44 protein-coding genes, 1 other RNA gene and 2 riboswitches (1 of these 47 cut by a window edge) are annotated in these 41,754 nt (G+C 38.9%); of the genes, 38 read left to right on the top strand and 7 right to left on the bottom strand.

Annotation, left to right across the window (positions count from 1 at the left end; genetic code table 11):
• Positions 1-138 precede the first annotated feature (138 nt).
• The 4 genes from smpB to AC1FXZ_RS07325 all read left to right on the top strand — a co-directional run bounded on the left by smpB (position 139) and on the right by AC1FXZ_RS07325 (position 2,507).
• The gene (gene smpB / locus AC1FXZ_RS07340; protein WP_480052093.1) at positions 139-612 is read left to right on the top strand and encodes an SsrA-binding protein SmpB; all 474 of its coding nucleotides are present in this window, start codon (positions 139-141) and stop codon (positions 610-612) included.
• A gap of 165 nt (positions 613-777) precedes the next feature.
• Positions 778-1,137, top strand: a transfer-messenger RNA (tmRNA) gene (gene ssrA / locus AC1FXZ_RS07335).
• A 205-nt stretch (positions 1,138-1,342) separates the two neighbouring features.
• Positions 1,343-2,245: a VanZ family protein gene (locus AC1FXZ_RS07330; RefSeq protein WP_480052091.1), complete on the top strand. Its 903-nt coding sequence runs from the start codon at positions 1,343-1,345 to the stop codon at positions 2,243-2,245.
• 70 nt (positions 2,246-2,315) lie between these two features.
• Positions 2,316-2,507, top strand: a complete 192-nt coding sequence (locus AC1FXZ_RS07325) for a hypothetical protein (protein ID WP_480052089.1) — start codon at positions 2,316-2,318, stop codon at positions 2,505-2,507.
• 41 nt (positions 2,508-2,548) lie between these two features.
• Here AC1FXZ_RS07325 and AC1FXZ_RS07320 read toward each other — a convergent pair whose 3' ends face one another.
• Positions 2,549-2,884 (bottom strand): spore coat protein, encoded by a 336-nt coding sequence (locus tag AC1FXZ_RS07320; protein ID WP_480052087.1) that lies wholly within the window; start codon positions 2,882-2,884, stop codon positions 2,549-2,551.
• 53 nt (positions 2,885-2,937) lie between these two features.
• Positions 2,938-3,240 carry a hypothetical protein gene (locus AC1FXZ_RS07315; RefSeq protein ID WP_480052085.1) on the bottom strand — a complete coding sequence of 101 codons (303 nt, stop codon included), beginning with the start codon at positions 3,238-3,240 and terminating at the stop codon, positions 2,938-2,940.
• 673 nt (positions 3,241-3,913) lie between these two features.
• Here AC1FXZ_RS07315 and AC1FXZ_RS07310 point away from each other — a divergent pair.
• From AC1FXZ_RS07310 to AC1FXZ_RS07195, 24 genes are all read left to right on the top strand, one after another.
• Positions 3,914-6,286, top strand: a complete 2,373-nt coding sequence (locus AC1FXZ_RS07310) for a 3-hydroxyacyl-CoA dehydrogenase/enoyl-CoA hydratase family protein (RefSeq protein ID WP_480052083.1) — start codon at positions 3,914-3,916, stop codon at positions 6,284-6,286.
• A gap of 22 nt (positions 6,287-6,308) precedes the next feature.
• Positions 6,309-7,490 (top strand): acetyl-CoA C-acetyltransferase, encoded by a 1,182-nt coding sequence (locus AC1FXZ_RS07305; protein ID WP_480052081.1) that lies wholly within the window; start codon positions 6,309-6,311, stop codon positions 7,488-7,490.
• Positions 7,491-7,538: 48 nt separating this feature from the next.
• Positions 7,539-9,323, top strand: coding sequence for an acyl-CoA dehydrogenase family protein (locus tag AC1FXZ_RS07300; RefSeq protein WP_480052079.1), 1,785 nt, complete (start codon positions 7,539-7,541; stop codon positions 9,321-9,323).
• A 184-nt stretch (positions 9,324-9,507) separates the two neighbouring features.
• On the top strand, positions 9,508-9,663 hold the full coding sequence (locus AC1FXZ_RS07295; RefSeq protein WP_480052077.1) for a hypothetical protein: 156 nt from the start codon (positions 9,508-9,510) through the stop codon (positions 9,661-9,663).
• A gap of 145 nt (positions 9,664-9,808) precedes the next feature.
• Complete coding sequence (locus tag AC1FXZ_RS07290) at positions 9,809-10,165, top strand: arsenate reductase family protein (RefSeq protein ID WP_480052075.1); 357 nt, start codon at positions 9,809-9,811, stop codon at positions 10,163-10,165.
• Between the two features lie 69 nt (positions 10,166-10,234).
• On the top strand, positions 10,235-10,624 hold the full coding sequence (gene gcvH, locus AC1FXZ_RS07285) for a glycine cleavage system protein GcvH (protein ID WP_480052073.1): 390 nt from the start codon (positions 10,235-10,237) through the stop codon (positions 10,622-10,624).
• A gap of 280 nt (positions 10,625-10,904) precedes the next feature.
• Positions 10,905-11,141, top strand: coding sequence for a YusG family protein (locus AC1FXZ_RS07280; RefSeq protein WP_480052071.1), 237 nt, complete (start codon positions 10,905-10,907; stop codon positions 11,139-11,141).
• 264 nt (positions 11,142-11,405) lie between these two features.
• Positions 11,406-11,516: riboswitch (SAM riboswitch) on the top strand.
• 143 nt (positions 11,517-11,659) lie between these two features.
• Positions 11,660-12,685, top strand: a complete 1,026-nt coding sequence (locus tag AC1FXZ_RS07275; RefSeq protein WP_480052105.1) for a methionine ABC transporter ATP-binding protein — start codon at positions 11,660-11,662, stop codon at positions 12,683-12,685.
• Complete coding sequence (locus AC1FXZ_RS07270; protein ID WP_480052069.1) at positions 12,678-13,346, top strand: methionine ABC transporter permease; 669 nt, start codon at positions 12,678-12,680, stop codon at positions 13,344-13,346. The genes AC1FXZ_RS07275 and AC1FXZ_RS07270 overlap by 8 nt, the downstream gene beginning before the upstream one ends.
• Positions 13,347-13,362: 16 nt before the next feature.
• Positions 13,363-14,220 carry a MetQ/NlpA family ABC transporter substrate-binding protein gene (locus tag AC1FXZ_RS07265; protein WP_480052067.1) on the top strand — a complete coding sequence of 286 codons (858 nt, stop codon included), beginning with the start codon at positions 13,363-13,365 and terminating at the stop codon, positions 14,218-14,220.
• Positions 14,221-14,370: 150 nt separating this feature from the next.
• Positions 14,371-14,748, top strand: coding sequence for a carboxymuconolactone decarboxylase family protein (locus AC1FXZ_RS07260; protein ID WP_480052065.1), 378 nt, complete (start codon positions 14,371-14,373; stop codon positions 14,746-14,748).
• A gap of 162 nt (positions 14,749-14,910) precedes the next feature.
• Positions 14,911-15,090 carry a YuzK family famiily protein gene (locus tag AC1FXZ_RS07255; RefSeq protein WP_480052063.1) on the top strand — a complete coding sequence of 60 codons (180 nt, stop codon included), beginning with the start codon at positions 14,911-14,913 and terminating at the stop codon, positions 15,088-15,090.
• Positions 15,091-15,475: 385 nt separating this feature from the next.
• Positions 15,476-16,267, top strand: coding sequence for a Fe-S cluster assembly ATPase SufC (sufC, locus tag AC1FXZ_RS07250; RefSeq protein WP_480052061.1), 792 nt, complete (start codon positions 15,476-15,478; stop codon positions 16,265-16,267).
• A 77-nt stretch (positions 16,268-16,344) separates the two neighbouring features.
• Positions 16,345-17,652 (top strand): Fe-S cluster assembly protein SufD, encoded by a 1,308-nt coding sequence (gene sufD / locus AC1FXZ_RS07245; protein ID WP_480052059.1) that lies wholly within the window; start codon positions 16,345-16,347, stop codon positions 17,650-17,652.
• Positions 17,652-18,872, top strand: a complete 1,221-nt coding sequence (locus tag AC1FXZ_RS07240) for a cysteine desulfurase (RefSeq protein WP_480052057.1) — start codon at positions 17,652-17,654, stop codon at positions 18,870-18,872. The genes sufD and AC1FXZ_RS07240 overlap by 1 nt, the downstream gene beginning before the upstream one ends.
• The gene (gene sufU, locus AC1FXZ_RS07235) at positions 18,862-19,296 is read left to right on the top strand and encodes a Fe-S cluster assembly sulfur transfer protein SufU (protein WP_480052055.1); all 435 of its coding nucleotides are present in this window, start codon (positions 18,862-18,864) and stop codon (positions 19,294-19,296) included. The genes AC1FXZ_RS07240 and sufU overlap by 11 nt, the downstream gene beginning before the upstream one ends.
• 108 nt (positions 19,297-19,404) lie before the next feature.
• Complete coding sequence (gene sufB, locus AC1FXZ_RS07230; protein ID WP_480052053.1) at positions 19,405-20,802, top strand: Fe-S cluster assembly protein SufB; 1,398 nt, start codon at positions 19,405-19,407, stop codon at positions 20,800-20,802.
• Between the two features lie 459 nt (positions 20,803-21,261).
• Positions 21,262-21,993, top strand: a complete 732-nt coding sequence (locus AC1FXZ_RS07225) for a YwmB family TATA-box binding protein (protein ID WP_480052051.1) — start codon at positions 21,262-21,264, stop codon at positions 21,991-21,993.
• A gap of 105 nt (positions 21,994-22,098) precedes the next feature.
• Positions 22,099-23,328 carry a CynX/NimT family MFS transporter gene (locus AC1FXZ_RS07220; RefSeq protein ID WP_480052049.1) on the top strand — a complete coding sequence of 410 codons (1,230 nt, stop codon included), beginning with the start codon at positions 22,099-22,101 and terminating at the stop codon, positions 23,326-23,328.
• 114 nt (positions 23,329-23,442) lie between these two features.
• Entirely contained in the window at positions 23,443-24,285 is an 843-nt protein-coding gene (locus AC1FXZ_RS07215; protein ID WP_480052047.1) for a DUF72 domain-containing protein, read from the top strand.
• A 328-nt stretch (positions 24,286-24,613) separates the two neighbouring features.
• A complete protein-coding gene (locus AC1FXZ_RS07210) occupies positions 24,614-25,432 on the top strand; it encodes a sulfite exporter TauE/SafE family protein (RefSeq protein ID WP_480052045.1) in 819 nt (272 codons plus the stop codon).
• A gap of 23 nt (positions 25,433-25,455) precedes the next feature.
• Positions 25,456-26,808: a bifunctional metallophosphatase/5'-nucleotidase gene (locus AC1FXZ_RS07205; RefSeq protein ID WP_480052043.1), complete on the top strand. Its 1,353-nt coding sequence runs from the start codon at positions 25,456-25,458 to the stop codon at positions 26,806-26,808.
• Between the two features lie 90 nt (positions 26,809-26,898).
• Positions 26,899-27,204, top strand: a complete 306-nt coding sequence (locus AC1FXZ_RS07200; RefSeq protein WP_480052103.1) for a YunC family protein — start codon at positions 26,899-26,901, stop codon at positions 27,202-27,204.
• Positions 27,205-27,558: 354 nt separating this feature from the next.
• Positions 27,559-28,662: an HD-GYP domain-containing protein gene (locus tag AC1FXZ_RS07195; RefSeq protein WP_480052041.1), complete on the top strand. Its 1,104-nt coding sequence runs from the start codon at positions 27,559-27,561 to the stop codon at positions 28,660-28,662.
• An 89-nt stretch (positions 28,663-28,751) separates the two neighbouring features.
• On the opposite strand, the gene AC1FXZ_RS07190 is transcribed toward AC1FXZ_RS07195, so the two are convergent.
• Entirely contained in the window at positions 28,752-29,108 is a 357-nt protein-coding gene (locus AC1FXZ_RS07190; protein ID WP_480052039.1) for a YuzC family spore coat inner layer protein, read from the bottom strand.
• A 262-nt stretch (positions 29,109-29,370) separates the two neighbouring features.
• On the opposite strand from AC1FXZ_RS07190, the gene AC1FXZ_RS07185 reads away from it, so the two are divergent.
• The 4 genes from AC1FXZ_RS07185 (at position 29,371) to AC1FXZ_RS07170 (ending at position 34,163) form a co-directional block, all read left to right on the top strand.
• Positions 29,371-30,375 (top strand): TAXI family TRAP transporter solute-binding subunit, encoded by a 1,005-nt coding sequence (locus AC1FXZ_RS07185; RefSeq protein WP_480052037.1) that lies wholly within the window; start codon positions 29,371-29,373, stop codon positions 30,373-30,375.
• Positions 30,362-30,880 (top strand): DUF1850 domain-containing protein, encoded by a 519-nt coding sequence (locus AC1FXZ_RS07180; RefSeq protein WP_480052035.1) that lies wholly within the window; start codon positions 30,362-30,364, stop codon positions 30,878-30,880. The genes AC1FXZ_RS07185 and AC1FXZ_RS07180 overlap by 14 nt, the downstream gene beginning before the upstream one ends.
• 60 nt (positions 30,881-30,940) lie before the next feature.
• The gene (locus tag AC1FXZ_RS07175) at positions 30,941-33,097 is read left to right on the top strand and encodes a TRAP transporter permease (protein ID WP_480052033.1); all 2,157 of its coding nucleotides are present in this window, start codon (positions 30,941-30,943) and stop codon (positions 33,095-33,097) included.
• A gap of 109 nt (positions 33,098-33,206) precedes the next feature.
• The gene (locus AC1FXZ_RS07170; RefSeq protein ID WP_480052031.1) at positions 33,207-34,163 is read left to right on the top strand and encodes a thymidylate synthase; all 957 of its coding nucleotides are present in this window, start codon (positions 33,207-33,209) and stop codon (positions 34,161-34,163) included.
• Between the two features lie 59 nt (positions 34,164-34,222).
• On the opposite strand, the gene AC1FXZ_RS07165 is transcribed toward AC1FXZ_RS07170, so the two are convergent.
• Together AC1FXZ_RS07165 and AC1FXZ_RS07160 are read right to left on the bottom strand one after the other, a co-directional pair.
• Positions 34,223-34,453, bottom strand: coding sequence for a hypothetical protein (locus AC1FXZ_RS07165; RefSeq protein ID WP_480052029.1), 231 nt, complete (start codon positions 34,451-34,453; stop codon positions 34,223-34,225).
• A 56-nt stretch (positions 34,454-34,509) separates the two neighbouring features.
• Positions 34,510-34,686, bottom strand: coding sequence for a hypothetical protein (locus AC1FXZ_RS07160; protein WP_480052027.1), 177 nt, complete (start codon positions 34,684-34,686; stop codon positions 34,510-34,512).
• 196 nt (positions 34,687-34,882) lie between these two features.
• Between AC1FXZ_RS07160 and AC1FXZ_RS07155 the strand changes: the two genes are divergently transcribed.
• Both AC1FXZ_RS07155 and AC1FXZ_RS07150 read left to right on the top strand, forming a co-directional pair.
• Positions 34,883-35,137, top strand: coding sequence for a hypothetical protein (locus AC1FXZ_RS07155; RefSeq protein ID WP_480052025.1), 255 nt, complete (start codon positions 34,883-34,885; stop codon positions 35,135-35,137).
• An 83-nt stretch (positions 35,138-35,220) separates the two neighbouring features.
• Positions 35,221-36,201 carry a DMT family transporter gene (locus AC1FXZ_RS07150; protein WP_480052023.1) on the top strand — a complete coding sequence of 327 codons (981 nt, stop codon included), beginning with the start codon at positions 35,221-35,223 and terminating at the stop codon, positions 36,199-36,201.
• A gap of 55 nt (positions 36,202-36,256) precedes the next feature.
• Here the strand turns inward: AC1FXZ_RS07150 and AC1FXZ_RS07145 are convergent, their stop codons facing one another.
• Positions 36,257-36,709 carry a hypothetical protein gene (locus AC1FXZ_RS07145; protein WP_480052022.1) on the bottom strand — a complete coding sequence of 151 codons (453 nt, stop codon included), beginning with the start codon at positions 36,707-36,709 and terminating at the stop codon, positions 36,257-36,259.
• A 276-nt stretch (positions 36,710-36,985) separates the two neighbouring features.
• Between AC1FXZ_RS07145 and galE the strand changes: the two genes are divergently transcribed.
• The gene (galE, locus tag AC1FXZ_RS07140; protein ID WP_480052021.1) at positions 36,986-37,993 is read left to right on the top strand and encodes a UDP-glucose 4-epimerase GalE; all 1,008 of its coding nucleotides are present in this window, start codon (positions 36,986-36,988) and stop codon (positions 37,991-37,993) included.
• Between the two features lie 176 nt (positions 37,994-38,169).
• Here galE and fbpA read toward each other — a convergent pair whose 3' ends face one another.
• Entirely contained in the window at positions 38,170-38,343 is a 174-nt protein-coding gene (gene fbpA, locus AC1FXZ_RS07135) for a Fur-regulated basic protein FbpA (protein WP_480052020.1), read from the bottom strand.
• Between the two features lie 254 nt (positions 38,344-38,597).
• On the opposite strand from fbpA, the gene AC1FXZ_RS07130 reads away from it, so the two are divergent.
• The 3 genes from AC1FXZ_RS07130 to AC1FXZ_RS07120 all read left to right on the top strand — a co-directional run.
• Positions 38,598-39,086, top strand: coding sequence for a dihydrofolate reductase (locus AC1FXZ_RS07130; protein ID WP_480052019.1), 489 nt, complete (start codon positions 38,598-38,600; stop codon positions 39,084-39,086).
• Positions 39,087-39,262: 176 nt separating this feature from the next.
• Positions 39,263-40,018, top strand: a complete 756-nt coding sequence (gene yunB / locus AC1FXZ_RS07125; RefSeq protein WP_480052018.1) for a sporulation protein YunB — start codon at positions 39,263-39,265, stop codon at positions 40,016-40,018.
• A 67-nt stretch (positions 40,019-40,085) separates the two neighbouring features.
• Positions 40,086-40,267: riboswitch (Lysine riboswitch) on the top strand.
• A gap of 128 nt (positions 40,268-40,395) precedes the next feature.
• A protein-coding gene (locus tag AC1FXZ_RS07120) for a Na+/H+ antiporter NhaC family protein (RefSeq protein WP_480052017.1) crosses the window boundary here: on the top strand, positions 40,396-41,754 show its 5' portion. 243 nt of this gene lie beyond the right edge of the window; 1,359 of the gene's 1,602 nt are visible here — the first part of the coding sequence; the start codon lies at positions 40,396-40,398; its stop codon lies beyond the right edge, outside the window.

Raw genomic sequence — 41,754 nt, 5'->3', positions numbered from 1 at the left:
TGAAGACCGAAAAGAGCAAATCAAAACAAGGGAAAGGTCATCATAAAGCAAGCATAACCTCTTTACCTCCATTTGACGTTTCGGTTTCTCTTTTGCTATCATTAAAAGAAATGTCGCATGAACAAAAGGGTGTTATAGATGGCTGTTAAAGATAAGGATCGTAATGTAATTGCTCAAAATAAGCGGGCCAGTCATGACTATTTTATTGAAGAGACGTATGAAGCCGGAATTGTTTTAAAAGGGACGGAAATTAAATCAATGCGTGCGGGCCGTATGAATTTAAAAGACTCATTTGCCCGGATTGTGAATGGAGAGGTGTATCTTCACAATGCGCATATTAGCGAGTACGAACAAGGGAACCGTTACAACCACGATCCAACGCGTGCCCGCAAATTGCTACTCCATAAAAAGCAAATTAATACGTTGATTGGGCAAACACAACAAAAGGGTTATTCACTTGTTCCTTTAAAAGTGTATATTAAAAATGGTTTTGCCAAAGTGTTAATCGGGCTTGCAAAGGGGAAGAAAAATTACGACAAGCGTGAAACGTTGAAGCGTAAGGATGCTAAGCGTGAAGTCGAGCGCGCTATTAAAGAACGTATGAATGGCTAAAAGGAATTGGTGCTACTGGCAGATAATTACCAGTTGCAACGGTTAGTCAGTATGCTATAATAATAAGTGTCCAGAGCGAGAGAGTTACTTACTACTTTTTGTTCTGGACGATTGATTTTATAGCGCTTAGCTTTGAGTGGAAATCTCACTAGCTAACTTTTACTTGGGGACGTTTTGGATTCGACAGGGATAGGTCGTGCTTACGTGGCGAGTCGAGGGGGTCGGCCTCGTTAAAACGCCAAAGCCATTAACTGGCAAAGAAAACAACAACTTCGCAGTAGCTGCCTAATAGCACTCTGCGGTTCCACCCTCCATCGCCCATGTGGTAGGATCTGGGACTCACTCTAAGTGGGCTACGCCGGTTACCCTCCGTCTGAGGGTGAAGGAAGAGAACAATCAGACTAGCCTCATGGAAGCCTGTCATTGGGCCGAAGTGTTGGCGAAACGCTAATACAGTGACTACGCTCGTAGAAGCGTAAGTGTCGTTATTCTTGGACGTGGGTTCGATTCCCACCGTCTCCACCAAAACCATATCGTGAACCACATGCCCGCAGAGGTCATGTGGTTCTTTCATTTTTTGAGAGAAAAGTCTATTTCGAATTGTGTTAATAAGTTATTGGAATGTGACCTACTGCATAATACACATCTTTTAGAGTGACTTAGATGAATAAGCTTTATGGTATAATAAAAAACTAAACGACCCCTTAAACGATTAATATAGGAGTTGAAAATGACTAAATGGCTTAAATTAGCAGTGCTTTACTGGTTACCTGTCTTGTTTGTTGCAGCGATGATCTTTACAGCCTCTTCGCAACCATATGAGCAACAAGATTTACGGCCGTATATTGGCCAAGCTACTGATTTAGATAAAATGAAAGACATGTATCAACAATTAAAGATGGAACATGTTGAACACAGACTGTATGTGGAAGAGAATGGTTTTAAACATACGCTGCAGATGATTGTTGAAAGATGGAAAATGTTTGTAATGTTCACCGCAGGATTTGGTCTGCTCACTTTTATTGGAGGAATCAGCTTTTTAATAAGAGCAGTTCGAAAAAAAGGCTGCAAACGTGTATTCAAAAATCTAGCATTCTTTATTTTGCTTCTAGTGATCAGTTGTGTATTAATTGTAGTCGGAATTTTATCTGCATTCCGAATAGAAGAGTTCTTACTAGTGATAAAGGATTTACTTGTAAACGGACGTGCTCAAGATTGGTTAAGAGGAATCCAATTTACGTATGCCGGCAGCGAGATTAGTATTAGTAGAATGGGAGTCGAAAGTTTCATCGAGTTTTTAATCCGTAAAGGGGCTCATTTTGGCTTTTTCTTTCTACTCGGTTTTTTGATGTATAGGGCTTTATGGGCTAGTAAATGTCCGAAGAGATTTGCTTATCCAGGAGCTTTGCTCTTTGTATTACTATATGCAATCTCCGATGAAATCCACCAAGCATTCACACCGAATAGAACACCACTTGTAGAAGATGTGATTTTAGATTTTTCAGGGGGATTTACAGGTGTAACATTGGCATTTTTCCTATATATTCTCATCACATCCTTGCAGAAAAAGAAACAGAGTGCAACTTTAGCTGAAGCGACGACAAGAATGGAGAGAAGAAAGATAAGAGCGTAAAAACATAAGTGGTTGTAATTACAGCAGTCCAATTCACAATAGAATTGGGTTGCTTTTTTCAGTATCAGGCATGACAGAAATTACGAAAACATCGCAATCGAATAGTGAAAGCATTGCCAGTGCTTCTGAGCAAAAATTGGCAACCGTAGAAACCTTGCAAAACATTGCAAGTGCGCTAGCAGAATTAGGTGAAGAGCTACAAAAAGTAACAGACAAATCGAGCGAAGAGGGTCAGATTCCTATTAAGGGGTCCCTTGTATAGAATAAGAACGCGACCTCCTAAATTTAGGAGGTCGCTGCCGTTTATTGCTGGTAAGGAAATTGTGTACTATAACCTGAAAACTGTTGATACGATTGATCAAGCTTTTGCTGATCATCGGCTTCAACTCCGTAAAATCCTTTACGGAACATGGTGTTATATAATTCACGTTGACAATTTTGCGTTTCGTTAAAAATTTGCGAAATGTCTTGATAAAGTTGATCATGACTCATTTCATTTAATGCAACACTATAGTTGTTAGTCATGCTTTTTGCACAAGATAAAATATCGTTTATAAAATCACGGTCATTCATTTGTGGAGTTTTCGGAACTTGCATCTCAGGGTTTTGAATTTTCTTTGATTGCTGGTTCTGGTTCATGTGCAAATACCTCCTAAAGTGTTAAGAATAGATGGTGAAACATCTATACTTTTTTACTGCATTGGAATGGATTGTTGTTGCTCAGTCGTTTTTAAGTGACTAAGGATCTTTTGATAATGGCGTTGATGCATTTGACCTGTTTTGTTAAGCAATGCTTTGATTTCTTGATCTTGGCACTGCTCAGCAAAGAAATGTGCTTTTTTCATTGCAAGCAGATTCCATGAAAGCATATCGTTTAAATATAGGTGGTCTTTTGTAGTGATTACTGCAGGTGGTGTTTGATAAAGTACCTGTTGATTTTGTTGCCCACCCATTTGTTGTTGGTTTTGCATTCCTGTCATTTGTTGTTGATCCATTATATACCCTCCTTTGGATGTTGCAATCGCAACGTATCCGTCATTCGGATACTTTACTAGTGTGAAAAGGAAGGAGCTTTTTTATGTGACACACAAGTAGGATGGTTACCCATTAACTGTTAGTTTTAAAATTACTTAGCAAAAGGCAAGCCTTAAAGCGAGGAAAGTTGGCGCTGGCTACGCGCGTTGCACGCTTATCAGAGAACCCCACTCAGAAAAGCTAAAAAGAAGGCACCGCTACGCACAGCGCAAAAATTACTTACTAAGGGAAGCTTAAAGCGAGGAAGGTTGCGCTGGGTACGCGCGTTGCACGCATTTCAGAGAAACCCACTCAGAAAAGCTAAAGAGAAGGCACCGCTACGCGCAGCGCAAAAATTACTTACTAAGGGAAGCTTAAAGCGAGGAAGGTTGCGCTGGGTACGCGCGTTGCACGCATTTCAGAGAAACCCACTCAGAAAAGCTAAAGAGAAGGCACCGGCTACGCACAGCGCTTAAATTCACTACAAAAAGGAAAACCCATCCTTTTTGTAGTGAATTTAAAATTTTCTGAATTATCTCTTGCTTAATTATGGAATATCCGTTATGATGTTTTTAGAAATGAATGAGTATTCATTCGTCGATCCGATAAGGTAATGTTTACTATTATAGTACTTACGCAAAAAGGGGGAGAACTATGACTCGTTCTATACGGAAAGTTGCCGTAATTGGTTCTGGTGTGATGGGGTCTGGGATTGCTGCTCATTTAGCGAATGTCGGAATTCCAACTTTACTACTCGATATTGTGCCGTCCAAATTAACAACAGTAGAAAAGGCAAAAGGTTTTTCGCTTGATGATAGGGCAGTACGTAATCGCCTTAGCACCACTGCAATTCAAAAGCTGAAAAAGCAAAAGCCAGCACCACTTTCATCAAAGGCACGAGCTTCTTACATAGAAGCAGGAAATCTAGAAGATGATTTGAATAAGCTGGAAGATGTTGACTGGATTATTGAAGTCATTGTAGAAGATTTATACGTGAAACGCGACCTCTTAAAAAAAATTGATGCCGTTCGTAAACAAGGAACGATCGTTAGCTCTAACACTTCGGGTATTTCTATTAAAGAAATGTCAGAAGGCCTATCAGATGATTTTCAGGCACACTTCTTAGGTACACACTTTTTTAATCCTCCCAGATATCTAAAGTTATTAGAAATCATTCCATCAGATAAAACAACAGAAAACATACTCACTTTCATGAAAAAATTCGCTGAAGAAGTTCTTGGAAAAGGAGTAGTAGAAGGAAAAGATACACCGAACTTTATCGCCAATCGAATCGGCACCTATGGATTGCTCGTGACGGTCGATGAAATGATCAAAAGCGGGTTATCAGTTGGAGAAGTTGACTCTTTAACTGGTCCATTATTGGGACGGCCTAAAAGCGCAACATTCCGTACTCTTGATGTTGTAGGCCTAGATACGTTCTTGCACGTTGCAAACAATGTTCAAAATGTCACGCAAGGAAAAGAAAAAGAGATATTTACCCCACCAGCATTCATGAAAGAGATGGCAGAGAAAGGCTGGATTGGGAGTAAAAGTGGGCAAGGTTTTTATTTAAAACAAACAGGACAAAAAGGCAGTGAAATTCTCGAAGTAAATTACGAAACCCTTGAATATCAAAAAAAGAAAAAAATAACATCGCCAGCAATTGAGCAAGCAAAGCAAACAAAAAAATTATCTGACAAGTTGAAAGCGTTATCATACTCTGATGACGATGCAGGTAAATTTATTTGGAATGTACTTAAACCGGTACTTCTTTACTCAGCCGAGAAGGCTTATGAAATTGCAAATGATATTCAAGCAATTGATCAAGCGATGAAATGGGGATTTGGTTGGGAACTCGGTCCGTTTGAAACATGGGATGCGATTGGTGTCAAAGAATCGGTTATGCGTATCGAAGCTGAAGGTGAAACGGTCCCTTCTTGGGTAAAAGAAATGCTTGCATCCGGTCAAGAAAGTTTTTATAAAGGCGATTCATATTACCATGATAGCAGATATAAACAGAAAGAAGTTAATGAAAAAATTGTTCATTTAAAATCATTAAAGCCAAACAATGTTGTTATGAAAAATGCTGGTGCTTCTTTACTTGATATAGGAAATGATGTTGCACTACTTGAATTCCATTCACCTAATAATTCCATCGGAGCAGACGTCATTCAAATGTTGAACAAATCAATAGATGAGGTTGAAAAAAATTACAAAGGGCTTGTCATTAACAATCAAGGGAAAAACTTCTGTGTTGGTGCAAATCTTATGATGATTTTATTTGAGGCTCAGGATGATAACTTCTTTGAAATTGATATGCTGGTTCGCCATTTTCAACAAGCGATGGCCAATATACGCTACTCACAAAAACCAATTGTAGCAGCACCATTTGGAATGACTTTAGGTGGGGGAGCAGAAATTTGTTTACCAGCTGCGAGTATTCAAGCATCACTTGAAACGTATATCGGCTTAGTTGAAGTCGGTGTCGGTGTGATCCCCGGTGGAGGAGGAAACAAAGAGCTATACCTTCGTAACTTGGAGAAATCAAGTGGAGGGGACCTTCAAGCTGTTGCTAACAAAACGTTCGAAACGATCGCAATGGCAAAAGTGTCAACCTCAGCTGAAGAAGCGAAAGAAAACGGCTTCCTAGGTGAACGAGATGGCATTGTCATCAATAGTGATTTTCTAATTGATCAAGCGAAAAAAGAGGTACTACATTTGACTGAAAAAGGATACCGACCACCTGAGCGTAAGAAAATTCCAGTTGTTGGGGAAACGGGATATGCCACGATGCTACTCGGCGCAAAATCCATGAAGTTTGGTGGATTGATATCAGATCATGATTTAAAAATCGCTGAAAAGTTAGCTTTTGTTCTTGCTGGGGGGAGAGTCGCTAAAGGTACGTTAGTAGATGAACAGTATTTACTTGATCTAGAACGAGAAGCATTTTTAAGTTTGATTGCCGAACCGAAATCACAACAACGCATGCAACACATGTTAGCGAAAGGAAAACCACTTCGTAACTAGTGCGTTGATAGGAGGGAAATCAATGAGAGAAGCGGTAATTGTATCGGGTGCTAGAACTCCTGTTGGAAAAGCCAAAAAAGGTATGCTAGCCAATACGCGTCCAGATGATTTAGGGGCTATAACGATTCGAGAAACGTTAAAGCGGGCAGGAGGTTTTGATGCGTCTAAAATTGATGATGTCATAATTGGCTGTTCGATGCCAGAAGCAGAACAAGGGATGAATATGGCTCGAAATATATCGGCGTTAGCTGGGATGCCGAACACGGTCCCAGCAATTACAATTAATCGATACTGCTCTTCAGGTTTGCAAAGCATTGCATATGGAGCAGAACGTATAATGCTTGGACACTCTAAAGCAATTATTGCCGGTGGTGCAGAGTCAATGAGTTTAATTCCAATGGGAGGCCACGTCATTGCACCGAATCCAACTCTTGTAGAAGAGCAGCCTGAATACTATATGGGCATGGGGCATACGGCAGAAGAAGTCGCGAGTCGCTACAAAGTGAGTCGAGAGGACCAAGATGCGTTTGCAGTAGAAAGTCATAAGCGTGCAGCTCTTGCGATCAAAGCAGGACGCTTTGTAGATGAAACTGTTCCTGTTCCCATCACGCAACGATCGATCGGAGCTGACCATAAGTTGATAGAGAAACAGCTTATTTTCGATAAAGACGAAGGAGTGCGTCAGGATAGTTCAATAGAAGGGTTAGCAAAGCTTCGTCCGGTTTTTCATCCAAAGGGAAGTGTAACGGCAGGGAATGCATCACAAATGAGTGACGGTGCTGCATCGGTTCTCGTAATGGATAAAGAAGAGGCCCTCGCGAATGGATTAACTCCAATGCTGAAGTTTCGCTCGTTTGCTGTAGCGGGAGTGGCGCCAGAAGTAATGGGCATCGGACCAATAGAAGCGATACCAAAGGCGTTGCAACTAGCTGGACTAGAGCTCTCTGATATCGGGTTATTTGAATTAAATGAAGCCTTTGCTTCTCAAGCAATCCAAGTGATGAGACATCTTAACCTTGATCATGAAAAAGTAAATGTCAATGGTGGAGGAATTGCACTAGGCCATCCACTTGGTTGCACAGGTACGAAATTAACACTTTCTCTTCTACACGAAATGAAACGCCGTAATGAACAATTTGGAGTTGTGACAATGTGTATTGGTGGTGGTATGGGCGCAGCTGGGGTGTTTGAGTTAGTTTGCTAAAAGGAGTTGTGGGGATATAAATACAACGACAAAAGGGAGGAATGGAAGATGAGTCAAACAGAAGACAAAGTAGTTAAAGGTGGCAGTTTCCTTGTTGAGGAAATAGAGGCTGATGCTTTATTTACACCAGAAGATTTTACAGATGAACAAGTGATGATCGGAAAAACAACAGAAGAGTTTGTTATTAATGAGGTTGAACCTGTTCTTGAGGAAATTGAGCAGCATCAATTTGACCATACGATTAGATTATTAAAAGACGCAGGAGAGCTCGGTCTACTCGGTGCTGATGTGCCAGAAGAATATGGTGGTTTAGGTTTAGATAAAATTAGTTCGTCTCTAATTTCTGAAAAATTCGTCCGTGGTGGGGCGTTTGGTCTTAGTCACGGTGCTCACGTTGGAATCGGATCTTTACCAATTGTTTTCTTTGGCAACCATGAGCAAAAATCAAAATACCTCCCTGACTTAGCAACTGGTGAGAAGATAGCCGCTTATGCTCTAACTGAACCCAGTTCTGGTTCAGATGCTTTAGGTGCAAAAACAACAGCAGTTCTAAATGAAGCTGGAACACACTATGTATTAAATGGGGAGAAGCAATGGATCACAAACTCAGCGTTTGCAGATGTGTTCGTTGTTTATGCACAGGTTGATGGTGAAAAATTCACCGCTTTTATCGTTGAAAAGGAATTTGAAGGTGTTTCTACAGGACCAGAAGAAAAGAAAATGGGGATTAAAGGATCGTCAACTAGAACATTAATTCTTGAAGATGCACATGTGCCGGTAAGTAATGTTCTTGGAGAAATAGGGAAAGGTCATGTGATAGCCTTTAACATCCTAAATGTAGGACGTTATAAGCTTGGGATTGGTTGCGTTGGTAGTGCCAAACGTGCACTTGAGCTAGCAGCAACCTACGCAACAGAGCGAAAGCAATTTAAAACGCCAATCGCAAAGTTTGCGCTTATTCAAGAAAAACTTGCAAATATGGCAGTTGCAACCTATGCAGCAGAGAGTTCTATTTATAGAACTGGTGGTCTATTCGAAAGTCGTCTTGGAGGGTTATCTGAAGAAGAGCAAAAGGATGGGCGCGCTGTGGCAAAAGCCATTGCTGAATACGCAATTGAATGTTCTTTAAATAAAGTCGTCGGATCAGAAACGCTGGATTATGTTGTTGATGAAGCCGTACAAATCCATGGGGGCTATGGATTTATGGCTGAATATGAAGTAGAACGAATCTATCGCGATTCACGTATTAATCGAATTTTTGAAGGGACTAATGAAATAAACCGTCTTTTAGTACCAGGAACGATCATGCGTAAAGCAATGAAAGGTGAGTTACCACTTCTTGAGAAGGCAACAGCATTACAAGAAGAAATTATGATGTTAATGCCACAAGAAATTGGTGATGAACCACTTGAGCAAGAGAAATACCTACTCGGTATGGCAAAGAAAATCTTTTTGTTAGTTGCAGGCAATGGTGTCCAGAAATATGCCGAAAAACTTCAACAAGAGCAAGAGCAACTTTCCAATGTTGCTGATATTGTAAGTGAGATCTATTCAATGGAATCAGCAATTGTTCGAACTGAAAAAGCGTTTAATAAAGAAGGGTTGAAAAAGGCTGAGCAAAAGCAATTAATGACTGAAGTGTTCTGTCAAGAAGCGTTTAATCGCATTGAAGCCCATGCGAAAGAATCAATCGTTGCAATGGAAGAGGGAGATAAATTACGGATGTTATTAGGAGTTCTTCGTAAACTAACACGTCACACTCCTATTAATGTTATTGCGAAGAAACGTCAAATAGCCAAAAAGGTCCTTGAAGAAAAGCGCTATGTTGTTTAATTTGTTAATATTTTTTGGGGATTCATTCCCAAAAATTAAATAAACTCCTTTCTTATGGAGCATACTCCTCTCAGTACAAAGAAGTCCCAATTTGGGGCTTCTTTGTCGTTTTAATAGCAAAGAAAGTATTTACATGATTTATTTCTTCCTAACACATCCTATCAAGAAGGAGGGAGGAATCCGTATGAAGAAAGAAGAAAAAATACGCTATACAGCACCATTAACAGGTATAGAACAATCAACTGATTCAGGTTCTGTGCATGAAGCCCTACAAACAACTTGGGATACAGAACAAATCATTGAGCTAAATAATTGTGATCATGAAGAAGATAAGCAATAATAAAAATTGATTCAAATAGGGAAGCGCTAGTAGTATGTTTCATTAGTGTTCCCCTATTTGAAGTGACGTAATGGGTAATACATTGTTTATGTATACCGGTTCGTCTCAAATATAATAATGTAGAGGGAGAAAGGAGGGGGAACGAATGGCGATAACATTTTATGAATACCCGAAATGTGGTACTTGTAGAAAAGCTAAAAAATGGTTTGCTGATAAGGGAATTGAAGTAAACGCTATACATATCGTTGAACAACCACCATCTAAGAATGATCTGCGTGACCTTTATGAAAAAAGTGGACTAGAAGTGAAAAAGTTTTTTAATACAAGTGGAAAAAAGTATCGTGAACTTGGATTAAAAGACAAAGTAAAAGAGATGTCAGAGGATGAAGCTCTTGAGTTGCTTTCATCAGATGGAATGTTAATTAAAAGACCGATTACGACTGATGGTACAAAGGTGACCGTCGGATTTAAAGAAGAACAATTTGAAGAAACATGGAATTAAAGGTTTGTGTTTTCAATGGAAAAGCAGGTATAATATAGTAAATTTGTAATAGAGATGGAGGAATTTTAAATGAGTAACCTACCGAAAGAATTAAAGTATTCAGAAGAGCACGAATGGGTAAAAACAGAAGGAGAAAAAGTTCGTATCGGAATTACGGATTTTGCTCAATCTGAACTTGGAGATATCGTTTTTGTTGAATTACCAGAAGTAGGCGACGAAATCGAAGCGGACGAGCCATTTGGCAGTGTAGAATCTGTAAAAACCGTTTCTGAACTATACGCACCAGTAAGTGGTAAAGTGGTAGAAGTAAACGAAGACCTCGATGACTCTCCAGAGTTTGTAAACGAATCTCCATACGAAAAAGCTTGGATGATCGTAGTCGAGCCAAGCAACTCAAGCGAAATCGATCAACTAATGACAGCAGAACAATACGAAGAAATGACTAAAGAAGAAGACTAGAGAAAAATCCCCAATAGGCCGCATTTGCCTATTGGGGATTTTTCGAAGCAATGAGCGAAGCCGGTGCAAAGACCTTAAGTCTCGATGGGGGGGGTCCCATCGAGACGCGCAGCGAGAGAAGCCATTGCCAAAGCATCATCGAATAGGCTGCATTTGCCTATTGGGGATTTTTCTTCTATAAGAGGGAAACATCCCCTATTATAGGAGTCACTTCAATGTTTCATTAAATAAGCACGTGGGAATGATAAAAGTAACTTCTGCTTAAGGGAGGTTGCAAAGAATGAGTCTTACACGTGTCGATGTTACAAGCAGAGTAAAAGGAAAGTACGAAAATGGGCATATGAACTTGTACTTGGGCAATGCTCAAGTTGGGAAGGTGATTGAAACAAATCAAGGCTTCCAGCATGAAATGGCAGAGGGATTTGAATTTGAAAATGATAAAGTTTTTCGCTATGAGCAAGAAAACCCAAGACAAGTGAAATCTTATGTAGAAGATTGTGACCAAGGTTGGTGTTAGTCGTTAGTTGGCTAGAGTAAGATCTTTACTCTAAGCCAACTTTTTTAGTTGAAAAGGTATTTTTTGCTAGTAAGTTATTTTACAATAACTCACTTAAGGTGTTCGAAATAGAAGGCTATTGACAAAACAACCATTTATATGGAAAAGATTCAAAAGAATACAAAAATTATATTATAGCAATGTTACTTTTTCAGTTGACACTATTTTTTACGCATGCTATGATTCTCTCAATGTTAGAGAAATTAAGTAATGTAATTTAATAGACTCTTATCCAGAGTGGCGGAGGGACTGGCCCGAAGATGCCCGGCAACCGTTAGATTTTCGAATCTAAGAAGGTGCTAAATCCTGCAAAGCATGAGCTTTGATAGATGAGAGAAAGTGTAATCTATACCTTTCTGTCATAACGAGCAGGAAGGTTTTTTATTTATATATTTTACGGGTATAAAGCTGAGTTCTCATATCTGGTAAGTATGCGTTGTTTTAGGGGAAACGGCGATGAGGAAAGAAGGGATGAAATGATGATTTCATTAAGTGGCATCCGAAAAGTATTCAAGACGAAGGACGGTCCGGTTACTGCAGTAAATGGAATTGATTTAACGATAGAAGAAGGCGAAATATATGGGATCATCGGGTATAGTGGTGCAGGGAAAAGTACACTGATTCGCATGCTTAATATGCTCGAACGTCCATCTGAAGGGGATGTGAAGGTTGCAGGCCGAACGCTATCGAAGCTCAATCCAAAAGAGCTAAGAAAGGCGCGTCAAGAGATCGGTATGATTTTCCAACATTTTAATTTACTTTGGTCACGAACTGTTCGCGAAAATATTGCTTTTCCTCTTGAGATTGCTGGAGTGAAAAAGGCAGAGCGCACAAAGCGAGTGGATGATCTGATTGAACTTGTTGGCCTAAAAGGCAGAGGAGATAGTTATCCGTCACAATTAAGTGGTGGGCAAAAGCAGCGAGTTGGGATAGCTAGAGCTCTTGCTAATAATCCAAAGGTGTTGCTTTGTGATGAAGCGACATCTGCTCTTGATCCGAAAACAACCGATTCCATATTAGATTTGCTTGTTGATATCAATGAAAAGTTAGGATTGACGATTATTTTGATTACACATGAAATGCATGTGATTCGCAAGATTTGCCATCAAGTAGCTGTCATGGAAGCAGGTAAAGTTGTTGAAAAAGGGCCTGTACTTGATGTATTCCGTAGGCCAAAGGAGAATATGACTAAAGAGTTTGTCAAACAAATTACTGAACCTGAAGAGACAGTCGACGCGATTACACAAATGCTTACTGAACATCCTGAAGGGGAAATCGTTCAATTAACCTTTGTTGGTCAAGAAGCTGAACGACCATTGATAACCCAATTGATTCGTCAGTTTGATATTGAGGTAAATATTGTTCAAGGGAAAATCACGAAAATTCAAGAAGGCTCCTACGGGACTTTATTTGTCGCATTAAATGGTGAAAGAGATGAGATTCAAAAGGCGATTACTTTTATTCGAAATAAAGAAGTCGAAGTGGAGGTGATCGTCCATGATTGATCAATGGTTAGGAGATGTAAAGTGGGATAAGTTGTGGGAAGCCACTGTTGAAACGCTTTATATGACCAGTATATCCGTTGCTGCGACGTTCATTCTCGGTCTCATTCTCGGAATGATTTTGTATTTAACAAGTAAGGGGAACCTTTGGGAAAATGCGTTCGTAAACGGGATATTCAGTTTTATCGTGAACGTGTTTAGGTCCATTCCTTTTATTATATTAATTGTATTATTAATACCTTTTACACGGATGCTTGTCGGTTCAATGCTAGGAGCAAATGCCGCCTTGCCGGCTTTAATTATTGGAGCTGCGCCATTCTATGCAAGAATGGTCGAGATTGCGCTTCGTGAAATTGATAAAGGTGTGATCGAGGCGTCTCAAGCGATGGGAGCGAGCAATTGGGACATTATACGCAAAGTGTTAATCCCTGAATCGCTGCCGGCATTAATTTCGGGGATTACCGTTACATCGATTGCCTTGGTAAGTTACACAGCAATGGCAGGTGTGATCGGTGCCGGGGGGCTTGGGCATTTTGCGTACTTAGAGGGCTTCCAACGAAACAATAGTCAAATTACGTTTGTTGCTACAATTGTCATCCTGTTGATTGTTTTCATGATTCAATGGATAGGTGACTATTTTACAAATAAAACAGATAAACGATAACAAGGGGGATTTAACAATGAAAAAGTTTTTGAGTGTGATTGGTGCAGCTGCACTATCAGTATCATTAGTAGCATGTGGTGGAGCAACAGAGGAAGAAACGCAAGAACAAGCGGGAGAAGAAGAGGCAGGTCAAGAAGAACTAACGAAATTAGTAGTTGGCGCTTCTGCTGTACCTCATACAGAAGTTCTTGAATTTGCGGCACCATTGCTTGAAGAAGAAGGCATTGATCTTGATATCGTGACATTCCAAGATTACATTTTGCCAAACCAAGCCCTTCGTGATGAAGAAATTGACGTGAACTACTTCCAAACACCTGGCTATCTAGCAATGCAAATAGAAGAAAATGATTATGACTTTGTAAGTGTTGGAGCAATTCACGCTGAGCCAATCGGTGTTTATTCACAAGAGTTTGAGAGCTTAGAAGATCTTCCAGAAGGTGCAAGTATCGTAATGAGTGACTCTATTAGTGATCACGGCCGTATTCTGCCGATCTTTGAACACTACGGAATTATTGAGCTTGATGTTGAAGAAGGTCAATTAGCTACTATCGATGACATTAGCTCAAACCCGAAAAACCTTCAATTTGGTGATCCTCAAGTGGAAGCAAGAATGTTAGCACCATCTTTTGAAGCTGGTGAAGGTGATGCTGTTGTGATCAACACGAACTATGCACTTGAAGGTGGCGTAGATATCGAAAAATATGGTATCGCGTTTGAAGGTGATGATGTTCTTCAGCCTAACTTAATTGTTGTTCGCTCTGAAGATGAAACTCGTCCTGAGGTTTTAAAATTAGTCGAAATCCTTCAATCTGAAGAAGTTCAAGAATTTATTATTGAAACATATAACGGAGCAGTAATCCCGTTAACAAATTAATAAGTAATCGTAAAGCTGCAGAGGAATTTCACTCTGCGGCTTTTTCTTTGCCATCATAGTTGCGTGAAAATCAATGCTTTCTACTGTATAAAGTACTGAATCCATACGAATACTAACGTTGCACAATTAAGATAATGGGAGGAACTATTTATGGACCAACAACAAAACAACCCAATTGAAACGGCGCTTCAAGAGTACAAGCAAGGACTCGGAAATTTCACACAAAAAATGCCTAAAATAGCAAAGAAATATAATGCTTTTACAGAAGAGTGCTTTGCAGAAGGAAGCCTTTCGAAAAAAGAAAAGCAAATGATTGCTTTAGGAATCAGCGTCTATTCTCAAGATGAATACTGTATCATTTATCATGCTAAGGGATGCCTCGACCAAGGCTGTACAGAAGAGGAAATTTTAGAAACGGTTGGAGTAACAGCAGCATTTGGTGGTGGTGCAGCAATGAGTCAAGCTGTAACGCTTGTTCAAGAATGTATTTCGGAGCTTGGAGGTAACAATAGCTCTAATATTCAATAAGAGAAGCTCTAATAAGTAGTAATCCAGAGAATTTGTATTGGAACATTTTCTGACCATACATAATCATAGCTCATGTATGATTATCGCGAATCCTCTCGATTTTTCAGCGTTGGTTTAATTTTCTGAATATGGTACGATTTATACTGACAAATCGAGAAAGGGTTGATCATTATCCATTCGTTAAAACATCAGTATAATGGTGAAATGGAAAAGGCAATGCAACAATCTCACGGAACAAGTTATGCAGAATACAATCGGAATCTAGAAAAACGCATTGAGGTTGAAAAAGAGCGTGAAAAGGACTATCAAGCAAGTAAAAAATTTGCTGCTCAATTCAACTAAATTGCAAAAAATTATGATAAAATGAAAAAGAGCAGTGCTAAGGCACTGCTCTTTTTCCCGTCAAATAAGGTTTAGAAATAGTTTTGCGTCTATACATACATTGGTCTGTTGAAGGAAAGATAACAGATAAGCGATAATCCTGATGAAAGTTATACTTTTTTTATTATTATATTGTTGAACTGGAGTTTTTTTTAGTCGGAGTAAGGCTCGAAAATAGAACAAAAAATTAACACTACGTTTATAGTGTTTTATTGGTTCAGACTCCTTGAACTTATAATAGATTTAGTATAAGATTGTAATGAGAATAGATTGAGAATAAAACTATTACAAAAAATAGCAAGCTTTGTCCCATAGATAAAGCAAAATAAATTGGAGGTCATTGTAAATGTCAGTACCATACCTAAAGATTGAAAATCTAAACGTATCAGTTGAAGGAAAAGAAATCTTAAAGGATTTCAACCTTGAAATAAAAGGTGGAGAATTCCACGCGATCATGGGACCGAACGGAACAGGTAAATCTACATTAGCTTCTGCTATTATGGGTCATCCTAAATATGAAATTACTAGTGGGTCAGTAACAATCGATGGAGAAGATGTGCTCGAGATGGAAGTGGACGAGCGTGCACAAGCAGGAATCTTCTTAGCAATGCAATATCCAAGTGAGATTAGTGGAATTACGAATTCTGACTTCCTTCGTTCTGCTATTAATTCTAAACGTGAAGAAGGCGATGAAATTTCTTTAATGAAATTTATCCGTCAACTAGATAAAAAAATGGAGCTTCTTGATATGGACGATTCTTTCTCTCATCGTTACCTAAACGAAGGCTTCTCTGGTGGAGAGAAAAAACGTAATGAAATCCTTCAATTATTAATGCTTGAGCCAAAAATTGCTATTCTTGATGAGATTGATTCAGGTTTAGATATCGATGCTCTAAAAGTCGTTTCACAAGGTGTTAATGAAATGAGAAGCGAGAATTTTGGTTGCTTAATTATTACTCACTACCAACGTTTACTTGACTACATCACTCCTGACAAAGTACATGTTATGATGCAAGGGCGTATTGTGAAATCTGGTGGAGCTGAACTTGCTAGCCGCCTTGAAGCAGAAGGTTATGACTGGATCAAACAAGAGCTTGGCATCGAAGACGAGCGTGTAGAAGCGAACCAGGAAGCATAATTAATAATCGAATTAGTTGGAATGAAGATATAACCTCGCACGGAGCGAGTAGTAAAAAAGTAAAGGGTGGGTAATGTATGTCAGTCGAGACAAAAGGATTGTTCGATAAAGAACAAATTGAATCATTCTCGAATGGGCGCAATGAACCTGATTGGGTACGCGACATTCGTCTAAAGGGCTTAGAGATATCTGAAACAGCTGAGCTTCCTAAACCAGAGAAGACTAAAATTGATAAGTGGACATTTGCGCAAAGTCGTTTTGATATGAATCAGAAGCCAAAAGCGACATCTGTAAAAGCTTTGCCGGAAATGCTTCAAGCACTTATTGGTGAAGAAACAGCTGAACAGAACTTGTACGTACAGCAAGATACTTCTGCGGTGTATGCAAAGACTAATGCTGAATTGGCAGAAAAAGGCGTTATTTTTACAGATATTCAAACAGCTCTAGAAAAGCATGCTGATCTTGTGAAGCCATATTTCTTTGGTGAGGCAGTTAAGGCTCAAGAAAATAGACTGATTGGTTTGCACGCAGCACTTCTAAATGGAGGAGTATTCATTTATGTGCCGAAAAACGTTCAAGTAGAAGTACCACTACAAGCAGTGTTTTCACTTGAGACACCTGAGTCGATCCTATCTAACCATGTGATCGTCGTAGCCGAAGAAAATAGTTCAGTTACTTATGTGGAAAACTATGCTTCTAAGGTTGAGAGTGAAGCTGCTCTAAATATAGTGGCAGAAGTATATGCAAAAGCAAATGCAAAAGTGGCATTCGGTGCTGTTGACAACGTTGAAAGTAATGTAACAACATATGTCGTTCGCCGTGCTCATGTTGATAAGGATGCTCGTGTTGATTGGGCTCTTGGTCAAATGAATGACGGTAACACTGTGTCCGAAAACACTACACATCTTGTAGGTGACGGTTCATGGGCTGATACGAAGACTGTATCAATTGGACGTGGAGATCAGAAGCAAAACTTTACAACGCAAATCTTCCATCACGGGAAGCATTCTGAAGGGCATATCTTAAAGCATGGGGTAATGCGTGAATCAGCAACTGCGATCTTTAACGGTATCACAAAAATTGAACATGGTGCAACAAAATCAAATGGTGTTCAAACTGAACGTGTTCTAATGTTAAGTGAAAAGGCTCGTGGAGATGCGAACCCAATTCTTTTAATTGATGAAGATGATGTAACAGCAGGTCACGCAGCTTCAGTTGGTCAAGTAGATCCATTGCAAATGTTCTATTTAATGAGTAGAGGTATTTCGCGTAAAGAAGCAGAACGTCTAGTCATTCATGGTTTCTTAGCGCCTGTTGTTGAGCAGCTTCCGATCGACTCGGTTAAGGAGCGTTTGCGTGAGGCAATTGAAGGGAAAGTTCGCTAATGGATGCCAAAGAGATAAAAAAGCAGTTTCCGATTCTTGATCAAAATGTAAACGGAAATCCGCTTGTCTATTTGGATAGTGCGGCTACATCGCAGAAACCACTGAAAGTCATTGAAGCAATTGATGACTACTATCGTCGCTATAATTCAAATGTTCATCGCGGGGTTCATACACTTGGAACATTAGCTACAGATGGATATGAAGGGGCACGTGAAAAAGTTCGTAACTTTATTGGTGCTAACTCCATCGAAGAAATTATCTTTACGCGTGGTACAACGACTGCATTAAATTTAGTTGCATCAAGTTATGCTCGTGATAACTTAACAGAAGGCGATGAAATTGTAATTTCCATGATGGAGCATCACAGTAACATCATTCCATGGCAGCAAGTTGCTAAGCAGACGGGAGCAACGTTGAAATATTTCCCACTACAACCTGATGGTACATTAGATTTGGCTGAAGTAGAGAAAACAATTACAGAAAAAACGAAAATTGTTTCAGTGATGCATGTATCGAATGTGCTTGGAACCATTAATCCTATCAAAGAAATTGCAGAAATTGCGCATAAAAATGGTGCTATCATGGTTGTTGATGGAGCCCAAAGTACACCACATATGAAAGTTGATGTGCAAGATCTTGATTGCGACTTCTTCGCATTTTCCGGTCATAAAATGGGAGGCCCAACTGGAATTGGCGCTCTTTATGGTAAGAAACATCTACTTGAAAAGATGGAGCCTATTGAGTTTGGTGGGGAAATGATTGATTTTGTTGGGCTACAAGATTCAACTTGGAAAGAGTTGCCTTGGAAGTTTGAAGGTGGAACACCAATAATTGCTGGTGCTATTGGACTAGGTGCAGCCATAGACTTCTTAGAAGAGGTTGGCGTAGACAATATTTTAAAACATGAGCACGAACTTGCAGAGTATGCAATCGAGCGGTTAGCAGAAATTGATGGTTTAACGATTTTTGGACCGAAAAAGCGCGCTGGTGTTGTAACATTCAACTTAGATGATGTTCATCCTCATGATGTTGCAACCGTACTAGATGCTGAAGGAATTGCTGTCCGTGCGGGCCATCACTGTGCACAGCCACTAATGAAATGGCTTGATGTTACTGCAACAGCTCGTGCTAGCTTCTATTTATACAACACGAAAGAGGACGTTGATGCACTTGTCACTGGACTAGTAAAAACAAAGGAGTACTTTGGCGATGTCTTCTAATTTAGATACACTCTATAGACAGGTAATTATGGATCATTACAAAAACCCTCGTAACAAAGGGGAATTTGATGGAGATACGGTTACTGTAAATATGAATAACCCAACATGTGGGGATCGGATTCAACTTCAATTGCAAGTTGAAGATGATAAAGTTACAGATGCTAAATTTGTTGGAGAAGGATGTTCAATTAGCTTAGCTTCCGCTTCAATGATGACTCAAGCGATTAAAGGCTTGAAATTGGATGAAGCTATTGAGATGTCTAACATTTTTTCTGATATGATGCTTGGAAAAGACTATGATGATGAGCGTTTTGATTTAGGTGATATTGAAGCTCTGCAAGGCGTAGCGAAATTTCCTGCTCGTATTAAGTGCGCAACCCTAGCATGGAAGGCAATGGAAAAAGGTATTAACGACAAGGAGTAAAGAGTTTTCAGTTAGAAAACTTGAGTAGCAATATGTGTAGATGTGTCAATGAAAAGTCGATCTAACGGGCTAATTAGCACCTACACAACTATAGAGGAGGCTTTCACAATGGCGAAAAAAATGCCTGAAATCGGAGAATATCAGTATGGGTTCTCAGACAAAGATGTGTCGATTTTCCGTTCGAAGCGTGGATTAACGAAAGAAATCGTTGAAGAAATCTCACGTATGAAAGATGAACCACAATGGATGTTAGACTTCCGTTTAAAATCATTAGAACAATTTTATAAAATGCCAATGCCACAATGGGGTGGAGATTTAGCTGAATTAAACTTTGATGACATCACATACTATGTTAAACCATCAGAGAAGTCAGAGAAATCTTGGGATGAAGTACCGGAAGAAATCAAAAACACATTTGATAAGCTTGGGATCCCGGAAGCTGAGCAAAAATATTTAGCAGGGGTTTCTGCACAATATGAATCAGAAGTTGTTTATCACAATATGAAGGAAGATCTAACAGAGTTAGGTATTCTATTCACAGATACTGATACTGCGTTAAAAGAGCATGAAGAGATTTTCAGAGAGCACTTTGGAACGATCATTCCTCCAACTGACAATAAGTTCGCAGCATTGAACTCTGCTGTTTGGTCTGGTGGATCATTTATCTACGTACCAAAAGGTGTTAAAACGGATACGCCACTACAAGCTTATTTCCGTATTAACTCTGAAAACATGGGGCAATTTGAGCGTACGTTAATTATCGCTGATGAAGATAGCTCTGTTCACTATGTTGAAGGGTGTACTGCACCAGTTTACTCAACGAACTCACTACACAGTGCGGTTGTTGAGATCATTGTTAAAAAAGATGCATATTGCCGTTATACAACAATCCAAAACTGGGCTCCAAACATCTTTAACCTAGTTACAAAGCGTGCAGTTGCAGATGCTGGTGCAACAATGGAATGGGTAGATGGAAACATCGGTTCAAAATTAACGATGAAATACCCAGCTGTTGTTATGCGTGGTGAAGGTGCAAAAGGTACGATTCTTTCAATCGCTATCGCAGGTAAAGGTCAGCACCAAGATGCTGGAGCGAAAGTACATCACTTAGCACCAAACTGTTCATCAACGATTGTATCGAAGTCAATCTCAAAACACGGTGGGAAAGTAACATATCGTGGTATCTGCCACTTTGGCCGTAAATCAGAGGGATCAAAGTCGAAGATCGAGTGTGATACGTTGATTATGGATAACGAGTCAACATCTGACACAATTCCATACAATGAAATTTTAAATAACAACATTACTCTAGAACACGAAGCAACGGTTTCAAAAGTATCTGAGGATCAACTCTTCTACTTAATGAGCCGTGGTATTTCTGAGCAAGAAGCAACAGAAATGATCGTAATGGGCTTCATCGAACCATTTACGAAAGAACTTCCAATGGAGTATGCTGTTGAAATGAACCGTCTAATCAAGTTCGAGATGGAAGGTTCTATTGGTTAATTTATATATGCATAAAAAGCGAATCCTTTTTAAGGGATTCGCTTTTTGTTGATTTATGCTAAAAACTTGGCCACTATGGGGACTCAAATGGGAGTGGAAATGAACAAGATAATGTGGTAGAAGCCATGAAAAAGGGAAAACGAGCAGGATAGGGTGTCAGAGAGTCACACTGAAGCCATGAAAGAAGGAAAACGAGGAGGATAGGGTGTCAGAGAGTCACACTGAAGCCATGAAAGAAGGAAAACGAGCAGGGGAGGGTGTCAGAGAGTCGCACTGAAGTCATGAAAGAGGGAAAACGAGCAGGGGAGGGTGTCAGAGAGTCGCACTGAAGCCATGAAAGAAGGAAAACAAGCAAAATAAGGACTCATAGAGCAGACTAATCTATTAAATTAATTTGTCATGAACGTATTATGTATACTTCTCTAGTAATCTGGTAATGATGCTAGTGAGGTGAGGGGAATGAAGAAAAATATATTTATATATAGCGTGTTACTTTCGCTTGTATTTGTTTTATATTCTATCCAATATGCAAGTGGAAATGAGAAACGTTTTAGCGAACTAATTGATATGATAAAAGTTGCGACTGAGAAAGGGATTACTGTGAATACTTGGTCAGCATATTCGAAACAAGATAACATAATTGTAAGGGATGCAAATGAGTTAAATGAAATGATTGACAGTATTAAAAAAGAGAATGCTAGCTTTGACTGGACTGAGGAAGAAGTAACTCACGGTCTTCAGGTGAAACTAGTAGGAACAAAATATAATACTACTAACGGTTTAGAAGAAAGAATCGTGTTCACATCTTATGAACATTTTGGTCAAGAGGTAATGAGCCTTACACATCAAGTTATTGGGGAAGAATGGAATCAAAACGTGATCAAGCATTTATCAAATAAGCTTGAAAATGAAATGATTTATTTCACAGTTAGAGGGTCAAAAGGTTATGATAAAGAGGAAAAGGTAATAGATGTTGCTTATGAGCTAGTAGAGGAGTTTTCCGGTGTGGTCAAGGAAGGATTAGAGGAGGAGCAATTTGCTTCACTTTCTGCCTATAATCATAATTGGAATTCGGAAATTGCAATTAACCAGTTGGAGAACATAAATTTACAAATTGGAGTTAGGGAAAAGAAAGAGCAGGAGAAAGTTGATATAACAATTGGCTCACCTATTATAACAACTGAATATTAAAAATTTTTGGATAGATAAGAGCTAAGTTGCTTCCATCTATCCTCTTTTGCGTTTATGATGGACATATATATAAGAAGAGAGTTGGAGAATAGGAGCTAGGTCGACATGGTATATAACTCAATTGTCCAATCGAAAGCTAATAGGACAAAGCATGTGTTATTTATAATCGGTATCATTTTTGTTTCTTTTAATTTACGACCTGCAATAACAGCGATTGGTCCTTTAATTGGTTCGATAAGGGCTGATCTTGGCATTTCAAATGTATTAGCTGGTTTTATTACAACTCTGCCTCTATTATCTTTTGCCTTTTTTTCGTTTCTTGCTCCTAAGCTAGGAAACCGGTTTGGAAGTGAGAGAGTGGTGATGGCAGGCTTACTCGCTTTATTTATTGGTATTTTATTACGCTCAACCGGTGTAATTAGTACGTTGTTTGTAGGAACGGCATTTGTCGGAATGGGAATAGCAGTAGCCAATGTTTTGTTGCCAAGCATCATTAAAAAGAAATACCCAGGAAAAATTGGATTAATGACAGGTATGTATACAAGCTGTATGTCTATTTTTGCTGCAACAGGAACAGCATTGAGTATTCCACTAGCAGAAGGGTTAAATTTCGGATGGCAAAAGACACTGTTAATTTGGTCACTATTAGCAATGGCAGCATTTCTTTTGTGGCTTCCTCAACTTAGAGATCAAGAGACAGGGGTACAGAAGATCTATTTACCGAAAACAGGAGTATGGCGCTCGATGCTTGCTTGGCAAGTAACCCTTTTTACAGGCTTACAGTCTTTTATCTACTATTGTATGATTGCTTGGTTGCCGGAGATTCTCTATAACAATGGATTAACTCTTGCAACTGCTGGATGGCTGGTCTCGCTTATGCAATTAGCTTCAATACCAATGACCTTTTTGACCCCGGTACTAGCAGATCGTTTTCAACATCAAAAAGGGATTATGTTGGTTATAGGGGTCCTATATTTTTCCGGAATCTTCGGATTGCTTTTTGATGGAGGTCTCCTTCTAATAACTACTAGTATAATATTGATGGGTCTTGCTCAGGGTGCCTCAATTAGTTTGGCTTTAACATTAATAGGCCTGCGAACAGCAAACCCTCGTGAGGCAGCTGAACTCTCAGGGATGGCTCAATCGATAGGGTATCTTTTAGCAGCAGTGGGGCCAATTTTAATAGGCTTTATACTAGATGCAACTAAGTCAGAAACAATACCGTTAGTTCTATTTTGTGTCATTGTTATTTCAATGACTCTAGCTGGATATGGTGCAGGTCGCAACTTAACAATAAATGAGATTAGTTACTCGGAAAAAGGGAAGATTTCATGATATTATTGAAACGGTAAGAATTTATGAAAACTCAACGATAATGATGATTCTGTTAAATCATATTACAGTCAGTTGTTCTATAAAAGATAAATGGAAAAGGAGTTGTAACGGATAATGATCTACATTGGCTTAGCCGGTTGGGGGGATCATGATGAGTTATATACCACATCGAGTAGGCAATCAAAGCTAGAAATCTATGCGGGCCATTTTCCAATTGTAGAACTTGACGCATCTTTTTATGCAGTTCAACCAATACGAAATATGGAGAAGTGGGTAAGCGAAACACCTACAAGCTTTCAGTTTGTTGTAAAAGCATATCAAGGCATGACGGGGCACCAGCGTGGATATGCACCGTTCAACTCAAAAGAAGAGATGTTTGATGCTTTTCGTTTATCACTAGAACCACTACTAAGGACTAATAAATTAGCAATGATTCTTTGTCAGTTTCCACCATGGTTTGATTGCAAAAGAGAACATGTTCGATGGATTCGCTATGTAAAGGAACAATTGCAAGGGTATCCTGTAGCTTTAGAATTTCGTCATTCCTCCTGGTTTGACGGGAAAATGCAAGAAAAAACGATTCAATTTATGAAAGAAGAAGGGTGGATTCACAGCATATGCGATGAGCCACAAGCAGGAGCACGCTCGATCCCTACTGTATTAGAGTCAACGCATCCGGAGAAAACGTTGATTCGATTTCATGGACGTAATATTCATGGTTGGAATGATCCCGGAGATGGAACGTGGCGAGATGTCCGTTATTTGTATAAATATAATGAAACGGAACTAAAAGAATGGCAAAAAAACATCGGAAAACTCGTCTCACATACCAGAGATCTATTCATAGTATTCAACAACAACTCCGGTGGAGATGCAGCTCATAATGCAAAACAATTAATAAACATACTAGGAATAGAATACAACAACCTAGCCCCCAGACAACTAAATTTATTTTAGAGTCATAGCCAAAAGGACGGTTTTCCCTTTTGGCTATGACTCGCAGCAATGAGCGAAGCCGTCGAAAGGGTTTAAAGCTATTTGAGTGAAGTTCTCAAAAAGCGCTCGACGAGAGAAGCCATTGCGCACATCTGAGAAAGCCAAAAGGACGGTTTTCCCTTTTGGCTATGACTCGCAGCAATGAGCGAAGCCGTCGAAAGGGTTTAAAGCTATTTGAGTGAAGTTCTCAAAAAGCGCTCGACGAGAGAAGAAGAACATCTTTGAAAGCCAAAAGGTCACCTTTTTCCCTTTTGGCTATGACTCTAGTAGAAAGAAATCAGGTGAAAGAATGGTGTGGCTAATATTAATTGTTGTTGGTCTTTTCGGTGGAACATTAGGAAGTTTGATGGGACTTGGTGGTGGAATTGTCGTCGTACCAGCATTGCTGATACTAGATAATCTTTCCATTCTCGATATATCTCCACAAGTTGCTGTTGGAACATCGCTTCTTATAATGATTTTTACTGGTGTATCGGCAACAATTGCGTATCTTAAGCAAAATAAGGTAGATTATAAAAGTGGTTTGCTTTTCTTTAGTGCAAGTGGTCCAGGAGCAGTAGTAGGAGCTTGGTTAAATAGAGGAGTGGAAGCAAACTCTTTTCAAATTTATTTAGGCATTTTTATATTATTTGTTTCTTTTATTTTATTGATTCGCAATCGTTTAACCCCAAGAAAGCACGAGATAAAAGGAATTAGAAGATCTTATAAAGATGATAACGGAATTGTACATATGTATGGCTATAGGGTGTTGCCAGTACTAACCCTTTCCTTTATTGTAGGAATGTTATCAGGTTTATTTGGAATTGGTGGGGGATCGTTAATGGTTCCTGCGATGGTTATTTTATGGTATTTCCCCCCACATATTGCGGTGGCAACATCGATGTTTATTATTTTACTATCGGCTATTGTTGGGTCGATTTCACATATTTCATTAGGAAATGTCAACTGGATGTATGCATTTGCTTTAATACCAGGTGCTTGGATTGGTGGGACGCTTGGAGCGGCAATAAGTCGGAGGCTATCTAGTAATAGACTCATGTTTGTCCTTCGTATCGTTTTAGTTTTGATCGCATTCAGGTTAATTTATGAAGGCATAACACCGGTTTAAAATGATAGTGGGAGGCGTAAACTTTGGCAATCGAGCGATTCACAATTTTTCATTCAAACGATATACATAGCTGTTTTGATTATTGGTCTCAAATCGTGGCCTATATTAAAGCAGAAAGAGATGAACAGACACTCTATTTAGAGTTGGGTGATCATGCTGACCGGGTCAATCCGATTACTGAAGCATTGTTTGGAAGAGGGAATATCGAACTGCTGAATGAAGTAAAAGCAGATTACGCAACAATTGGTAATAATGAAGGGATTACTTTTTCAAAAGATCAGCTTGACTCCCTATATGACGATGCTACGTTCCAAGTCGTACTGGCCAACCTTACTCACGAGAATGGAGACCAGCCAAGTTGGGCGAAGCGCTCAGTCGTCCATACGATGGCAAATGGCTTACGAGTAGGGATGATAGGTTTAACAGCACCATTTACTCAGTTTTATGAATTATTAGGATGGCAAGTACGTTCGCCAATAGAAGTGTTAAAAGAGAATTTACCAGAGCTTCGGGAAAAGTCTGACATTGTCGTGGTCATGTCTCATCTAGGCTTAAAAACAGATAAAATGATTGCAAATGAAATTCAAGGAATTGATGTAATTTTAGGAGCTCACACTCATCATGTACTTCCAGATGGACTTCTTATAAACGATACATTAATTGCTCAAGCTGGCAAAAACGGTGCATTCTTAGGGCGTGTCGACATAGAATTTGATAATGAAACCAATCGTATGTATCGGAAAGAGGCGATACTGTTAGATTTAAAGGATAAACAAAAGGATGAGAAAACAGATCACCTTTTGCTTGAAATGCAACAAAATACAAACAAAATACTAAGTGAACCTGTTGCCAATCTTCCTAGGCGTTTACCGGTGAGTTGGCAGGAAGAGACGGAAGCAGGACAGCTATTGTGTGATGCGCTAACGGAATGGTGTGAAAAGGATATTGGAATGCTAAATGCAGGGGTCCTGCTAGATTCAATGGATGAAGGGATTATAACAAGAGGCGATATTCATCGAATCTGTCCACATCCGATAAATCCGTGTGTAGTGGAACTAACCGGTGATGAGCTAGAGGAGACGGTTCACCGTTCACGATCACGTGAGTTGACTCATCTCGAGTTAAAAGGTTTTGGATTTCGTGGCAAGGTGCTTGGAAAGATGTTATTTACAGGGATTGAATTAGATGAAAATGGTTCAATTACGGTACTAGGAAAGCCACTTGAAAAGGAAAAGCTTTATTCATTAGCAACGCTTGATATGTACACATTTGGTTATTTGTTTCCTGCCATTGCTAAATCAAGCAAAAAGAAATATTTTATGCCGGAATTTTTACGCGATATTTTGTCATGGAAGCTTAGGCAAAATTGGACATAATATAGGTTCACGTCTTTGGCCTGTCTCTCATATCGTATGAATGAGAAATGATATGAGAATAAGGATGGGAGGGTTAGATCAGTGCTTGAAATGAACCCAATTCAAATCGAAGGCGAAACGTTTATTGCTGTTACGTTAAAGTTACCAAAAACTAATTTTATGGCTGTTACAAATGAAACAGGTTATATCATGTGTGGCGCACTTGATGTAGATCTTTTTAATACAAATGAAAAGTTAATTGAGCGCAAAATTGTTGCTGGTCGCGCCGTAGGAGTTAGAACAATCGATCAACTACTAGAAGCTCCTTTAGAATCAGTTACACTAGAAGCAGAACAGCTAGGTATTACTGCAGGGATGAAAGGAAAAGACGCATTACTGAAAATGAAATATGAATAAACAATTGCTTTAAAAAAAGAGGTTGTCTTATAACGAATGTCTATATCGATGCATGGAATTAAGGATTCTACTCCCATGCATGGAGAATGACGTTATAAGCTTCCTCTTTTTTGAATTAGTGAAATTCTTATTGTAGGATTTTATAGTGCTAGAATTTGTATTAATTTTGACATAATTCTACATATTTAACAATGATTCTACTAATTTTTCTTAGTTTTACTTGATCTCATAATGTTATGTTGTAAACTTAGATTAATGAGATTCATAAAAAGTAAAGAGATGTTCATGCGAATGATTCCAATATCCTAGCTATTATTGCTTTATTAATTGAACAATCACTAGAAGGAGATTGACATGAGGTTAGTTTCTACGAGATCTGTTGCGGCTGGTTCAAAGCTTGCTAAACCAATTTATAATGATAATGGACAAATCCTTTTGTTCGAAGGAGTCGAGTTAACAGAGCGTGTTATCAATCGACTTTTTGAACTTGGGGTTTCTTTCATTTATATTTACGATGAGCGTACTGATGGGATCGACATTGAAAATGGTGTGTCGTTAGAAACTAAACGTAAGGCGATTAAAACGATTAAGTCAAAGTTTCAAGGAATTGCCAATAGTGTTAAATTAAAAAAATCAATTAACATCGATTACATAAATAAAGATTTTGCAACTATCATACATTCGATTTTGTCAGATATAAAGACCAATGATAATGCATTAACATTATTGTCTGATATGTTTGTGTATGATAGTTATATTTTTACACATTCCTTAAACGTGACTGTGTATACGTTAGGGCTAGCTGTAGAGCTTGGTTTTACAGAAAAACAATTAATGGAAATTGGAATGGGTACGTTGTTACATGATATAGGAAAAGTAGCTATTCCAGTAGAAATTTTAAACAAACCAGGAAGATTGACAGATGAAGAATTTAAAATTATCCAAACACATGCGATGGCTGGATTTGACATGTTGCGATCTGCCCCTAATATTTCATTGCTTTCAGCTCATTGTGCCCTGCAACACCATGAACGCTTAGATGGAACCGGCTATCCACAAGGTCTGAAGGAACCTAATATCCATTATTATGCAAAGATTATTGCTATTACAGACGTGTTTGATGCTGTAACGTCCAATCGTGTATATCGTAATCCAATGCTCCCACACGAAGCTTTAGAATTGCTCTACGCAGGAGTAGGAAAGCAATTTGACAAGCAACTTGTTGAAGCTTTTAGAAGAACAATTGCTGTATATCCAGTAGGGTTAACCGTTACATTGAGTGATGGCCGAGTCGGCATTGTTGTTAAACAAAACAAGCAATTAAGCACTCACCCAGTTGTTCGCATTATTAAAGAGAATGGGACTGAACTGCAAGACACATACGACGTCGATCTTATGAAGCGATACAATGTGACCATTGTTGCGACAGAAGCGACTCTGGCTGCTGTGCCTACATAGTACAATTGATCTTGTGTCCATTGACTCACCTAAAATCTAGGATAATTTAAAAGAAAAAAAGCTATTCGCCAGAGTGCGAATGGCTTTTTCTACATCCCCCATCTTATATTCATTTTTAATGTGCAACAGGGAACTCCATCAGCATCAGCACGGAGGGTGAAGATGACACCGGTTGGATTATATGATGTTTCAGCAATTGTTGGGATACCTGTTTCTCGAATAATTCGATCGACTTCAGCATCGTCACTTGCTTGAGCAGCAGTCATTAGTTGTGTCATTCTTTCTGGTGAGGAGCGAAAGTAATTTATGATTGTTTGACCGTCCTCTAATAACGTTTGATAAGCATTTAATGATTGATCAAAAAATTCATAATTAATCGGTGGAAAAATTGCTTCTTGTTGCCGATAGTAGTATGGTTTCCAAAAATTGTAATACCTAAAATACACAAAACTCAATCCTTCCTGCATGAATTCATTCTCAATCTATCCTATGCAAAAAAGACTTTATAGGTTAGGTTTGTTTTTTATGTTAGCATATGGACCTGCTTATTGTTTTGTTTGTGACCAAAACATAGCAAAAAATATCCATTCTAAAAGAGTAATATATTTCCTAACTTGTTTATACAATCAATAGTGTGAATGTTTAGCAAATTTTGTCCTTTTACCATTTGCTGGCATTTTTAACTGATAGAAACAAGGGGGAAATCATGTGAAAAAGGTTAGTTTACTAATGGTTCTTGCACTTATGTTTGTACTGGCTGCTTGTGGTAGTGCCGATGATGTAGACCAAGAAGCTGAAGGTGGCGTCGGTGAAACAGAAGGTACTGGTGAGGCTGAGGCAGGTGGCTTTACTGATATTGCGATTATGACCGGTGGAGAACAAGGTACCTATTTCCCACTAGGTGCAGCCCTAGCGAACAACATTATTAATGTGAATATTGATAATGTAGATGCAGCTTCATTTTCATCAGGTGCCTCCGTAGCAAACATTAACGGACTAGTTGATGGTGATGCTGAACTAGCGTTAGTACAAAACGATATTGCGTATTATGCAGCTGAAGGGGTTAATATGTTTGACGAGCCATTAGAAGGGTTCCAGGGAATTGCAACATTATATCCTGAAGTGATTCAAATCATTACTTCTGCTGATAGTGGAATTGAAACAGTCGAAGAATTAGTAGGAAAGCGTATTGCTGTTGGTGACTTAGGATCAGGTGCAGAGGCAAATGCTCGTCAAATTCTTGAAGTTCATGGCATCACATATGATGATATTAATGAAGAGTATATGGATTTTGGGGATGCTGCTGGAGCTATTCAAGATGGAAACATCGATGCTGCTTTTATTACTGCTGGTTTGCCGACTGGTGCAGTAGAAGCTCTTAAAGCACAGCAAGATATTAATCTTGTATCGATCAGTTCAGAAAAAATAGCCGAGCTAGCTAATGAATATCCTTATTATACGGAGTTTACCGTTTCTGCTGACACATACGGTACAGAAGGGGATACGACAACAGCTGCTGTACTTGCCATGTTAGCTGTCTCTTCTGATCTAGATGAAAATCTAGTTTATGAAATTACGAAGGCTATGTTTGAAAATACAGAGCAATTTAGTAATGCTCATCAACAAGGTGAAAACATTACGTTAGAAACAGCCCAAGATGGGATGTCGGTTGAACTTCATCCAGGTGCAGAGCGTTTCTATGCCGAACAGTAATAAGCAGTTCAGCAAAAAGGCATTGCTTTTAAGCACTGCCTTTTTGTTCCTTCTAGTAACGGTATTTGTAACTATCACCTTTCAAAAGGAGGAGGAATACTTTTTACAAATTTACCTTCCTTCTAATGAAACAATATACTGGGAAGTTCCAGTGGATATCGGTGACACGTTTTATCATGAGTATTTTCATTCTGTCCAGTTATCGCCTGTAAAAGAACATTATCAAATCGATAAGAATTATCAGATCATTGCAACGGAAAGCTGGACGAAATCTTTTGGTGCCGGAATGCCATATGAATCCAAAGATAAGCTTGAACAAATTGACGGTTTTTTTGTCATACATGAGGAACGGGAGCTAGAACATTTAAACATCTTGCCATCTCATGTACATCCGCATTCCTTTTTTTATGAGGAAAAGACGGTCGATTTATCAAGTGAATTAAGCGGCGAGCGCATAAGAATACAAGTAGTCGAAAGAGGGTCAGACCCCACTGTACCATGGTGATGTAGTAAAGGGGGGACAGACCCCACTGTACCATGGTGATGCAATAAAGGAGATGAGTTTATGGCAAGGAGAGAAGAAGTTAGCTATCAACCTGATCCAGATGTTGAAAAGAGAGTGAATGAACTTGCTGGTAGTGATCGATCAGTTCGTGGCTGGATGGCGTTATTAATATTAGTGCTTGCGATACTCATGTCGGTCTATCATCTCTACACGGCAGGCTTTGGGTTAATGCCAGGTGTGGGGACACGTTCCCATATGATCATTCACTTAACGTTTGGACTTGTACTCGTCTTTCTCATTTTTCCGATAAAACGAGGGTTAGGACAAACGAAAATTGTTTGGTATGACTTCATCATCGCTCTTATTGCTCTTTTTATCGGATATTACTTATATGTAAACCAAACGGCCAATTCCATATTGACAGGACGTATGACAGATATGGATAAGCTAGTCGGGATTGTTCTAATCATCCTTGTTTTAGAGGCAACAAGGCGTGTTGTAGGAAAGCCTCTTGTCATTATTGCTTCGGTTTTTATCGCTTATTTCTTTTTAGGTCATTATTTAAACCCACCATTTAGGCATACTAGAGCAAACTTTGAAAACTTTATCTATGAAATGACCTATACAACTTCAGGGATTTTTAGTACGCCACTTTCGGTCTCGGCTGTTTATGTTTTTATTTTCATTTTGTTTGGAGCCATATTAGAAGCGACAGGTGCCGGAAAGATGTTTATTGATCTTGCCTTACGGGCATTCGGTAAATACAAAGGTGGACCTGCAAAAGCTGCTGTAGTTTCATCTGGTATGCTCGGATCGATTTCTGGTAGTTCGGTAGCAAATGCGGTAACAACAGGGACGTTTACGATTCCCTTAATGAAAAAGGTTGGATTCAGACCTCAGACAGCAGGGGGAATTGAGGTTGCTTCATCTTCAAGTGGGCAACTATTGCCACCAATTATGGGGGCTGCAGCTTTCTTAATGATTGAATATACACCGTACACTTATGCTGAAATCATAAAATCTGCTGTAATACCAGCAATTTTAAGTTACATTGCAATTATTTTCATGGTCCATATTGAAGCATCAAAGCATAACATTAAAGGCTTGCCAAAAGAGATGCTTGTATCAGCTAGAAAAACGATGATTCAACATGGTTATCTCATCTTACCGGTCATTGTTCTTGTTTATTTCCTCGTCCAAGGAAACACCGTGCCGAATGCAGCTTTTTTTGCTATTGTAATTTTGTTGACACTTGCTGTATTTACACATCGTTTTCGTGAAAAGATCGGACCGGGAATTGCCATCGCGATAGTCCTTGCTGCATTTGCTTATAGTATGCACTTTGTTCTTGATTGGAATATTGAAATTGCCGTCATGGTCGCAATCGGAATCTTTGTAGCGCTATTTGTTGTATTGCTACAAAAAAGCTTTAAAGTGGATGCTGCACCTGTACGTTTTGGGATTAGAGAGCTTTTTGCTGGATTTGAAATGGCAGCTCGCAATTCCCTTACCGTTGTTGTCGCTTGTGCTACAGCTGGAATATTAATCGGAGTTATCAACTTAACCGGTTTATCTGCAAAGCTTCCGGTCATTATCGTTGGTTTTGCAGGAGATAACCTTTACCTAGCGTTAGCTTTTACATTAGTAGCTTGTCTCATATTAGGCCTTGGATTGCCAACAACGGCAACATACGTTATTTTAGCTGCAATGGTTGCTCCGGCACTTGTTCAAATGGGAGTACCTATTATGGCAGCCCATCTATTTGTGCTATATTACGGCATTCTAGCCGATGATACACCACCGATTAACTTACCCGCATATGCTGTTTCGGGAATTGCAAACTCTGAACCAATTCGAACCGGAGTGCAGGGCTTTAAGTTTGATTCAGGTGCATTGCTGCTGCCGTTTGTTTTCGCAACGAATACGGTCATATTGTTATTACCAGAGAACGCTGGGTTATATTCGTGGCCTGTTATTGCACAAAACATTTTCACAGCTCTCCTTGGAATCATAGCGTTTGTTATCTTTATTCAAAACTTCTTCTTAATCAAGTTACGCTATTATGAGCGAATTCTTGCACTAGGTACAGCGCTTGTCTTTATCCATGGATCGTGGATATCAGATGTGATTGGAATAATCTTTTTGGCTTTATTACTTGCCGTTCAATATATGCGTAAGAAAAAAGCTGATAACGAAGGACAAATGGCAACATCATAAAGAATACAGGTTTGACCTCTTTGGGGGTCAGACCCTTTTTTTGAGAATGGTATAACAAGCTATTTCTTGTTAAAATAGAGGACAAGTTGTAACGAAAAGAGGGAGTACCATGAATCAAACGGATAAAACATATTTAGCTCTATGTCGATACATTTTAGAAAATGGAACAAAGAAAGAGGATCGCACAGGAACAGGAACAATTTCAATCTTTGGGCATCAAATGCGTTTTAATTTACAGGAAGGATTTCCTCTTTTAACGACAAAACGAGTGCCATTTAAACTGATTGTAAGCGAATTGCTCTGGTTTTTAAAAGGAGATACAAATCTTCGTTATTTGCTTGAAAACAACAACCATATTTGGGACGAGTGGGGTTTTCAAAAATGGGTAGAATCAAGTGACTACACTGGACCAGATATGACAAACTTTGGTCTTCGCAGTCAAGAGGATGAAGAATTTAACAAAGTATATCAAGAACAGCTAGGAATGTATCAAGAAAAAGTCTTACATGATGATGAGTTTGCCAAAATTTACGGAGATCTAGGAAATGTATACGGAAAGCAGTGGCGCAGCTGGGAAGGGGCAGATGGGAAAACGTATGATCAGATACGTTATATTATTGATGAAATTAAGCGCAACCCAGATTCGCGCAGGTTGCTCTGTAATGCTTGGAGCGCGTCTGAGCTAGAAAATCAACAATTGCCACCATGCCATTATGCCTTTCAATTTTATGTCATTGACGGCAAGCTAAGCTGTATGTTTAATATGCGCTCAAATGATGTGTTTCTTGGGCTGCCTTTTAACATCGCTTCTTATGCGCTCTTAACACATCTGATTGCTTATGAATGTAATCTTGAAGTTGGCGAACTTATTTATTCAGGGGCAGATGTTCATATTTATTCAAATCACATTGAACAAGTGAAAACTCAGCTTGAACGTGAACCTCGAACATTGCCAGTAGTAAAGCTAAATCAAGAAAAAGAAAGTATATTTGATTTTGAAATAGAGGATATTGAACTAATAGGATATAATCCACACGGGTCTATTAAGGCACCAGTAGCCGTATAAAGGATAAACCATGAAGCGAGGAGGGGGAATTATAGGAACCCTCCTCTTTTCATGGTTAATTATTGAAGTTCATCAAGTAACTGTCGCGAACGCTTTGCATTGCCTTCTGCGAAGTTTACCAGTCTGTTTTTTAGCTCGTCATTATCATGAATACGCTCGGCTAGAATTAAATATTTGCGCATCATTTCTTCTTCTTGATCAAGGCTTATTTGCAATGCTTCTGTGATTTTTTCAGTTGTTAAAGAATCTTCACGATCTCCATCACGATCGTAATCAAGTTCATGATTCATTCAAAACACCTCTTTTACATTATTAATGTCAGTACATTCCCTAAAACTTATAAGAACTAATCTTTGTTGGCTCGATCGGTCATTCGCCAATTGATAACCCCAATGATGATAAATAGGAAAGATAATGCAATATAAACTCGAGTTGACCAAGTTCCAAAATCAGTAAAGGCTAAGAAAAGCCATAATAGTGCAGCGACAAAATAAAAAATGCTACCGATTGGAATCTTTTTCATAGTGGTCCTCCTTTGCGAGCCTCTGATTTCTCGAAAATTCTCGAAATTTGTAGGCGGTTAGATCAAGTTTTTATTATTATTAGTGCTTTTAGGGCATATTATCCATTAATTCCATGTCACATATTGTTGGACGATCATAATAGGGAATCTTTTTAAACGTGCCGAATAGTATATATATAAGAAGGGAAGTGGATTTATGGAAAACATTGAACAATTGAAAATGAAAAATTATTATTTAGCAGAAATTGACTATTTAGAAATGGACGCAAAAGACAAGAGGAAATCATGGAGTTGGGACATATATATCGCGACAAATGAGCATCAAGAATTTAGAGGGAAAGCATTAGCTCCTGGTAAAGGGATTGAAGTGCCATGGACGGAATTAACAAGAGCTGATATGCTTGAGGAAATGATTGAAATTTGCGAACAAAAAATGCTTAGAAAATTATAGTAAAAAAAACAGCTAGGGGCTTATCCTAGCATTTTTTGTTTAACTCAAAAATCGGTTCGTTTACAAATATGGAAGGTGTACTTATGAAAGAAATCGTCCTAGGCATTTTAGCTGCTATGTTTTTTGCTGTAACGTTTATTTTAAATCGTGCAATGGAATTGTCAGGAGGGAGCTGGATGTGGAGTTCCTCATTAAGGTTTTTCTTTATGCTCCCTTTTCTTTTGGTAATCGTGCTGTTTCGGCATAATTTAAAACAAGTTATCATTGAGATGAAGAAACAGCCCCTTCAATGGCTCTCTTGGAGTTTTGTAGGGTTTGTATTATTTTATGGACCAATAACATTTGCTGCAGCATATGGCCCTGGTTGGTTAGTGGCTGGGACGTGGCAATTAACAATTGTTGCAGGAACGTTGCTAGCTCCTCTTTTTTTTGTAACAATGCAAACCAAACAAGGGGAAAGAAAAGTGCGTAATAAAATCCCACGTAGAGCGCTTGCTATTTCTTTTGTGATTTTAATTGGAGTCGGACTCATGCAGTTGCAAAACGCAAATAGTCTTACTTTACAAACAGCCATAATTGGAATATTGCCGGTTGTCATCGCGGCATTTGCTTATCCACTTGGCAACCGAAAAATGATGGAAGTTTGTGGAGGAAGATTAGATACGTTTCAACGTGTTTTTGGTATGACGCTAGCCAGTATGCCATTTTGGGTGATTGTTGCTGTTTTTGGTTTTGTTCAAGTTGGGGGTCCTTCAACCGATCAAGTGGTTCAATCTTTTATAGTCGCCATTTGCTCGGGTGTTGTCGCTACTACATTGTTTTTCATTGCAACCGATCGAGTTAGAGGGGATCAAAGTAAATTATCTGCCGTAGAAGCAACACAATCTACGCAAGTGTTATTTGTTTTAATTGGAGAGATGATTCTTCTATCAACACCACTGCCGAATGGTATAGCAATAGGTGGATTGTTTTTAATCGTCCTAGGTATGTTGCTTCATAGCTACTTTACAAAAAAGACGAAAAAAGTGTCTCCGATTCAAGTTGGAAAAGGTCAGAGTATTTAACCGAGCAGAAGGTAATTGAGGGGACAAAACAGGGTGTCCCCTTTATAGCAACTAACTATTGCAAAGCTTCTTCTAATTCCGACATGCCAATAACTTTCAACGCTTCAATTTCTTCTTCTGTAAATCGCTCTTGTAATTGAGTAACGATTTCTGTGTATTGATCGTCTCTAGAACCATCTCTTACACTCATAAACATACCGATTAATTCTGTTAAAGTAAATTGTTCTGTGATCGCATCAATGGCTTCTTCTCTGGTCGTAAAAGCAAGGTTTTGATGATCGTCATGCGCTTGTTTTTCAACTTCTTCAACGTCCTCGTTTTCAAATAAACGTTTGTTTGAATTTGACGTAGCCTCCATCTCATCAATTTCAACCTCAGCATTATCAACTATTGCGTTCTCTTGCTCAGGAATATTTGAGTCTCCTTGTACACTGTGATAGAACCCAATTAAGCTTGGTACAGCAACACAGAGTATAACAAAACAAATTCCAAATAGAATTGCTTTCATCGTAGATCCTCCTAAATCCATCATTCATTTTGATATTCAGTGTTGGCACTGTACTCTTTTTTCAAACCTGTTCATGCTATTTTATGACCGATCCCGTGTTAGCCGGAATGGATATTTACTAATCCAATTGATAGCAGAAAATCTAGTTTGTTTTGTGTGTCTTTCTACTAAAGGAACCAACAGTGTGATAAGATATTTTCAGATACAAAACGATGGGCTGGACATAGTCTATTTTATGTTGGGAGCATAAATGATTATTTATTAGGAGTGAGTTGATTGATTCTTGTAACAGGTGGAGCAGGATATATTGGAAGTCATACGTGTGTCGAGCTTTTGGATGCAGGGCATGAAATTGTAGTTGTTGATAACTTCTCAAATAGCAAATATGAATCGATTAATCGTATTAAAGAAATAACGGGTAAGGGTTTTCCTTTTTATGAGGTGGATCTTTTAGATAAAAAAGCACTAGAGAATGTTTTCTCTGAAAACAGCATTGAGGCAGTCATTCATTTTGCGGGGCTCAAGGCAGTGGGGGAATCCGTTGAAATTCCTCTTCATTATTATTATACAAATATTACTGGGACATTGGTTCTTTGCGAGGTAATGCAGGAATTTAACGTGAAAAATATTGTCTTTAGTTCTTCTGCAACCGTTTATGGAATGCCGGATTCTGTACCAATCAAAGAAGACTTTCCTTTGAGCGCAACGAATCCATACGGGAGAACGAAACTTATGATTGAAGAAATTTTACGTGATCTATATGTTTCGGATAAAGAGTGGAGCATTGCATTATTGCGTTATTTCAATCCAATCGGAGCTCATAAAAGTGGACGTATCGGAGAAGATCCAAATGGAATTCCGAACAACCTGATGCCATTTATTACACAAGTCGCTGTTGGCAAACTTAACGAACTAAAAGTCTTTGGAGATGACTATCCAACAGTAGATGGCACAGGGGTAAGGGATTACATTCATGTTGTCGATTTAGCGAAAGGGCATATAAAAGCACTAGAAAAAGTTATGTCACAGACAGGAGCTGACGCTTACAATTTAGGGACAGGGAATGGCTATAGTGTCATTCAAATGGTTGAGGCATTCAAGAAGGCATCAGGCCGTAACGTTCCATATTCTGTTGTTGATCGCAGACCTGGTGATATAAGTACTTGTTACGCAGATCCTACTAAGGCAAAAGATGTACTTAATTGGAGTGCAGAAAAAGGTATTGAAGAGATGTGCGTGGATTCATGGAGATGGCAAGAGAATAATCCGAATGGTTATGAATAAATAAAAGTTAGTATAAGCCTGTATTTCGCCTACGTTGTTGGGGATGAATACAGGCTTTTAATAAAAAAGGTCCGGAGCGTATATCTGCGCTGTTCCATTCTCAATAGGAGTTTTTTACACCGACACCTTAATTAAAGTGAGGACAGTTCATTTTACGTTTCATGGAAGTTTTAAAACTATAGTTCACAAAATGTGTGTTGGTTGGCAAGCTCTGAGCTTATTAAAAGTTTTAATTCATCTTCTGTCGCTTCATATAATTGACGACCATCAGGCATCTTAAAAAAGTGATTTTCTAAAAGGGTATCGATTATTTGCTCTTTCTCGATCTTAGAAGGTGTTTCAAAATACATACTAACACTCCCTTTATGCGAAAATAATACTTTGTTACATTTTTGTAAGCGTTTACATTTATAATTATAAATTCATTTACACGCGTTGTCAACTCCTAATGAAATATTTTACAAAAATATGGAAGTGCCTTTACATTCAAAGCTTTTGGATTAGAGAATGTAAATTATGTATCAGGTGTTGGTCAAATTCAATTTATTATTCACCTTACAAAATATGATACGATTAGAACAAACAGAAAAAAGGGGTCGTGTTTATGATTTCATTTGTCGTCGCTATGGACAAACATAATTTAATAGGAAAAGAAAACCAGCTGCCTTGGCACCTCCCAGCTGATCTTGCACACTTTAAAAGAATAACAACCGGACATACAATCGTAATGGGAAGGAAAACGTACGAATCGATTGGGCGACCTTTACCTAAGAGAAGAAATGTTGTCTTAACGCGTGATGAACAATATAGCGCAGAAGGATGTGAGGTTGTACATCACGTAGAAGATGTTTTGAGTATTGCTAACCAAGAAGATGAGTGCTTTGTAATAGGTGGTACAGAAGTATTTAAGCTTTTATGGAAACAGGTTGATCGTCTCTATGTAACATATATTGAAGAGTCATTTGAAGGTGACACTTACTTTCCAGAGATCAGTATAGAAGAGTGGGAGGTAGTCTCGGTTGAGACAGGAACCGTTGACGAAAAAAACCGTTACCCTCATGAATTTAGAACGTATGAAAGAAGGAAGAACTAGAGGAGGTGGCGCTGGCTCTTTGCCGTTCGCATTTTAAAAAAACCACTTAAGGTGCATAAACCAAAACGTCGGCTGCGCTTCGCACTGACCTAGACAAGAAAAAGGAATCTTTTTTTCTTGTCTAGGTCAAACTGTCCACTTTGCTGCATATACTTGTGGCGAAGGGGGTTTTCAGCATGAGGGCACCAAGAAGAAATAGACCCCGAGCTCGAAAAGGTCCGTTGCCATTTCGGTATGTCTTACTACTATCTTTTATTATTTTTGTTGCGTTAACCGTTCAAGGGTTATGGATTATCGAGAAGGGGATTCGTCCAACATTGATGCAAATAGCTACAACCGAAACGAAGGTCATTGCGACAAGGGCTATTAATGATGCGGTTTCAAAGAAAATTGCTTCTGACCTTGATCAGGATGAGTTGTTTATCACAAACGCTGATAACATGATTCAATTTAATACACAAATTTATAACCGAATTTTATCCGAGGCCACGTTACGAGTGGAAAGACATTTGAAAGCGATTGAGCGTGGCGAGGTTTTTGATGTGGCGCTTAATTTTGATGATGACCCACCAAGTACAACAGAGGGAGGAATCGTGTATAGTATCCCACTAGGTCAAGCAACAAATAATGCTTTACTTGCCCAATTAGGTCCACAAATACCGGTTCGTTTTTCTGCAATTGGTGACGTGAAGACGGATTTAAATTGGGACGTAATTAATACGGGAATTAATAATACGACGTTATCGATTAACTTTGATGTTATTGTAGATGCCAAAATCGTAATTCCTTTTGCTACAAAGGAAGAAGCAGTAAAAACAACTATTCCAGTCGGCTTGATAAATATTCAAGGAGAAGTACCAGAATACTATTCAGAAGGTGGAGGAATGATTTTGCCAGCAGGGGGATCATCCGGTGCTAGTGGTGGAAATTGACATTGATATTCTAGAAAAATAATGATAGTATCCTAAAGGTAACTAAATAGAATTGCCTCATTAGTAATGATGAGGTAGAGGCGCGATTGCTATCAGTATCTTTTTTGAGGATGACAACGTTGAAGAATGGAGAAAGGAGCCGTCGCCGAAGTGAAAGCAGCTGTCAGGCTATTTTTGCTGGAACTGCATTGAAGAAGTGCAGGGCTGTCATAACTTGAAGTGATCAAGTTATGGAGGACTACCAAAATTATGGGGATTCACGTACGTATAAAAGCGATTGTGGGTTAACCACGATCGCTTTTTTGGTTGTTCTAAAACATATAATTTGCGGTACTGTCCGAATGTATTTACCAATTATTTTTTTGGAGGGGTATTATATGGAATCATCTATTTTATCTTTATTGCCTCCAATATTGGCTCTTGTAATGGTTATTGTGACAAAACGTGTTTTATTGTCACTTGGAACAGGGGCTATTGTTGGGGCGTTAATGTTGAACGACTTTAATCCACTTGCTGCTGTGGCCAATATTTATGGCATTGTCATGGCTATTGTGTTTGACTACGAAGTTGAAACTGTCACTTTTGGGACGGTGACAAGTGCAATAATGGATGCTCGTTTTGCGATTAACACATGGGAATTCTTTATCATTCTATTTCTTTTATTACTAGGAATGATGGCTGCTCTTATTACTCGCTCAGGTGGTAGCCGTGCATTTGGTGAGTGGGCAATGAAACGTGTCAAAACCCGTGTTGGAGCACAACTTCTCACGGTTGTACTTGGTTTAATTATTTTTATTGATGACTATTTTAATAGTTTGACAGTAGGTAATGTCAGTCGTCCTCTTACGGATCGACATCGCATTTCACGTGCTAAATTAGCCTATTTAGTTGACTCAACAGCTGCCCCGATGTGTGTAATTGCACCTATTTCAAGTTGGGGAGCTTACATTATAGCCATCATTGCGACGGTTTTCACGACGCATTCGATTACTCAATATGAAGCGTTGCAAGCGTTCATGTTAATGGTGCCGATGAACATTTATGCTCTCGTTGCAATTGGGCTTGTCCTTGCTGTAGCTTGGTTCAATCTTGACATCGGAGCGATGAAAAAGCATGAACAACGTGCGTTAAAAAACGGTGAGTTATTCAATGCTAAATTAGGCCCGATTCCAGGTTCGCAAGATGAAGTCAAGGCAAGTGATCAAGGCAAAGTTGGCGATTTAGTATGGCCAATCATTGCGCTTATTGTTGGAACTGTTTTCTTCATGGTGACCACAGGTATTCAAGGAACAGAAGGAAATGTAACGGTTTTAACTATTTTTGAAAATACTGATGTTGCGGCTGCTCTTGTTTATGGTGGATTATTTGGATTAATAATAGCCTTAATCATGAATGCTATGAAGCCTAAATCGGGTACAGGACTTGGTAGCTCACTAGTAGTTGGGATGAAATCAATGTTGCCAGCAATTTATATTTTGTTCTTTGCTTGGACAATCATTGAAATTATTGGTGATCTAGGTACGGGAACATACTTAGCCTCACTAGTTGAAAATGCGAATCTTAATCCGATGTTTTTACCAGTTATTCTGTTTATCATTGCTGGGTTTGCAGCATTCTCAACAGGTACGTCATGGGGTACATTTGGCTTGTTACTCCCAATTGCTGGTGAAATGGCAGCAGTGATTGATGTAACGATGGTCTTACCAATGATGGCGGCTGTGTTAGCTGGAGCAATT

It is taken from the genome of Halalkalibacter sp. HAAS-P014 (genome assembly GCF_056619965.1).
Note: the sequence above shows the minus strand (reverse complement) of the source record. Positions and strands in the feature narration are given on the sequence as shown.

Coding starts and splice junctions, on each gene's coding strand:
- AC1FXZ_RS07290 (WP_480052075.1), top strand. CDS start 9,809: ATGGCGATAACATTTTATGAATACCCGAAATGTGGTACTTGTAGAAAA.
- AC1FXZ_RS07200 (WP_480052103.1), top strand. CDS start 26,899: ATGAACCCAATTCAAATCGAAGGCGAAACGTTTATTGCTGTTACGTTA.
- AC1FXZ_RS07240 (WP_480052057.1), top strand. CDS start 17,652: ATGGATGCCAAAGAGATAAAAAAGCAGTTTCCGATTCTTGATCAAAAT.
- AC1FXZ_RS07265 (WP_480052067.1), top strand. CDS start 13,363: ATGAAAAAGTTTTTGAGTGTGATTGGTGCAGCTGCACTATCAGTATCA.
- sufD (WP_480052059.1), top strand. CDS start 16,345: ATGTCAGTCGAGACAAAAGGATTGTTCGATAAAGAACAAATTGAATCA.
- smpB (WP_480052093.1), top strand. CDS start 139: ATGGCTGTTAAAGATAAGGATCGTAATGTAATTGCTCAAAATAAGCGG.
- AC1FXZ_RS07305 (WP_480052081.1), top strand. CDS start 6,309: ATGAGAGAAGCGGTAATTGTATCGGGTGCTAGAACTCCTGTTGGAAAA.
- fbpA (WP_480052020.1), bottom strand. CDS start 38,343: ATGTATTTTGAAACACCTTCTAAGATCGAGAAAGAGCAAATAATCGAT.
- gcvH (WP_480052073.1), top strand. CDS start 10,235: ATGAGTAACCTACCGAAAGAATTAAAGTATTCAGAAGAGCACGAATGG.
- sufU (WP_480052055.1), top strand. CDS start 18,862: ATGTCTTCTAATTTAGATACACTCTATAGACAGGTAATTATGGATCAT.
- AC1FXZ_RS07195 (WP_480052041.1), top strand. CDS start 27,559: ATGAGGTTAGTTTCTACGAGATCTGTTGCGGCTGGTTCAAAGCTTGCT.
- AC1FXZ_RS07225 (WP_480052051.1), top strand. CDS start 21,262: ATGAAGAAAAATATATTTATATATAGCGTGTTACTTTCGCTTGTATTT.
- AC1FXZ_RS07155 (WP_480052025.1), top strand. CDS start 34,883: ATGGAAAACATTGAACAATTGAAAATGAAAAATTATTATTTAGCAGAA.
- AC1FXZ_RS07145 (WP_480052022.1), bottom strand. CDS start 36,709: ATGAAAGCAATTCTATTTGGAATTTGTTTTGTTATACTCTGTGTTGCT.
- AC1FXZ_RS07170 (WP_480052031.1), top strand. CDS start 33,207: ATGAATCAAACGGATAAAACATATTTAGCTCTATGTCGATACATTTTA.
- AC1FXZ_RS07260 (WP_480052065.1), top strand. CDS start 14,371: ATGGACCAACAACAAAACAACCCAATTGAAACGGCGCTTCAAGAGTAC.
- AC1FXZ_RS07210 (WP_480052045.1), top strand. CDS start 24,614: ATGGTGTGGCTAATATTAATTGTTGTTGGTCTTTTCGGTGGAACATTA.
- AC1FXZ_RS07300 (WP_480052079.1), top strand. CDS start 7,539: ATGAGTCAAACAGAAGACAAAGTAGTTAAAGGTGGCAGTTTCCTTGTT.
- AC1FXZ_RS07310 (WP_480052083.1), top strand. CDS start 3,914: ATGACTCGTTCTATACGGAAAGTTGCCGTAATTGGTTCTGGTGTGATG.
- AC1FXZ_RS07160 (WP_480052027.1), bottom strand. CDS start 34,686: ATGAAAAAGATTCCAATCGGTAGCATTTTTTATTTTGTCGCTGCACTA.
- yunB (WP_480052018.1), top strand. CDS start 39,263: ATGAGGGCACCAAGAAGAAATAGACCCCGAGCTCGAAAAGGTCCGTTG.
- AC1FXZ_RS07275 (WP_480052105.1), top strand. CDS start 11,660: ATGATTTCATTAAGTGGCATCCGAAAAGTATTCAAGACGAAGGACGGT.
- AC1FXZ_RS07220 (WP_480052049.1), top strand. CDS start 22,099: ATGGTATATAACTCAATTGTCCAATCGAAAGCTAATAGGACAAAGCAT.
- AC1FXZ_RS07165 (WP_480052029.1), bottom strand. CDS start 34,453: ATGAATCATGAACTTGATTACGATCGTGATGGAGATCGTGAAGATTCT.
- sufB (WP_480052053.1), top strand. CDS start 19,405: ATGGCGAAAAAAATGCCTGAAATCGGAGAATATCAGTATGGGTTCTCA.
- sufC (WP_480052061.1), top strand. CDS start 15,476: ATGTCAGTACCATACCTAAAGATTGAAAATCTAAACGTATCAGTTGAA.
- AC1FXZ_RS07150 (WP_480052023.1), top strand. CDS start 35,221: ATGAAAGAAATCGTCCTAGGCATTTTAGCTGCTATGTTTTTTGCTGTA.
- AC1FXZ_RS07330 (WP_480052091.1), top strand. CDS start 1,343: ATGACTAAATGGCTTAAATTAGCAGTGCTTTACTGGTTACCTGTCTTG.
- AC1FXZ_RS07180 (WP_480052035.1), top strand. CDS start 30,362: ATGCCGAACAGTAATAAGCAGTTCAGCAAAAAGGCATTGCTTTTAAGC.
- AC1FXZ_RS07315 (WP_480052085.1), bottom strand. CDS start 3,240: ATGGATCAACAACAAATGACAGGAATGCAAAACCAACAACAAATGGGT.
- AC1FXZ_RS07270 (WP_480052069.1), top strand. CDS start 12,678: ATGATTGATCAATGGTTAGGAGATGTAAAGTGGGATAAGTTGTGGGAA.
- AC1FXZ_RS07175 (WP_480052033.1), top strand. CDS start 30,941: ATGGCAAGGAGAGAAGAAGTTAGCTATCAACCTGATCCAGATGTTGAA.
- AC1FXZ_RS07215 (WP_480052047.1), top strand. CDS start 23,443: ATGATCTACATTGGCTTAGCCGGTTGGGGGGATCATGATGAGTTATAT.
- AC1FXZ_RS07320 (WP_480052087.1), bottom strand. CDS start 2,884: ATGAACCAGAACCAGCAATCAAAGAAAATTCAAAACCCTGAGATGCAA.
- AC1FXZ_RS07130 (WP_480052019.1), top strand. CDS start 38,598: ATGATTTCATTTGTCGTCGCTATGGACAAACATAATTTAATAGGAAAA.
- AC1FXZ_RS07280 (WP_480052071.1), top strand. CDS start 10,905: ATGAGTCTTACACGTGTCGATGTTACAAGCAGAGTAAAAGGAAAGTAC.
- AC1FXZ_RS07295 (WP_480052077.1), top strand. CDS start 9,508: ATGAAGAAAGAAGAAAAAATACGCTATACAGCACCATTAACAGGTATA.
- AC1FXZ_RS07325 (WP_480052089.1), top strand. CDS start 2,316: ATGACAGAAATTACGAAAACATCGCAATCGAATAGTGAAAGCATTGCC.